Genomic DNA, 57287 nt, shown 5'->3' on the forward strand with positions numbered 1-57287 from the left:
CTGCCCGCCGTCAGGTAGCGCGGGATCATGATCGCGAAGGCCAGGAAAACCGCGATCGTCAGCGTGAATGGAATGATCGGCTCCATCCAGCGCTTCTCAAGCAGTTCGCCCAGGAACAACTGGGGCGAATGGCGGTGCCAGGCTCGTTGCAGGCTCTTCATCAACAGACTCCGGCGGGCTCGGCGCAGCAGCGGCCGAACGGCGGGACGACGCGGGGGATTGGGATCGACAGCTCCGGCCTGCCCGCGCCGCGGTGGGCGCGGGCGCCGGAACGACTTACTTCGCGCCCTTCGGGATGCTGAAGCAGTACATGCGATCGTCCTTCGACTTCACCCAGGCGGGGGTCGTGTAATAGGCGATGTTCTTCGCGCCCGGCTTGTCGCCGCTCTGCAACAGCGCAATCACCGCGTCGGCGATGGTCTGGCCCTGCACGTCGGCGCGATACGACAGGTTCGCGGAGAACGCGCCTTGCTCGAGCAGATCGCAATCCGCAGGCTGGCCGTCGCTGGCGACGAACACCTTCACCTTGTCGCCCATGTTGGCGGCCTTGATCGCCTGCGCCGCGCCCGCGGTTTGCGGTCCCCAGACGCTGAGGATCCCGCACAGCTTGGGATGCTGCTGCAACACGGTGGTCGTGATGTCGCCGGCCCTGTTGGCGTCCCAGCTGGTCGGCTGCGACGATACGACCTTGATCGACGGGTCGGTCTTGAACACCTCCATCGCGCCATTCTTCATGTCGAGCGAATAGGCTGCGGTCGCCTCGCCTTCAAGGATCGCAACCTCGCCGGAGCCCTTGCCGCCGCCACACTGATTGATGACCTCGCGCGCGATCTTGGTGCCGAGATCCTTGGCATCGACGCCGACATAGGCATCGGTCAGGGTATTCGACGCCATGTTGACCTGCACGACATAGATGCCGGCGTCCATCGCACGCTTGAGCTCCTTGGCGAGCAGCGTGACGTTCGGATTTTGCACCACGATCACGTCGGGCTTGTCGTTGATATAGTCGCTGACGGTCTGAAGCTGGATGTCGGACTTCATGTTGGCGTCGCGGGTGACGAGCTTGATGCCGTAATCGTCGAAACGATCCTTCATCACGCGCGTCCATTCGGATTCCAGAACACCCATCCAGACCGGCGACCAGGCCACCGTCTTGCCCTTGAGCGACTTGTCGAATTTCTCGCGCAGCTGGTCGCGCGGCCCGGCCGCCTGCGATGGCGCAGCCACCAGCGCGGCGGTTGCCACCATCGCGGCCAGCCCGATGCCGGCAAACGCCCTCCTGTGCACAGCTTTCGTCATGTCAATTCCTCCCCTGTTATGTCGGCCGACTGTTGCGGCCCGTTGGTTGATGCAGAGCTTTAATCGCCCTGCTTCGACGTCTCCTCGTCGCGCGGATGCAGCCGGGAATCGAGCAGGATCGCGATCAGCAGCACGACACCCTTGACGATGTTCTGGGTCTGCACGTCCATGTCCATGATGGTCATGCCGTTCAGCAGCACGCCGATCAGCAGCGTTCCGGCGATGACGCTCATCACGTTGCCGCGGCCGCCGACGAGGCTGACGCCGCCGAGCACCACAACCATGATGACGTCGAAAATGATCGTCGATTCCGCGACCTGGAGATGCATCAGCGCCGTCTGCGCGACCATCACGACACCGCCGACATATCCGATCGCGGCGCACAGCGCGTACTCGATCATGGTCAGCGGGCGGGTCGGCAGACCGGTCTGACGCGCGGCGTCGGGATTGTCGCCATGGGCATAGACGAAGCGCCCGATCACGGTGCGCGACAGGAAAAGATGCACGACGACCGCGGTGGCCGCGAAGATCAGGATCGAGATCGGAACGCCGCCCCAGATGTTGCCGCCGAGCCGCAGGAATTCGTCATGCCCCTTGGAAAGATAGACGACATAGTGCTGCACCGCTGTGGTGCGCACGATCCCCAGCACCGCAAGGCTCGACGCCAGCGTCGTCAGCAACGGCGGCATCTCGATTACCGAGATCAGAAACCCGTTCAGGACGCCGATGGCGATCGCCATCACGAAGCCGATCAGCAGCGCGACCGGCGTCGCGTAGCCCGAGTTCATCAGAATGATCGCGATCGCGGTGGAAGCGGCAAAGGAGGCGACTTGCGACAGATCGAGTCCACGTCCGATCACGACCACGGCCATGCCGAGCGCGAGAATGCCGAGTATCGAAATGTTGCGCGCCAGCGCGAACAGATTGCCCAGCGTCAGGAAGCCCTTCAGGAAGATCGAAAAAATGACGATCAGGACCGCGCACATCACCAGCACGGCCGTCGTCTGCGTCAATTTCGCCCCGCGCGCGCCCGAACTGCCGGTCACCGGGTCCTCCCAGGATTGATTTTATTGTGAGCGGAAATTGAACAGAATGTATCCAGAAGTCAATCTTCGTATCCAAATTTTGGACAGCAGCTGGTTTGACGGAAGATATATTCACACCTGAAGCCCTCCATAACTATCTATATTTAAATGGATATATGTATGTTCTGGCGTCCGCGATCGAAGCGCATTTTCCGAGTTCGATCGGTCCTTTTGAAGCCGACATTGCTGTATTGGATACATTCGGCTTGAGAGCCTGTCCCTAAGGCCAACTGGTCCTCATAGCGCCGTCACCCGCGGCGATGGAACGAAGCCGACGACGTTGCGGCAATCGCTCCTGGCCAAGGCCTGAAGATCGTGGCGAAAGAGAATGCCGAGACCGAGCTTTGACGCCGCCTTTCGCCCATCGAAGCCGCGCCAGGTGGAAGCCCGAGCGAACTGACGGCCGGTTTGAATTCTGTCTCGGCGCGCCCATATTCGTGACAGGTTCGCAAACACTGACGGTACCAGATTTGTCCGAGCAACTGTCGATGTTCGATGCGCCCGCCGCAGGACCGGCAGGTCTGCACTACGCGCCGGATTTCATCTCCAAAGCGGCCGAGGGCGAACTCATCCGCCACATCCGGGCACTTCCGCTTGCCCCCTTCCAGTTCGGACAGTTCGAAGGCAAGCGCCGCGTGGCTTCGTTCGGTTACCGGTACGACTATGGGTCGCGCCGACTGGAATGTGCCGAACCGATCCCGTCCTGGTTAAACGGCATCGTCGCCGCGATCCAATCCTTCGGCGGCGCGTCGACCGAGATCGGGCAGATCCTGTGCACCGAGTATGATCGCGGCGTCGGTATCGGCTGGCACCGCGACAAGCCGCATTTCGACCGGATCTTTGGACTGTCCCTGGGATCCGCATGCAAGTTCCGTTTTCGTTGTCGGACGGAAAACGGATGGGAGCGGTTCACGCTCGATGCGGCGCCCCGATCACTCTACCTGATGGCCGGTGATGCACGGCAGATATGGGAGCACAGCATTCCGCCGGTCGAGGCCCCCAGATACTCGATCACCTTCCGAACCATGGTCGAAACGGTGCGGGGCGCCAAAGCGTCGCGATAACCTTGGATTGCCGGTTCCAGCGCTCCGCTGCGCATCGCCGCATCAACCCTGATCGAGCGCTACTTCGATCCGATCGGAAGACGCAATCATGAGCGGAAGGTGCGACCAACGCCGCGCGAATGGTTGATGGGACGGGGGCGGACGAACTTGGGAAGTTCGTCCGCCGAGAGATCGCGCGCCCCCGGAGTGTCGATCGCGGGGAACGCAGCGGGCGTCTCACGCCGCTTTCGCAGCAGCCTTGTCGGCCGGTGCCGTTTCCATGGCGCGCATATAGAGATCGAGCAGCGATTCGCGCTCGTCGCGCTCATCCTGATCCTGCTTTCGCAGTTTGACGATCTCCTTGAGGATCTTCACGTCGAAACCCTCACCCTTGGCTTCCGAAAAAACTTCCTTCTTCTGCTCGTTCAGTTCCTGCAGTTCAGCGTCCAGATTCTCGATCCGCTCGATGAAAGAACGAATTTTTCCGCCGGGAATGGTGATGTCAGACATGGTGCCTCTTTGTTGAATGAGGCGGTGAAAATGAAAGCAAAGTGATAACCAATGTCTTAAGCTTCATCGGTTCCTGTAGCGCATCTATCCCGCGGCTTGCCGCGGTATTTCAGAACGCGATCCAGCTGATCACGGCCGCGGCCGACGTCCAGAGCGTCCATCCAAGGCCAAGCAGGGACATCACCGCGGCCGCCATTGCTACGGCCAGCAGCAGACCATCTTCCTGCAGGTAGGCGATCGCGATCAGGACGACCACAATCCCGGGAATGACATTGACCAGAGGCAGGGGCCAGCCCGCCAACAGACCCAGCAGGAACACGACCAACCCAACAAGCCGGTCAGTCACGTCATGGCGCGCGTTCCAGCGCGGCCGGCTGATGCTCTCGATCGCGCGCAGCAGCGGGCCCGCCCTGACGGTGAACCGCTTGAATCGCTTGAAGTCGAACGGCCGCTTCGACAGGAAGCGAGGAAAAGATGGAGCACTGTGCCCCAACATCATCTCGACCGCCGGAAACAGGAGGGCCAGCGTCGCAATTGTGGCCACGCCGGGGACGATCACAAGCAGCCCCAGCAACAGCAGGAGCAGCCCGAACGAGCGCCTGTCCAGATGGCTGAGGAGCCATTCGAGGTCGACGGGGCCGTCAGGTGCTTGCGCAACGAGTTCTTCGAGGAGCTGGGAAGTACGGGCAGGCGCTGAGCGGGGAACGGGCAAATGAAGCATTACCCGGTAACATGGTCGAACTCCGTATCGATTGCAACGAATGCCAGAGGCGCCTAGGAAGCATTGATGGACAACGATTCCGACCAGGCGTGGCACGGCCATGCGCCGAACAGCCCCCTGCCCGCCGGTCGCCGCCGCTGGCCGTGGTTTCTTCTGATCGTCGTCGTCGCCCTTGTCGGCGCCGGCGGCGTCTACGCTTGGCCTGAAGTCGCGGCATTGGTCCCCGCCATAAGCCACGAATCGTCCGGCGGGGCGACGACGACGAGCGACAAGGAGGCATTGCCAACTCTCCTCGCGGCCCAGCAGAAGCTCGAGGAAGACCTCGCCGCACTCGATCGGTCGGTAGCCGACGGGCAGGCGCAGTTGAAGGCCATTACCGACCAGTTGGCGGTCCTGACCTCGAAGGTCGAAGAGTTGCAGCATCTGCCCCCGCCGGTAGCGCCGCCGCCACCTGTTACGGCCGAGGTGCCGCGTGCCCCGATCGCGCCAACTACCCCGCAGCCGAGAAAGCCGCCGCCTCGGGCCGCCAGGCCTTCAGGTCCCGTTTCGATTGGCGGCGCACCGCTCAATGCCGCGCCCGGCAGCATGGCCCGTTGAGCTCAGAAATGCCCCAAACCGCATTCCGATTTTTGGCTTGGGGTTTGATCCTCGGCCTCTTCATCGTCACCGATATGACGCTGGCATTTCGTCCCCACACGTTGATATCGCCAAACGCCGATCGCTTTGCCGCGCTCTTCGTTGTCGGAGCCGTCTTTTCGCTCGCCTATCCGAAGCATGTCCTGCCAATCCTGCTGGCACTGCTCGCCGTCATTGTCGGCTTCGAACTCATTCAAAAGCTGCTAGCCGGCAGGCATGGCTACATAAAAGACATATTCGTCAAAGGCGCCGGCTGTTGCGCAGGCGTTGTCGCCGCCACCGCCCTGAGACGCGCGCTTTCAGCAATGTCCAAGCCGACAGGTACCTCCTGACGTCCTGCGCCGCCTTTGCCCTGTTCGACGCTGGAGCAGAGGCACGTGTCGGCAACCTTCGGCCCAATCCATCATGGACCGGTTTGACCAGGCTCCGGCCTAGGAAAGGCGCTGAGGTAGAAGCTCAAGCCCCGTCTTGGCAGGGCAAGTCCGCTATTCAAATTGGACCGGCTCGGATCCAGGATAGGAATGAGCGACGAACTCGCAGAACGCGCGAGCCGCCGGAGAAAGCTTCGCCTTGTCCTTCCAGGCAAGCCCGACATCCATGGTGTGGACGTCGTCATCGAGCGTCTTGAGATCGATGCGATGTCCTTCGAGCGACCAGGGACGGTAGACCATGTCGGACAGGATTGTAATTCCCATGCCGGTTGCGACCATGCTGCGAACCGCTTCGACCGACAGGGTCCGGAAGATGACGTTCGGCACGTACGCGGTATGCTGCCAGTAACGCATCGCGGAGCGTTCGGCTTCATCGACGGTCAACATCAGATAGGGCTCGCTCGCCAGGTCTGCCAGCTTGATGCTGTCCTTGCGAAGCAGCGGATGATTGACGCAAGTCCACAAGCGACGCGGCGAGCGCAACAAGAGCCGCGAGCGAATGGAGTGCCGGTCATGCAAGTTTGCAACCAGCATGATGGCTGCATCGACGCTACCGCTGATCAAGCTCTGCTCGATCGCGTCGCGCGGAAACTCGTGAAGACGCACCGTGATGCCCGGGAATGACCGCCAGAAGCGCGACAACAAGGGCGGCAGGAAATATCCAGCGATGGTGTAGCTGACGGCGACATCGACGGTGCCATCCACCTGCATTCCCCAGCGATGCGGCCCGCGTATCGCATCCGATACGCTGGCCTCGATGGCGCGGGCACGCTGCAAGAACTCCCGTCCGTCAAAGGTCAGCGTCACGCCGTTCGAGTGACGGTCGAATAGCTTGTGGCCGAGCTCGGCCTCGAGCGCCTTGATGGACGCGGTGACCGCAGATTGCGTCACGCTGAGCGCCGCCGCGGCGGCCGAAACGCGCCCGGTCTCGGCGGTTGCGATGAAATGCCGAACCTGACGGAACGTCAGAGACATAAAAATTTCCGATATCAGCGAACGATATTTCGAATTTTACAATCCCCCGGCGGACCGGAAAAATCAATCCATCGGTTCGCGAGTGAGAGGCATTGAGGTCATGTCCGATGGTTTGGAGTTGGTCGCTCGCGATATCAGCGTCCAATTCGAAGGCCTGAAGGCGCTGTCCAACGTGACCTTGACCGTACCGCGGGGACGTATCGCCGGACTGATTGGTCCGAACGGAGCCGGCAAGACCACCCTTATTAATGTGCTGACGGGTTTCCAGCCGGTTGGCGCCGGAACCGTGGAACTGGAAGGCGAGACGCTGAGTGGCATTGCAGCGCACAAGTTGCGCCGCAAAGGCGTGGCGCGAACCTTCCAGTCGGGCCGACTTTTCCGCGACCTGCCGGTGATGGACAACCTTGAGGTCACCGGCGTCGGCCTGGGCCAATCCCGTCCGGAGGCGATCGGTGAAGCCGAGCGCGTCATGGCTTGGCTCGGCATTTCGCATCTGTCCAACACCATCGCCGGCGCCCTGCCCTATACCGACGAGCGCCGCGTCGCGATCGGCCGCGCCATCATGTGCACACCGCGCTATCTGCTGCTCGACGAACCGGCGGCAGGAATGTCGGAGCATGAGAGCCACGAACTTGCCGCCATCATCCGGCGGATCGCGGGCGAGCTCAATGTCGGGGTGCTGCTGATCGAGCACAATATCGGCCTCGTGCTCGAGCTCTGCGAGCGCATCTACGTCCTCGATTCCGGCGAGGTCATCGAAGCCGGCCCGCCCGCTCAGATCCGTGACAGCGACGCGGTCAGGCACGCCTATATGGGCACGCAGCGCGACGAGCTGCTTCCGGTCGCCGCCGAACAGGCCGTTGCGTCATGACGCTGCTTGCCGTCGACGACATCACCGTCAGCTATGGCCGCCTGACGGCTCTCCGCGGCCTGACGCTGAAGATCGATGAAGGCGAAATCCTGTTCGTGACCGGCCCGAACGGCGCCGGCAAGTCGACCTTGCTCAACGCCATCGCAGGCGTCGTGCCACCGGGCTCCGGGTCCATCATGATCGATGGCGCAAAGATCACGGGTGCCGCACCCGAAGACATCGCCCGGCGCGGATTCTCCCTGGTTCCCGAGGGACGCAATGTCTTTGGCGCGCTGACGATCGAGGAGAATCTGAAGGTCGGAACCGGCATGCGCACCGACCGCAAGAAGATCGCCGACGACCTGGATCAGGTCTACGAGGAATTCCCGATGCTGGCCGAGCGCCGCCACACCCCGGCGGGCATGCTCTCCGGCGGCCAGCAGCAGATGCTCGTCATTGGCCGCGCCTTGATGGCCGCGCCCCGCATCATGGCGATCGACGAGCCGTCGCTCGGCCTTGCGCCAAAGATCATCGACCAGGTCTACGAGATCCTGGTGCGGCTGCGGACACAGCGCAAGCTTACACTCCTGATCGTCGAGCAGAGCTCGACACGCGCCATGATGACGGGCGGACGGATGGTCCTGATCCGCGGCGGCCGCATCGTGCTCGAGGGCCCAGCGGCCGATATGGTCAGGGATGATCGTCTGAAGCAGTCCTATTTCGGCTTCGGAGATCATTGAGATGCGCGAGTTGCTCCAGATCATCTTCGATGCCCTCAGCCTCGGCAGCCTCTACGCCCTTGGCGCGCTCGGTATCGCCCTGATCTTCGGCGTGATGCGGCTCGTCAACTTCGCGCACGGCGATTTCATCGCGTTTTGCGTCTTCGCCATGCTGTGGCCGTCGATCGATGCGGCGGCGATCGTCTTTGCCGGGCAGCTACCGTTCTATCTGCTGATCCCGCTGCTGCTCTTGATCGGCGCCGCGCTGTCGATCCTGTCGGAGATCGTCGTCTTCCGCCGCTTCCGCAATGCCAATCCGGCGACGATGATGATCGCATCCTTCGCACTCGGCTTCGTGATCCGGCATCTCCTGCTGATGCTGTTTTCCAGCCGGCCGAAGTCGATCACGCTGTGGCCGAGCCTCGGCCTGCCGGTCGAATTCCTCGGCGCTCACATCCCGATGCTCCAGGTCGTGACCATCATCATCACGCTGGCCGTGCTGGTGGTCCTCGTCCTGTTCCTCAAGCGCACGCGCTACGGGCTCGAGATGCGCGCGGCCGCCGACAATTTCACCATGGCGCGCATGCTCGGGGTCCGCGCCAACGGCGTGATCCTGCTGGCCTTCGCCATCAGCGGCATGCTGGCGGCGGCGATCGGCCTGATCCTGGCGACCAATTCCGGCACCGCCGACATCGGCATGGGCGCCAACGTGATGCTGATCGCGTTCATCGCGACCGTGATCGGCGGCCTCGGCAGCATTCCCGGCGCCGTTGCCGCCGGCTTCCTGATCGGTGCGGCCAGCGTCGTGTTCCAGGCGACCCTGCCGCATGACGCCAGGGTATTCCGCGACGCCTTCGTCTACGGCGCCGTCATCGTCGTCCTTCTGGTGCGGCCGCAGGGCCTGTTCGCACCGAAATCCGCCAAGCAGAGGGTCTGATCGATGTCGCAGCGGCCGTCCGTCATCCGGCAAACGATCATCACGCCGATCGTGCTGATCGTGGCGCTGCTCATCATGGCGGCCCTCTCCTATCAATTCGGTAGCCGGGCCTTCAACCGCACCGTGGTCGAGATGTTCATCAACATCATGGTGGTGGTCGGGCTCTACGTCTTCGTCGGCAATTCGGGCCTGCTGTCGTTCGGCCATATCAGCTTCATGTGCCTCGGCGCCTACATGACCGCCTGGCTCACGATTCCGCCGGTGATGAAGTCGATCACGCTCAAGGGCCTGCCGGCATGGCTGCTCCACGCGCAACTGCCGATGTGGGTAGCGACGCCGATATCCGGACTGTTTGCGGCACTGTTCGCGCTGATCGTCGGGCGCGTCATCATGCGCCTTTCGGGCATCGCCGCCTCGATCGCGACCTTCGGCCTGCTCGGCGTCATCAACAATGTCTATTCGAACTGGGATTCGGTGACGGGCGGACAGGGTTCGATCGTCGGCATTCCGCCCACCATGAATGTCTGGACCGGATGGATCGGCGGCGCCGTGGCCATCGCGATCGCCTATCTCTACTCGATTTCGCGCTCCGGACTGGCACTTCGCGCCACGCGAGACGAAGCGGTCGCGGCCAGCGCCTCCGGCATCGACATCGTCCGCGAACGGCTGATCGCCTTCGTCGTCAGCGCCTTCATCATCGGACTCGCCGGCGCGCTCTACGCGCATTTCCTGAGCATCGTCAATCCCGGCGCATTCTATCTGCGGACGACGTTCATCACGCTGTCGATGCTGGTGGTCGGCGGCATGTACAGCCTCAGCGGAGCCGTCTCGGGCGTGGTCGCGATCTCCGTGTTGATCGAGCTGTTCCGCAATCTCGAGAAGGGCATCAGCCTCGGCGGTCACACCGTCGGCCTGCCGAACGGTGTCCAGGAAATCGCGATCGGCATCATCACCATCGCGATCCTGATGTACTTGCCGACGGGACTGACCCGCAACCATGAATTCTCCTGGCGTCGATGGCCGTTGCAGCGCCGCCTGACGCCACCGGTCCAGACCGCGCTGAAGGAACTGCACTGACGCTTGTTTGTACAATTGGAGGAGTGGGGATATGCGCTTTACGACATTACTCAGCATCTTGGCCGGAGCATCCGCGCTCTGGTTCACGCCTGCCCGGGCAGCCAACGAGATCGTTGTTGGGTTTGCGACCGCGGCATCCGGATTCATGCAAGCCTACGACAAGCCGGCGCAGGACGCGGCACTGATCCGGATCGAGGAGATCAACAAGGCCGGCGGCCTGCTCGGCAAGAAGATCAAGCCCGTCTTTGCCGACACCAAGACCGATCAGGCCGAGGGTGCCAAGGCCGGCCTTGCGGTGCTCGACCAGGGTGCCGACCTCGTCATCGTCTCCTGCGACTACGATTTCGGCGCGCCCGCGGCGCTGCAGGCGCAGGCTGCCGGCAAGGTTTCCTTCTTCCTCTGTGCCGAATCGATCAAGGCCGGCATCCCCGGCGTCGGCCCGTTCTCGTTCTCGGCCTCGGTGCTGGCACCGGTGCAGGGAGCGACCATGTCGGAATGGGCTTACACCAAGAAGAACGCACGCAGCTTCTATCGGCTGCTCGACAGCTGGACCGTCTACAACAAGGGCATCTGCGACGGCTTCGACTGGATGCTGCCGCGCCTCAAGGAGGCCAAGCTGGTCGGCAGCGACACCTTCAAGAACGACGATGCCTCGATCGCCTCGCAGATCACGCGCATCAAGAGCCTGCCGAAGGAGCCTGACGCCATCATGCTCTGCACGATGATGCCGGGCGCTGTCTCCGCCATCAAGCAGATCCGCGCCGCCGGCATCAAGTCGATGATCCTCAACGGGTCGGGTGTCGACGGCAGCTACTGGATGAACGCCGTTCCTGACCTCTCGAACTTTTACGTCCCGGTGCAGGGCTCGGTCTATGGCGACGATCCGAACCCGAAGGTCAACGAGTTCAACAAGAAGTACAAGGAGGTCACCGGCGGTGACCCCTCCAGCCAGTACGTCTATCCGGGTTACGTCCTGATCGACGTCTGGGCCAAGGCGGTCGAACGCGCCAAATCGGCCGATGCGGCAGCCGTCGTGGCCGAGCTCGAGAAGATGAACAACGAGTCCACGCTGTTCGGGCCGCGCAGCTTCACCAAGGACATCCACCACCAGAATCAGGGTCGCTACCTGATCGTCGACACCGAGGCCGGCAAGCCGCAGGTGATCGACCAGTGGACGATCTCGGAAAAGATCCCGCTCGACTATCTGGTGTCCAAGTAACCCGGCAATGCGCCGCCCTGGGTGCGCCAGTCATACCCGGGGCGGCCTTCGCCGGTCATATGCAAAGCCAGTTGGAAGGAAATCAGGAGATGGTCGTGATCAACTGCGACATGGGCGAGGCCTACGGCCTCTACAAGATGGGCGACGACAAGGCATTGATGCCTCATATCGACGTCGCGAACGTCGCCTGCGGCTTTCATGCCTCCGACTTCAATCACATGCGCAAGACCGTGCAGCTCGCCAAGCAATTTGGCGTCAAGGTCGGGGCGCACCCGTCGCTGCCCGATCTGCAGGGATTTGGTCGCCGGGAGATGAAGATCGACCGCGAAGAGCTGGCCAATTGCCTGCTCTATCAGATCGGCGCACTCAAGGCCTTCCTGGATGCCGAAGGCATGGCGCTCAATCACATCAAGCCGCACGGCGCACTCTACGGCATGGCATCGCGCAACGAGGAGATCGCCGAAGCCGTGGCTGATGCCGCCGACGTCTACAAGGTGCCGTTGCTCGGCATGAAGGGAACGTTGCACCAGAAGGTCTACGAGCGGCGCGGTCATGCCTTCGTCGCCGAATACTATGCCGACCTCGACTACAATGCCGACGGCAGCCTGATCATCACCCGCGAGCACGAGGCGAAGGATCCGGCCGACGCCGCCACCCGATGCGCAAGGGCGGTCAATGAAGGCAAGACGCGCACGGTGGCCGGAAACGACATCGTGGTCGGCTCCGATTCGATCTGCATCCACTCCGACACGCCGAACGCCGTCGCCATCGCCGAAGCCGTCCGCGAGGCGGTGCGCCCCTATCTCACCGCGCGCTGAACCGTCGCGGCAACGAACCAAAGACTCTCAAGAGGAAACGATGGCAACGCAGCAGATCTTCTCGCCGCTCCCAGGCATCTTTTATCGCAAGCCCGCACCCGACAAGCCGGTCTACAAGAACGACGGCGACGCCGTCGCCGAGAGCGACACGATCGGGCTTATCGAGGTGATGAAATCGTTCAACGAGGTGAAAGCCGGCATCGCCGGCAAGATCGTCCGCTTCCTGGCCGAGAATGAAGATGCCGTGATGGCCGGCCAGCCGATCGCCGAAATCGACGTTTAGGGGCTCTTCGACCAGCCATGGCGATCAAGAAGCTCCTCATAGCCAATCGCGGCGAGATCGCGGTGCGCATCATCCGCGCGGCGCGCGATCTCGGCATTGCAACCGTGCAGGTCTACAGCAAGGCCGACCAGGATTCGCTCGCGGTCAGGCTCGCCGACGAAGCGGTCGATATCGGTCCGCCGCAGGCGTCGAAATCCTATCTCAACCAGGCCGCCATCCTCGCCGCGGCGCGGAGCACCGGTGCCGACGCCATCCATCCCGGCTACGGCTTCCTGGCCGAGAACGCCGAGTTCGCTGCCGCAGTCGAAGCGGCGGAATTGATCTTTGTCGGCCCGACCGCGCAATCGATCCGGCTGATGGGCGACAAGGTCGCGGCACGCGAGGCCGCCGCCGCGGCCGGCGTGCCGACCGTCCCCGGCAGCCAGGGGCAGCTGGAATCGGCCGAAGCGGCCTTCGCGCTGGTCGAGAAGACCGGCTTCCCAGTGATGATCAAGGCCGCCGCCGGGGGTGGCGGACGCGGCATCCGCATCGCGCGGTCCCCCGGGGAGTTTCAGCATCTGATGCCGCAGGCACAGGCCGAGGCACTCGCGGCCTTTGGCGACGGCGGGCTTTACGTCGAAAAGCTGATCGAAGGCGCGCGGCATATCGAGGTGCAGGTGCTCGGCGACGGACACGACGTGATCCATTGCTTCGAACGCGAATGCTCATTGCAGCGCCGCCGCCAGAAGGTCTGGGAAGAAGCCCCCTCGCCCTCGCTCACCCAGGCCGTGCGGGAGAGGCTCTGCACCTCGGCTGTGGCACTCGCCCGAGCGGTCAATTATCGCGGCGCCGGCACGCTCGAATATCTCTACGACGACGCCACCGGTGAATTCTACTTCCTGGAGATGAACACCCGCATCCAGGTCGAGCATCCGGTCACGGAGATGATCACCGGCATCGACCTCGTCCGCGAGATGATCCGGATCGCCGGCGGCGAACGTTTGCGCATCAGCCAGAACGAGATGTGCGTCAGCGGCCATTCGATCGAGGTCCGTATCAACGCCGAGGATCCCGCCAGAAACTTCCTGCCCAACCCGGGCACGGTGAGCGCGCTCAACCTGCCCGTCGGCGACGGCGTTCGCTTCGACAGCATGCTCTATGAGGGATACACGGTGCCGCCCTTCTACGACAGCCTGCTCGGCAAGCTGATCGTGCACGACAAGGATCGGCCGAGCGCCATGAAGAAACTCGAGCGCGCGCTCGCCGAGCTCAGCGTCGAAGGCATTTTCACGACCAAGCCCCTGCACCAGGCGCTGGCGCGCGACGCCGACGTCCAGGCTGGACGCTTCCACACGGCATGGCTCGAACCCTGGCTTGAGTCCCATGCCGCCACGCTTGCCACCGCTCAGCCGCCATCAGCTGCGAAGGTCGCCTCATGATGGCGAGAGAATCCGCCCCGTCAGCAACAGGAGGCCGCTAGCATGCAAACTCGATTTTCCTTCGGCGGCGATGAGCACATTTTCGCCGAGGTCGGCGAAGCGATGTCGCTCGAGGCCTTTTTCAAGAGCCTGTTCATCACCAATGCGGTGCGCGATGCCAGGATCAAGGGTGTCACCGAGATCTGTCCGGCGAACGCGTCCTATCAGGTCAAGTTCGATCCGGAGCGGATCAAGCCCGACGATCTCCTCGCCGAGCTGAAGCGGCTGGATTCCGCATCCGAGAAATCGGAACCGGTGATCAAGACGCGGATCATCGAGATTCCCGTGCTCTACAACGACCCCTGGACCCGTGAGACCTTGATGCGCTTCCGCGAGCGTCACCAGGATCCTGACGGCACCGACCTCGAATACGCCGCGCGGATCAACGGCCTCGACAGCGTCGATGCCTTCATCAAGGCGCATTCCAGCGCGCCCTGGTTCGTCTCGATGGTCGGCTTCGTCGCCGGCCTCCCCTTCCTTTACCAGATGGTCGAGCGCAAGCGGCAGCTTCAGGCCCCGAAATATCTGCGCCCGCGCACGGATACGCCAAAGCTCACCGTCGGACATGGCGGCTGTTTCAGCTGCATCTATTCGGTGCGCGGCGCCGGCGGTTACCAGATGTTCGGCATCACGCCGATGCCGATCTATGATCCCAATCAGACCATCAGCTATTTGCGCGACTTCATGTGCCTGTTCAAACCGGGCGACATCGTGAAATGGAAACCGATCGACCGGGCAGCCTATGACGCCGCGGTCGCCGACGTCGACGCCGGCCGGTTTGCGCCCGTGATCCGCGACGTCTCGTTCTCGCTGACCGAGTTCAACCGCGACATTGATGGCTACAACAGCAAGCTCGATGGAGTTCTCCATGGCCGTTAGGGTTTTGAAGCCGGGTCTTGCGACCACCGTCCAGGACCTCGGACGTCCCGGCTATTATCACATCGGCATCCCGCTCTCCGGCGGCATGGACCGTCACGCGCTGGTCGCCGCAAATCTGCTCGTCGGCAATGATGCAGGCGCAGCCGTGCTTGAGGCGGTGTTCATCGGGCCCGAGCTCGAATTCACCGAAGACGCCACGGTCGCCGTCACCGGCGCGGAGCTGCCGCCGAAACTCGACGGCGAGCCGCGCGAGACCTGGACCAGCTTCAAGGTGAAGCGTGGCCAGATCCTCTCCTTCGACTTCCTCAAGCGAGGCGCACGCGGCTACATCGCGGTCGCCGGTGGCATCGATGTGCCCGTGGTGCTCGGCTCGCGATCGACCTACGCACTCGGCGCGCTCGGCGGCTTCAAGGGCCGCAAGCTCGAGGCCGGCGACGAATTCCCGGTCGGCCGTGCCAGCGTGACGGTCAAGGACGGCCGCACCGTCGCCAACGATTTGCGCGGGCAGCCGGCGGGAATGCCGACGGAGCTGCGCGCCATGCCCGGCCTCTATTGGCACCGCATCACCGAGGCCGCCGGCAGCGGGTTCTTCTCCGACACCTGGAAGGTCGCGCCGGAAGCGGACCGCATCGGCTACCGCTTCAAGGGTGGCAAGGCGCTCGAATTCGTTCCGCGCGAACCGCCGTTCGGCGCCGGCTCCGATCCGTCCAACATCACCGATGCCTGCTATCCCTACGGCTCGATCCAGGTTCCCGGCGGCACCGAACCGATCGTGCTGCATCGCGACGCCGTATCCGGCGGCGGCTACTTCATGGTCGGCACCGTGATCGCCGCGGACATGGATCTGATCGGTCAGCTCCAGCCCAACACGCCGGTGAAGTTCGTCAAGGTCGACATGGATCAGGCGCTTGCGGCACGCAAGAGCCGGACCGAGCTGCTGGGCAAGCTTCGCAGCGCCATGGCGTAATCGCGAGGGGGCCCACCGCATCTGCCAACGGGCCTCGGCCGCGGGCGCCGGAGCGATCGCGCATGGTCACGTCTAAACCTGTGGCTGTCGATTGCGCGCTCGCACATCTGAGGTCTGTGCCACGGTGTGCTGTCCGCCCGGACGGCACGAGAGTTGCAGCGGACACATTCGGGCTGAGAAACACTGCTCATGAGTTGTGCAAACATCGGAACAACCGCGATGTCCGTTTCTCTGAAACAGATCCGCTACTTCGTCGCCGCCGCCGAGACCGGGCGGATCAGCCAGGCGGCCATCGATCTCAACGTCTCGCAATCCGCGGTCACCGCGGCGATCCAGCAGCTCGAGGCCACCGTCTGCGCCCGCTTGCTGGAGCGCACGCCGAACGGCGTAACCGTCACCATGGAGGGCAGCCGCTTCCTCTCCCAGGGCCGTCATATCCTCGCCGCCGTCGCCGAGGCGGTGCGCGACACGCAGATGTCCGCCGGCCCCCTGTTCGGGACGATCCGCGTCGGCGTCACCTACACCGTGTCGGGCTACTTCCTGCCGCGTCATCAGATGCGCTTCAAGGCGAGTTTCCCCGGGATCACGATCGAGCTGTTCGAGGCGCCGCGCGACGTGCTCGAGCGCGCACTCGTCGATGGTGCGCTCGAGCTCGCGGTGATGCTGGTCTCGAACCTGCGCGACAACGCCATGCTCACCAGCGAGACCTTGCTGCGATCGCCGCGCCGGCTGTGGCTTGCGCCCGAGCATCCCCTGACCCGCGCCGAGCGGGTCCACCTCGCTGACATCGCGACCTATCCCTATGTCATGCTCACGGTCGACGAGGCCAAGCACACCTCGATGCGCTATTGGAACAACGCCTCACTCGAACCGAAGACGGTGTTCCGTACCTCCTCGGTCGAAGCCGTCCGCTCCATGGTCGCCGGCGGCATGGGGATCGCCATTCTGTCCGACCTGATCTACCGGCCCTGGTCGCTGGAAGGACAGCGGATCGAGACCCGCGTCATCGAGGACGAGGTGCCCAGCATGGACATCGGTCTTGCCTGGCGTCGCGACACCAAGCCATCGGAGGCTGCGATGGCTTTTCGCGATTTCATGCGCTTTGCGGTTGCCGGCGTCGGGCCGGCCCGGCCGCCGGTCAGCATGGACCACCGACATCAGGCCGAGGAGGCCATCGAAATCTAGAATATCAGTTTCCGTTTTATTCGACTTGACGCCGTCCGGCTGTCCTCGCCAAACTTTGCCCGGGGACACGACGACCGGAAGCACAGCCGGCTGCGGGAGTGAGACATGCAAGTCGCCTACACGACCAACGACATCCCGTTGCAGACCCGCCGCCAGTACTGGCAGGAGGTCGTCTCGAAGACCTATTACTCGCTCGACCTGCGCTTCCCGAGCACGCGCGACTTCAATGCGCGCCTTGGCGCCTGGTCGATGGGCCCTGTCTCGGTGTCCCGCAACATCGCCAATGGCCTGCTGTACAAGCGGCATGAGCGGCATCTCCTGAGCGAGCGGGAGGAATCCTTCCTGATCACGGTGCCCGAACTCGCCGAAATCCGTTTCGAGCAGGACGGCAAGGTGGTGCATTGCCGCCCGGGCGCGTTCCTGATCGAGCGCAGCCACCTACCCTACGAGTTCAGCCATCAGGATCCGACGGCGCTGTGGTGTCTGAAGATCCCGAGCGCGGTGCTGCGCGCCCGCATTTCCCGGCCCGAGCGCCTCGCGACGCTGCAATTCGACGCCAGCCGCAGCGTCGGCGCGCTGTTCGTCGACACGCTGCGCCTGTCCGGTGAACGGATCGAGGAAATGGACGAGACGGCGCGCACGATGATGGGCAAGCACCTGATCGAGCTGCTTGCGATGGCCATTGAATCCGACGACCGTGTGTTGACCGGTCACTCGTCCTCCGTGCGCAACGGCCATTTGCTGCGTTGCGAGCAATTCATCCGGGCCCGTCTCGACGATATGCGGCTCACGCCGCAGATGATTGCCGACGGCTGCGGCATCTCGCTGCGCTATTTGCACCAGATCTTCGAAGGCGAAGGTCTGACCGTCTGCGCCTACATCCGCAACCAGCGCCTTTCAATGTGCGACGCCCTGCTGCGCGATGCGAACTGCCGCAAGAGCATTTCGGAAATCGCCTATCAATGGGGCTTTGCCGACCAGGCGCAGTTCAGCCGCAATTATCGCGGCCGGTTCGGATGCACCCCGAGCGAGGCCCGCGCCATTTCGCGCACAGCCAACTCCTGAAGACTGGCCTGCTGATCGATTCTTAGGCACACCGCCGCCGGTCTGGGCATGTATGGGCACCGGCACGGTTCGCTCTCTCGCACAAATCTTCCTGCGCTCAGCGTCAAGAACGAAGGCCGCCGCTCTGCCTAAGATCGGCGAAACGCTCGTTCGAAAGGAAGAGGCATGGCGCAGAACCTTCGTGTGGCCGTCGATGTCGGTGGCACCTTCACCGACATCTGCATCATGGACGAGACGACCGGTCTCGTGCGCATCGAGAAGACCTCCTCCACGCGCGATCCGATCGAAGGGATCATGGGCGGCGTATCCAAGGCCGGCATCGACCTGTCCAAGGTGGCGCTGTTCTCGCACGGCACCACGATTGCCACCAACGCGCTGATCACCCGCCGCCTGCCGCGCACCGCGGTGGTCACCACCAAGGGGTTCCGCGACGTCATCGAGATCCGGCGCGCCAACAAGGAAGACCTCTGGGACACCTACAAGGACGTGGTCCGGCCCTATGTGCCACGGCGCGACCGCCTCACCGTGCCCGAACGCGTCGATGCTGCCGGCACGGTGATCGAGCCGCTCGACGTCGAAGCTGCGCGCAGCGTCGCACGCATCCTCAAGCGTCGCGGCGTCGCCGCGGTCGCGGTGTGCTTCATGAACGCCTATCTCAACGGCACCAATGAGCGCGCCATGCGCGATATTCTGCTGGCCGAGATGCCCGATATTCCGGTCTCGATCTCCTCGCAGGTGCTTCCCGAAATCTTCGAGCACGAGCGGTTCTCGACGACGGTCGCCAACGCCGTGGTGAGCCCGGTCGTCGTCAACTACACCAGCCGGCTCGGCGAACGACTCTCGGACGAGGGCTACACCCGTGATCTTTTGCTGCTGCACACCGGCGGCGGCGTGATGACGCCGGCGAGCGTGAAGGATTTCGCGGCGCGCCTTGCCGGCTCCGGCATCGCCGCCGGGGCCATAGCCAGCCGCCATATCGCCGGTCTTTGCGGTTTCCCCAATTCGATCGGCCTCGACATGGGCGGCACGTCGACCGACGTGTCGCTCGCCTATGAGGGCCAGTCGCGGATCACCAAGGACTGGCACATCGAGTTCGGCTATCCGATCCGCTTCGCATCGATCGAGGTGCTCACCATCGGTGCCGGCGGCGGCTCGCTGGCCTGGACCGATCCGGCCGGCTCGCTGCGCAACGGCCCGCAATCGGCCGGCGCCTATCCGGGACCGGCCTGCTACGGCAACGGCAATACGCAGCCGACCAACACCGATGCCAATGTGACGCTCGGCCGGCTTGGCACCGATCTCGCCGGCGGCAAGGTCAAGCTCGACCCCGAGCTGGCGCGGCAAGCGGTCGAGGGCGGCGTCGCCAAGCCGTTCGGCCTCGGCCTGCACGAAGCCGCAGATGCAATCGTCAAGGTCGCCAATGCCAACATGTCGGATGCGGTGCGCCTGATCTCGATCAGTCGCGGCTACGATCCGCGCGACTTTGCGCTGGTGGCGTTCGGCGGCGCCGGTGCCCTGCATGGGGTCGACGTCGCACGTGAGCTGGCGATTCCCGTCGTGATCGTTCCGCTCAATCCCGGCGTGACCTCAGCGCTCGGTTGCCTGCTCGTCGACATGCAGCACGATTTTTCGCAGAGCTGCATGGTCGACGCCGCCGAGGCCGACGCCACCGAGATCGAGGCACAGTTCGCCGAGCTCGAGAAGGCTGCGCTCGCACGGTTGATCCATGAGGGCGTCGCGCAGCAGGACATCGTGCTGCAGCGCTCGATCGACATGATGTATCGCGGCCAGTGGCGTTCGCTTGCCGTCAACGCGCCGCGGCCGATCGGCGCGATCGCCGATCTGGTGCAGAGCTTCCATGCCGAGCATCAGCGCGAATACAATTTCCGCCGCGACAGCGCGCCGGTCAGCTTCTTCCGTCTCAATCTGAAGGCAGTGGGCGTGGTCCCCAAGGCCGAGTTTGCCGTCCACGAGCCGACCGGCGCTAGCCCCGAGCCGGTCAGCCGCCGCAGGGTCTGGTTCGAGGGCAGCGGGCTCGATACACCCGTCTATCGGCGCGACAACCTGCCCTGCGGCTTCTCCTTTCAAGGCCCCGCGATCATCGAGCAGGTCGATGCCACCACCGTCGTTCCGCCCGGCGCCGCCGCCGAGGTCGACAGATATCTCAACATCATCATCCGCGTGAAGGAGTAAACCATGGCCGGAGCTCTCCCGCTCGACCCCGTGACCTTCGAGGTTTTGAAGAACTCCTTCATCACCAGCGTCGACCAGATGGGCGAGCAGGTCCTGAGGACCTGCTACTCCTTCGTCATCTACAATCGCGACTTCTCGAGCGCGCTGCACGACGCCAACGGTGAATGCGCGGCGCAGGGCAACCAGGATATTGCCGTCCACGTCGGCACGCTGCATTTCACCTGCAAGGATGTCATGCGCCATTTCGAAGGCGACATGCATGAGGGCGACGTTTTCGCCATCAACGATCCCTATGCCGGCGGCACGCACTTCTCCGACGTGCGCCTGATCCGTCCGATCTTCGCCGACGGCAAGATCATCGCTTTCAGCCAGTCCAACGGACACTGGTCCGACGTCGGCGGCAGCGTGCCGGGATCGTTCGACGTCGCCGCCCGCGAGATGTTCCGCGAGGGCCTGCGCATCACGCCGGTCCGCCTGTTCGACAAGAACGGCCTGCGCAAGGACGTCGCGCATCTGATCGCGTCGAATACGCGCGATCCGGCCTCGATCATCGGCGACATCCAGGCACAGGCCGAAGCCACCGCCGTCTGCGAACGCGAGATCCTGCGCCTGGTCGGCAAATATGGCCGTGATACCGTCGAGACCGGGCTTGCCGCCGTCCAGGACTATGTGGAGCGTTCGGCGCGCCAGCGCATCGCGGCGCTCCCCGACGGCGAATGGGAAACCGTCGACTTCATCGACCGCGATCCGGCCGGCGGCGAAGGCATGATCCCGATCCGCATCAAGATGACGATCAAGGGCGATCGCGCAATCTACGACTTCACCGGCAGCCATCCAACCATCGGCTCGATCTACAATTCGGCGTTCGGTGCAACCTTCTCTGCCGTTGCCGCCGGCATGAAGACTTTCTTCCCCGACCTGCCGCTCAATTCCGGTTTCTACCGCTGCTTCGAGATCATCGCTCCCGAAGGATCGATCGTCGACGCCAAATGGCCGATCGCGGTCACCGGCTTTCTGATGCCGTTCGAGAAGATCATGAACTCGATCTACGAAATGTGGTCGAAGCTGATGCCGGAGCGCGCGCTCGCTTGCGCGTTCAATCTCGAATATCTGCTCACCGGCGGGCTCGATGCCCGCAGCTCCGACAAGCCGATCTTCATGTTCTATGACTGGCTGCCGGGCGGCTGGGGCGGGCGCAACGGCAAGGATGGCAGCAATGTCACGACCGCCTGCTTCGGCACCGGCCTGATGTCGCAGCCGGTCGAAGGCCAGGAGCGCGCCAACCCGATCCTGACCACCGAATGCGAGATCCTCAAGGACTCGCCCGGCCCCGGCAAGTGGCGCGGCGGCGCCGGCGTGGTGAAGACGTCGCGGATGCTGCAGGCCGAGAAAACCGTGATCTCCTATATCTGCGACCGCGAGCGCGCGATCGTGTGGGGCATCGAGGGCGGCCTGCCGTCGATGCCGCACGGCCTGACCCTGAAGCGCGCCGGCAGCACGGCCGCGGAGCGGCTCGGCTCGATCTTCTCGGACGTCCCGATCGGCGAAGGCGACACTTTCTCGCGTCCGACCGCCGGCGGCGGCGGATTTGGCGATCCGCTGGAGCGCGATCCGAACCTCGTCGTCGAGGATATCAAGGACGACTATGTCTCGGTCGAGCGCGCCGCCAAGGACTATGGCGTCGTGGTGCACACCATCGACGCCGAGCTCTGTAACTACGAGGTCGACAAGGTCGCGACCGAGGCGCTCCGTGCGAAGATCCGCTCCGAGCGTGTCGCCAATGTCCGGCTCGATCCGGAGCTGGTGGCGCAACGCTATCGCAGCGGGGCAATCGACGCGCTCGACGCGATCCGCAAGCACGCGGTGATCCTCGATTGGGGCACCGGTGCCTTGCTTCCCGAATCCACGCGCCAGTTCCGCGAGGTGTTTGAGCGGCGCTCGGTCGCAACGTGGAAAGCAGGCTGAATGCCATCGCCGGCCGCGACGTCGGCAGACCGCACAGAGCGTTCACGAAAAACTGGATCCGACACCGCCCCTCCACTTTCATTCGAGCCATGAGGATTGTGCTATGACGAGTACGACGTGCCTTTCCCCCAATCGAGTTTGGCCGATCCGCCCCGCGCTCGGCCTTGCCGCCGGCCTCGCCCTTGCCGCTGCGGTCGCGCCGGCCGCGGCCGAGACGCCGTGGTTTCCGATGAAGGTCTACGACGCGTCGTCCGGCACACCGAAGCCGGCCGAGTACACGCCGCTCCCGAAGGCCGAGAAGCCGTACAGGCTCTGCGTGCTGTTTCCGCACATGAAGGACAGTTTCTGGGTCGCCGTCGCCTATGGCATCGTCAAACAGGCCGAGGCGATGAACGTCAACATGAACCTCTACGAGGCCGGAGGTTACGAGAACCTGCCGAAACAGCTGTCGCAATTCGATGACTGCATGGCGAGCGGGCCGGACGCCATCATCGTCGGCGCCATCTCCGGCGCAGGCCTCAGCAAGAAGTTCGAGGAAGCCAAGGCCAAGGGCGTTCCGGTCGTCGGCGTCACCAACCCGCTGCCGCCGAACGCGCTGCCCGCGGCCAACTACGTCGACTTCGTCGCCATGGGCGAAGTCACCGGCGCCGGCCTGCTGGCGCAATCCAAGCCTGGCGACAAGCTCAACATCGTGACGTTCCCCGGTCCGGCCGGCTCTGGCTGGGCGGAGTCGTTCAACGAAGGCTTCAAGAAGGCCGTTGCCAAGAACCCGAACGCCAAGATTCTGGCCGAGAAATTCGGCGACTCCGGCGTCGCCGTGCAGCTTCAGCTCATTCAGGACGCCTTGCAGGCCTATCCCGGCATGAACGTGATCTGGGGCACCGCCCCCACCGCTGAAGCCGCCATCGGCGCCGTTGCCGAGGCCGGCCGAAGCGACCTGAAGATCGTATCGTCTTACGAAAACCAGGCCATGCTTGACGCGCTCAACCGCGGCGACATCCTCGCCTTCGCAACCCAGTATCCGGTCGGAGAAGGCGCCGTCGCGATCGATCAGGCAGTGCGTCTCATCGAGAAGAAGCCGGTCATGAGCCTTGTCCAGCCGATCGCCGCTGTCATCGACAAGACCACCGTACCGAAATTGCAGATGGACCTCGTGCTGGCTCCGGCGAGTTGGACACCGGTCTATTCGGTCAAGGCCAAGTAAGCCGCTCGCGAATGGTGCCGGGTGGGAGCACCTGCTCCCACCCGTCTTGCTCACGGCCCAACGGAGACGCGGATGGATGTCGAGATTGACCCGAAGCCTGCCGAGCCTCTGCTTCGATTGCGGGGGATATCAAAGCGCTTCACCGGCGTTCGCGCGCTCGACCGGGTCGACCTCGACGTTCGTGCCGGCGAGCTTCATGTCCTGTTCGGCGAGAACGGCGCCGGCAAATCGACCCTGATCAATGTCATCTCGGGAACGTTTCCGCCGGACGAAGGCACGTTCCATTTTGGCGACGAGGAGATCCATCATCTCACGCCGCAGCGGGCCCGTACGATCGGCATCAGCCCGGTTTTTCAGGAGTTCTCGCTGATCCCGAGCCTCACGGTGGAAGAGAACCTGTTCCTCGGCCGCGAGGTCACCCATGGCGGCGTGCTGCGCTCGCGCGAGATGCGCAAGCGCGCCAGGGCGCTGATCGACGAGCTCGGCTTCGATCTCGATCCGGCGCAGCGGATCGACGACCTTTCCCGCGCGCACCAGCAGATGGCCGAAATCGCCAAGGCCCTGCTCGGCCGCGTCCGCCTTTTGATCCTTGACGAGCCGACTGCCTCGTTGACCGAGCGCGAGACCGGACGGCTGTTCGAGCTGATCGCGCGCCTGAAGAGCCAGAATGTCGGGCTGATCTATGTCTCGCATCGCATGCGCGAAATCCGCGCCCTTGCCGACCGTGTGACGGTGCTGCGCGACGGCCGCCACATTCAGACCCTCGACGCCGCCGGCTCGACCGACGGCGAGCTGGTGGAGCTGATGACCGGCCGCAGGATCGACCTGCTGTTCCCGGCCATCGCCCACCGGCCTGACAAGGTGATGGTCGACATCGAAAACCTGACGCTCGCGGACGGCAGCGTTCAGGAGGTGAATTTCCATGCCCGCGCCGGCGAGATCACCGGCATCGCCGGTCTCGTCGGCTGCGGCAAATCGGAGCTGATCCGCGCGGTCTACGGCATCGAGCCCGCGGCATCAGGCGTGATCCGGATCGACGGCCTGCCTTACGAATTCCCGACCCCGAGGCAAAGCCTGAAGCGCGGCATCGCCTATTTTCCTGCCAATCGGGTTGCCGAAGGGCTCGCGCTGTCCCGTCCGATCCGCGAGAACGCATCGATGACGGTGCTCGACCTGCCCGCGTTCGCGCGCTTCGGCGTGCTGCGGCAGGCCGCCGAACGCGCCATGATCGCGGACATCATGGAGCGGTTGCAGCTGAGGCCGCCGAACATCGAACGGAGCGTCGGCGCACTGTCCGGCGGCAACCGTCAAAAAGTGATGCTGGCACGCGCGCTCACGCGTGAACTGACCGTGTTCCTGTTCGACGAGCCGAGCGTCGGGATCGACGTCGGCGCCAAGCTCGAGGTCTACCAGTTCATGAAGCGCCTGGTCGAGGCGGGCGCCGCCGTGATCGTGGTGTCGTCGGAATTGCCGGAGGTTCTGGCGCTGTCGAACCGGCTCTACGTCATACATCACGGCCGCATCGCCGCCGAGCTGAGGGGCGCCGAGAAGACCGAGCAGAACGTGCTGTCGAGCTTCTTCCGCGACCATCTCGCCGCGGAGGTCGCGTGAACACGGCGCTGGTCACCGCAAACCCGCAAGGCGCGATCGGCCTGCGATCGATCGCAGGCCGTGTCGGGTTCCTGCCGGCCCTGCTGGTCTTGCTCGTCGCCGGGATGTCGGCGGTCGATCCGCAGTTCTACGGCATCATCAACATCCTCAACATCCTGCGCAACGCGTCACTGCTCGCGATCGTCGCCTGCGGTCAGGCGCTGGTCATCATCGCGGGCGGCTTCGATCTTTCGGTCGGCGCCGTCGTGGCGCTCGCGAGCGTCGTCACCGCCAAGACCATGGCCGCCGCAGCCACCGCGTTTCCCGGCAACAACGCCCTCATCATTGCCAGCGGGATGGCGGCCGGACTCGGCTCCGGGGCCGTGGTCGGGCTCGTCAACGGATTCTGCGTGGCGAAGCTCAAGGTATCCGGCTTCGTGGTGACCCTGGGCACGATGTCGGCGACTGCGGGCGTCGGCCTGATGATCACCAACGGGATCCCGGTTTACGGCATGCCCGATATCTTCGTGAAGGGCTTTGGGCGGGCCCAGGCGCTCGGCCTGCCGACCGCCGTCCACGTCGCGCTGGCCATCATCATCGTGATGGTGTTTGCGCAGCGGCGCACGCTGTTCGGCCGTTACGTCTACGCGATCGGCGGCAATGTCGATGCGGCCATCGTTTCGGGCGTATCGATCCAGCGCCACGTCGTCGGCACCTACGTTGTCTCGAGCATGCTCGCGGCATTGACGGGCATCCTGCTGACCGCGCAGGTCGGCTCCGGCCAGGCGAGCTTCGGCGGCGATCGGATGATGCTGCAATCGATCGCGGCCGCCGTGATCGGCGGCGTGAGCTTGCGTGGCGGCGTCGGGCGCATCGAAATCGTCGCCATCAGCGCCCTGTTCCTGACCATCCTGGGCAATGCGCTCAACCTCCTGCACGTCGACTCCCGGCTGCAGCCGGTCTTCCTCGGCGTCATCATGGTCGCGGCCGTGGCGCTGGACGAACTCAGCCGACGGAGCAAGGCTCGTGTCTGACCTCGAATTGTCCGTCGCCGCCAAGAATGCGGATCGCCCGAAATTGGCGCCGGGTCGCTGGCTCTGGAGCGCAGTGCTGCCGGTCGCATTGGTGGTCCTGTTGCTCGGCTTCGCCGCGGTCGACCGCGGCGTGTTGTCGCCGGCCAACCTGCTCAACATCGCGCAGCAGACCAGCTATCTGGCCCTGTTCGCGATGGCCCAGACCGTGGTGATCCTGACACGCGGCTTCGACCTCGCACTCGGCCCGACCGTATCGATGGTGAGCGTCGGCACCGCGCTGGCGATGGCCGGCGTCACGGCTTCGGGCCATGGTACAGGCGCCGTGCTGCTCGCCGGGCTCGCTGCCGGTTTCGTGCTCGGCACCGCGTGCGGCCTCTTCAACGGCGTGGTTATTGCGCTGCTCGGGGTCAACCCCTTCGTCGCAACGCTCGGCAGCTACAATATCGCGATCGGGATTGCGACCACGCTGTCGTCCGGACGGCCCGTGCAGGGCGTGCCGGCGCCGTTCTCGCAGATCTTCTACGGCGGCACCGTCTTCGGTATTCCGGCGGCCATCGCGATCACGGTCGGGGTCGGCGCCGTGCTCCATTGGACCCTGACGTGGACCGTGTTCGGCCGTTCGCTTTACCTCATCGGCACCAACCCGCGCGCAGCGGCGGTCGCCGGCCTGCCGGTCAAGCGCACTCTGATCGCGACCTATGTGCTGTGCTCCGGGCTTGCGGCGCTCGGCGCGATCATGATGACGGCGCGGACCGGATCGGGCGAGCCGAACCTCGGCGGGGCGCTTTCACTGCAGGCGATTGCCGGCGCCGTGGTCGGCGGAACGAGCCTGGCGGGCGGGCGCGGCGGGGTCGGCACCGCAGTGCTCGGCGCCCTGTTCATCACCATTCTGTCCAACGGCATGAACCTCACCCGGATCGACGGATACGTCCAGATGGTCGTGCTCGGCGCGATCGTCATCGTCGGCGTTCTGCTCGATCGCCTGCGACTGGAGCGGCGCCAATGACGACAGGTTCTCCCATGCAGGGCGTCGCGGGCGAGACGCACGATGCACCTGCCTCGATCTACGTCGCGCCCTCGCTAGCTTCCGCACTCGACGCACTGAGCGAGTTCGGCGCGGCCGGCGCTGCCTTTGCCGGCGGCACATGGATCATGCGGTCACCGATCCGCCATGAGCGGTTGAAGCCGCACTATGTCGCGATCGGCAAGATCGCCGAGCTGACCGCGGTTCGTATCGGCAGTAATGCAATCGAGATCGGCGCTGCGGTTACGCACGCGGCCCTCGCGGCGGCCTTGGCCGATCTTCCGGAATTCGCGGTCCTGGTCGACGCCGCCGGCCGCTCCGCCAATCCTGCGATCCGCGCGATGGCGACGATCGGCGGCAACCTTGCGACGTCGGAATTCGCCGCCGCGGATTGCGTGCCGGCGCTGCTCTGCCTCGATGCCCAAGTCGAAATGTCGGCCCGCGACGGCCGCGAGCGCATCGGCCTGGCGCATTTCCTGAAGATCCGATCGTCCCTTGCCCCCGGTCATCTGGTGACGCGGATTATCTTGCCGCGGACGGCGCGCAGAAGCGCCCATGCCCGCCTGCCGCTACGCAAATCGGGTGACTACCCGGTCGCCATCGTCAGCCTGTCGGTCAGCATCGATGCAGCGGGCCGTGTCCAGGCGGCGCGCGTCGCGGTCGGTTCAGTCGAGCCGGTGGCGCGCCGCTGGGAGCGCCTCGAGGCAGCGCTGATCGGACGCTCGCTCGATGCGGCGGAGGCGGCGCAGACTGCGGCCGCGTTGGCGGACGAGTTCGTCGGCCGCGACAGCGTCGATGCCCCGGCCTGGTATCGGGTCAGCGTGCTACCCGGTCTCGTCCGCCGCGCTGCGATCGCAGCGCTTGGCTCCTGAACCGGTGGGGACCGACATGGGATTCAACTTGACAGTGAACGGTGATCGCCTCTCTTCCGTGGCCGATCCCGCCACGCCGCTGATCGACATTCTGCGCGAGGAGATGCATCTGACCGGCGCGAAACCCGTCTGTCGCGAAGGCTTTTGCGGTGCCTGCATGGTGCTGGTCGACGGCGAGCCGACGCCGTCGTGCCTGTTGCCCGCCGCGCTCGCCGATGGCCGCGAGATCCGCACCGTCGAAGGCCTTGCGCCTCACGGCGAACTGAACCGCATCCAGGCGGCCCTCGAGGCCAGCGATGCGGTCCAATGCGGCATGTGCTTTCCCGGCATGGTGGTGAGCCTGACGCATCTCTTGACGACCCGGCCTGACGCCACCCGTGACGATATCCGGGCCGCACTCACCGGGAACATCTGCCGCTGCACGGGATACGAACGCATCGTCGAGGCGACGCTGCTCGCCTTGGCCAACGCATAATCGGGAGGCGCAAGCATGTCCGACGTTTCCGCGACGATGGATTTGCGCCGGCGGGACGCCGCCGACAAGCTGCGTGGCCGTACGCGCTACACCATCGATCGATATCTGCCCGGCATGCTGCACGCCGCGGTGCTGCGTGCCGGCCTGCCTTCGGGCCGGATCATTCGCCTCGACACGTCGAGGGCTGCCCGCATGCCGGGGGTACGTGCGATCGTGACGGCGTCGGATGCGCCCGGCATGATCGGCATCGGCATCGCCGATCACCCGCTGTTCGCCCGCGATGTCATTCGCTACGACGGCGAACCGCTTGCCGCGGTCGCAGCCGTCACGTTGGCGAAGGCGCAGGCCGCGCTCGCGGCGATCGACGTGGAAATCGAGCAACTCCCCGCAATATTGACCATGGCGGAGGCGCTGGCACCAGATGCGCGGCTGGTTCATCCGGACTGGCGCGGCTATGAGGTCCTGGTCGAAGGCGGCGCGCGTGCGGGCAATGTCGCCTGGGAGGCGACCGTCGTTCGCGGCGACGTCGACGCCGCCTTTGCGCGGCCTGACGTCGAGATCGTCGAAAGTCTCTATCGCGTCGGCCGGCAGAACCACGTGGCCTTCGAGCCGCGCGCGGTCGTCGCAAGCTACGAGGACGGCCGCTTCCATATCGAGACGTCGACGCAGGTTCCCTGGAGCGTCCGCAATGCAACCGCGCGCGCGTTGGGCGTGCCGGCATCGCAAGTGCGCGTCACTGTGCCGCCGGTCGGCGGCGGCTTCGGTCTCAAATTCGATCTGGCGGTTGAGCCCTTCGCCGCCCTCCTCGCCCGCGCCAGCGGCCGGCCGGTTCGCCTCGTCAATTCCCGCGAGGACGAGATGCTGACCTGCCTGTTCCGCGAGAACGCCGATATTCGCATCCGCTCGGCGGTGACGCGCGACGGAGAAATCGTGGGCCGCGAGGCGGTCGTGCTGATGGACTGCGGCGCCTATGGCGGCGAACAGATCTTCCTGACCACCATGACCGCACACACGCTCGGCGGAAACTACAGGCTTGGCAGCGTGCGCATGGTCTCGCGCGCGGTCTATACCAACACGGCGCCGAACGGCGCGTTCCGCTGCTGCAATGGCGTCTACAACACCTTCGCGCTCGAGCGGCACACCGACGAGATCGCAGCGCGGATCGGAATGAATCCGCTTGCTTTCCGGCGCCGCAACGTGCTCGGCGACAAGGATCTCGGCGCCACCGGCCAGGTATTCGAAGGCGATGTGCTCGGCCCGATGCTCGACCGGATGGATACGTTGCGCGACGCGGCAGCGCCGCTGCCGGCGCGCACCGACGGCAAGCTCCTTGGACGCGCGACCACCGTCGGCACCTGGTTCGTCTTCGTCGGCCCGTCCGCCGCGACGGTGAACATGAATGCCGACGGCACGGCGACCCTGGTCACGTCGGGTGTCGAGATCGGCTCCGGCTCGATGATGCAGAGCCTGCCGCAGATCGTTGCCAGCACGCTCGGCATCGCGCCCGAGCAGGTGATCGTCCGCGCCGCCGATACCGATGCGGCCGGTTATGATGTCGGCGTCGGTGGCGGCCGCACCACCGTCTCGCTCGGCGCCGCCAGCCTGTCGGCGGCACAGGAGGTCCGCACGAAGCTTTTGAGGATCGCCTCCGAGATGATCGAGGCCGCGCCCGGCGATCTCGTCATGCGCGACGGTCGGATCGAGATCGCGGGTGCGCCGGGCTCCGGCCGCACCGTCGCGCAGGTCGCGACCCGCGCTCAAGCGCTGAGCGGACCGGTCGCCGGCACCGGCGCCTTCACCGGCGCCGGCGTGCCGGCGATGCCCGGTTGCGTTGCCGGTCATTTCATCGACGCGATCGACATCCCCGTCTTCGCCGTCCACGACTGCGAGGTCGCCGTCGATCCGGAGACCGGGCATGTCGAGGTGCTAAGCTATCGCGTGGTCCAGGACGTCGGCCGTGCGCTGAATCCACGCGCAATCCACGGCCAGATCCAGGGCGGCGTCGTGCAGGGCCTGGGCTACGCCCTGCACGAGGAGGTGACGATCGGCAGCAATGGCCGTGTCAGTCAAAGCGGCTTTGAGACTTACCGCGTACCGCTTGCGCTCGACGTCGTACCGGTGGAGATCAGCCTCTATGAGGGTGCGCCGTCGGTGGGGCCGCTCGGCACCAAGGGCGCCGGCGAGGTGCCGATCCTCAATGTCGGCGCCACCGTCGCCTGCGCCGTTGCCAACGCGACAGGAAAGCGGGTGCAGGAATTACCCCTGACGCCGCCGCGCGTGCTCGAACTTCTGCTCGAGCGCAAGCCGGGTCTGGCACTGTCTCACATTGCCGAGGTGTGGGCGGACAACCTTGTTCGTCCTCACGGGGCGCCCTAGGGACACCAGAAAAAATGCCCAGCAAACGATCCGAACGCTGAGCGATCGGCTTGGGCGCCAGGCGCCTGATCCGTGGCAGGTAGGCGCTACCGTCCCCGCACCGACCAGGCCCACGATATTTTCGTCCATTCCCCTCCGCGGCGCTCAGGCAGCCGCGACCTCGTGGCCCGCCATGACCTCCAGCGCTCTCAGAATGCCGGAATGGTCCCAGCTTTTGCCGCCGAGGGCGGTACAGGCGTTGAACAGTTGCTGGGCTGCGGCAGTGCCTGGCAGCGACAAGCCGAGCGCGCGCGCACCTTCCAGCGCGAGGTTGAGATCCTTCTGATGCAGCTCAATGCGGAAGCCCGGATCAAAATTGCGCTTCAGCATACGATCGCCGTGCACTTCGAGGATTCGCGACGACGCGAAGCCGCCCATCAACGCCTGGCGCACCAATGCGGGGTCGGCCCCGGCCTTGGAGGCGAACAGCAACGCCTCGCTCACCGCCTCGATGGTCAGCGCCACGATGATCTGGTTCGCAACCTTGGTGGTCTGGCCGTCGCCGTTGCCGCCGACATGCGTGACATTCTTCCCCATCGTTTCAAACAGGGGCTTCATCGCATTGAACGCCCGCTCCCGCCCGCCAACCATGATGGTCAGGCTGGCCGCCTTTGCACCAACTTCGCCGCCGGAGACCGGCGCGTCGAGATAATCGGCCTCGAGCGCATCGATCCAGCGTGCAAACTCCTTCGTCGCCAGCGGAGAGATCGAGCTCATATCCGTCACGATCATGCCTTTGGAGATGCCCTCCGCGACGCCGCCTTGACCGAACAGCACGGCTTCGACATGCGGAGTGTCCGGTACCATGATGATCACGGCGTCCGCCTCCTGCGCCACCTGCTTGGCGGACTCGCAAGCGATGCCGCCGGCCGCGATCAACTCAGGCGCAACAGGTACGACGTCGTGCAGGAACAGGCGATAGCCGGCAGCCAGGAGGTGGCCGGCCATCGGACGTCCCATGGTGCCAAGTCCGATGAATCCGATGTCTTTCATTGTCGTTGCTCCCTGTCAGCCGGATGAAGGCGTTTTTCCGGCGAGCGACTCTCGGCTCGCGTGAAGAAACCGCGTTAAATAAAATTCCAGAGCTCCGTCCCGATTCAATCGGAACGGAACAGGCTCTAGGTCACGAAAGTCTGTGCGGCGTGCCAGCCCAGGCTCTCGAGCGTGGTCGTCCGCGGCTTGTATTCGCACCCGATCCAGCCCCGATACCCGATGCTGTCGAGATGCTTGAACAGATAGCAGTAGTTGATTTCGCCGGTTCCCGGTTCATAACGGCCCGGATTGTCGGCGAGCTGGACATGCGCGATCCGGCCGAGATGCTTCTGCAGGGTCCGCGCGATATCACCTTCCATGATCTGCATGTGATAGATGTCGTACTGGATGAACAGATTGGATGAGCCAACATCGGAAATGAGCTGCACCGCCTGTTCCGTACGGCTCAGGAAGAAGCCGGGAATATCGAGCGTGTTGATCGGTTCGACCAGGAGCCTGATGCCATGCTGGGCGAGCGCGCCTGCGGCGAAGCGCAGGTTGGACACGAGGACTTCCTGCAGGTCCGCCCTATCCGTATCGGCTGGAGCGATGCCGACCAGGCAGTTCAGCTGCCGGCAATCCAGCGCCTTTGCGTAGTCGATCGCGCGCACCACGCCGTCGCGAAATTCATCGACCCGATTGCGCAGGATCGCAATGCCACGCTCACCGGCGGCCCAGTTGCCGGCTGGAAGATTGTGCAGCACCGGGGTCAGCCCACAGCGCGCCAATTCCTCCCGCAACGCGCCCTTTTCGAAGTCATAAGGAAAAAGATACTCGACTGCGTTGAAGCCGGCCGCCTTGGCGGCCGCGAACCGATCGAGGAACGGCAGCTCGTTGAAGAGCATGGTGAGATTGGCGGCAAATTGAGGCACGGGTCGTATCTCCGCTTGAGGCGATGAAAGATGTGGTCAGGCCGGCAACAGCGTGCCGGATCGTGATGCGCTCGGCACGTCATCGAGCGGAAGATCGAGTACCTCTTCGAACTCGACGATGTTGTCGATCTCCGTTCCCATCGCGATATTGGTGACTCGCTCGAGAATGAACTCCACGACCACGGGCACGCGATGCTTCGCCATCAGCTCGCGTGCGGTCGCGAACGCCGCCTGCGCGTCGTTCGGATCGGTGACCCGGATCGCCTTGCAGCCCAAACCCTCTGCGACGGCCACATGGTCGACGCCGTAACCGCCGATCTCGGGCGCGTTGATGTTCTCGAACGAGAGCTGGACGTGATAGTCCATGTCGAAGCCGCGCTGCGCCTGCCGGATCAGGCCGAGATATGAATTGTTCACGACGACGTGGATGTAGGGCAGATTGAACTGCGCCCCGACCGCGAGCTCCTCGATCAGGAACTGGAAGTCGTAGTCACCCGACAGCGCGACGATGTCGCGGTCGGGATCGGCGGCACGCACGCCAAGCGCGGCCGGCAGTGTCCAGCCGAGAGGACCGGCCTGCCCGGCGTTGATCCAGTTGCGCGCATTGTAGACGTTGAGGAACTGGGCCCCAGCGATCTGCGACAATCCGATCACGGTCACGTAGCAGGTGTCGCGGCCAAAGGCCTTGTTCATTTCCTCGTAGACGCGCTGGGGCTTGATCGGGATGTTTTCGAAGTGGCTCTTGCGCAGCATCGAACGCTTGCGGTCGCGACAGGCGGCGGGCCAGGCCTGCCGATCGCGCAGCCTCCCGGACTTCCGCCACTCCCTGGCGACGCTCACGAACATTTCCAGCGCGGCCTTGGCGTCGGAGACGATACCGAGGTCCGGATTGAAGACCCGCCCGATCTGCGTCGGCTCGATGTCGACATGCACGAATTTGCGGCCCTTCGTGTAGGTCTCGATCGAGCCGGTATGCCGGTTGGCCCAGCGATTTCCGATGCCGAGCACGAAATCGGATTCGAGCATCGTGGCGTTGGCGTAGCGATGGCTGGTCTGCAAGCCGACCATGCCTGCCATCAGCGCATGATCGTCAGGAATAGCGCCCCAGGCCATCAGCGTCGGAACGACCGGAACGTTGACCGCTTCGGCAAAGGCGACCAGCAGCTCGGATGCATCGGCGTTGATCACGCCGCCGCCGGCCACAATCAGCGGCCGCTCCGCGGCGTTCAGCATCTCGAGTGCCTTCTCGATCTGCTTGCGCGTCGCCGTCGGCTTGTAGACCGACAACGGTGAATAGGTCTCGTCGTCGAACTCGATCTCGGCCAGTTGCACATCGAGCGGAAGGTCGATCAGCACCGGTCCCGGCCGCCCCGACCGCATGACATGGAAAGCCTGGCTGAACACGCGCGGCACCAGCGCCGGCTCGCGCACGGTGACGGCCCATTTCGTCACTGGTTTTGCGATCGACTCGATGTCGACGGCTTGGAAATCCTCCTTGTAGAGCCGCGCCCGCGGCGCCTGACCGGTGATGCAGAGGATCGGAATGGAATCAGCGATCGCCGAGTAGAGGCCGGTGATCATGTCGGTGCCGGCCGGACCCGATGTGCCGATGCAGACGCCGATATTGCCCGCCTTCGCCCTGGTATAGCCTTCCGCCATATGCGAGGCGCCTTCGACGTGCCGCGCCAGAATATGCTGGATCGAGCCGTTGCGCTTCAGTGCGGAGTAAAGCGGATTGATCGCTGCGCCGGGAACGCCGAATGCGCACGTGATCCCTTCGCGTTGGAGAATGCGCACTGCTGCATCGACTGCTCGCATCTTCATGTGATGATCCCGCTTCGCTATGAGTTGGCCTGAGCAGGATCATCAGGCCCGCGAGCATCGATCTCAACGCAATCGATTGGAATTTCCGCGCTGTGGCAACGCTCGCGATTTCTTGCGCGTCTTCAAACGATTAGCGTCAGCGTAGAAATGGAAATTGTTGCGGACGGAATTGCAGCCCGCCCTACGCCTGCGCTTGCTGCGTGCGGTTCCCGCGAAGTTCGGCCGTGAGTTCGGCTGCGATCCGATGCACGATCGTACCGATCTCGGGCAAGCGTTCGTTCGTCAGCCTGTCCGCCATGCCGGATACCGAGATTGCGGCATATGGCTCGTTGCAATCGTTGAAGACGACCGCGGCCACGCAGCGCAGGCCGAGGCGCGCCTCTTCATCATCCACCGCATAACCCTGACGCCGCACGCTCTCCAATTCCTTGAACAACTCGCCGGGCCGCACGATCGATTTTTCCGTCAGCCGCGGCATGCCCTGACGGCGAATGATCGCGTTGACGTCTGCATCGGAATAGGTAGCCAGCACCGCCTTGCCCACTCCCGAGGCGATCATCGCGACGCGTCCGCCGACCTTGGTCAGCGAGCGCATGATCTCACGGCTTTCAATGCGGGACACGACGATGATGGATTCATCGTCGACCACGGCAAGATTGGCCGTTTCCCGGGTCTGGTCGCGCAGCTTGCGCAGATAAGGCAGTGCCTGCGCGGCAAAATTCCGCCGGCGCACGAAGGTCGAGCCGACCACGAAGCTTTGCGCGCCGATGTGCCATTTGGATTCGTCGCGGTCGAATTGAACGAACCTGCGGTTCTCGAGCGTGGTCAGCAGCCGATGTACGGTCGAGGGAGACAGGCCGGTGCGGATCGCCAGATCAGTCAGCCGATAGCCTTCATCATCCTCTGCAAGTGTCTCCAGGATTTGCATGGCGCGATCAACGGACTGAACACCGCCGTCGCGCGCGTCCAGCTCCGGCTGCGCGCGAAGATCGGGATCGGACGGCTTGCGCCGGATCGGCTCTCTTTTCATCACGACTTGCCCCTAACCGGTTGCGGTTCAGAACGAAATTGCTCGTCGAGAGCGAGCGCCACAATTGGCATATGGCATACCAAAAGGCCCTAGAGTCAAGGCGACAATATTCGCGAATAGGTCAGTATTTTTGCCGTTCTTCTCAGCAGATGGCTCGATTCTTTTGTTTGACTTCTGGGATAATGTATACCACGATCATTTTACGACGATCCAAACAAACAACCGGGAGGACGATGCCATGTACGTCGGGGACATCCTTCGCGCCAACAATGCGCACGTGGTGACGATCGGCTCGAACGAAACCGTGAGCATTGCGGCGAACCTGATGTGCGCGAGCAATGTTGGCGCCCTCGTGGTCAGGAACGCCTCGCGCAGCAAGGACGCCGCCGTGATCGGAATGTTCAGCGAGCGCGACGTCGTCGCTGTGATCGCCGAGCGCGGCACCAATGGACTTGCCATGAAAGTCGCGCAGTTTATCTCACCGCGGCCGCTGCTGTCCTGCAATTCGCAAGATGCGCTCACGGATGTCGAGCGCCTCATGGCCCGTCATGGGATCCGCCATGTCCCCGTCATCGACAACGGCCGGCTCGTCGGCGTCGTGAGCATGCGGGACATCACCCTTGCTTTCGAGGAAGCCGCCTGCGCGGCCTGACAGACTTGCCCAAGGCCATTGCCACGCTACTCGGTTCGAGCCGCTGCGGCTCCTGCTGTGTCCCTACTCTGCTTGCGAGGATCGAATGAGAATCTGCATCTACGGCGCCGGCGCGATCGGCGGCTATCTCGGTGTCGAATTTATGCGTGCTGGTGCCGATGTCAGCCTGGTCGCGCGGGGTGCGCATCTCGCCGCAATGCGGCAGAAAGGCCTGAAACTCCTGATCGGCGACGAGGAGCGCGTCGTGCATCCTCGCTGCACCGATAACCCCGCCGAACTCGGCGAGCAGGATTACGTCATCATTTGCCTCAAGGCGCATTCGATCACCGGTGTCATCGAGCCCATGCGGCCGCTGCTGGGCGATCGGACCCGCATCGTCACCGCCGTCAACGGCATTCCCTATTGGTATTTCCACAAGCACGGTGGTCGGCACGAAGGATCGACGCTCGAGAGCATCGATCCTGGCGGTCAGCAGTGGAACGAGCTCGGCCCCGAGCGCGCGATCGGCTGCGTGGTGTACCCCGCCACCGAGATCGAGGCGCCCGGCGTGATCCGCCATGTCTACGGCAACAACTTTCCGCTGGGCGAGCCCTCCGGCGAGATCACATCCGACGTCCAGAAACTTTCCGAGCTGTTCGTGGCCGCGGGCATGAAAGCTCCGGTCCTCGACCGTATCCGTGACGAGATCTGGCTCAAGCTGTGGGGCAACGTCTGTTTCAACCCGATCAGCGCCCTCACCCACGCGACGCTCGACGTGATCTGCAGCAATCCGGGCACGCGCGCGCTGTCCCGGGCGATCATGCTGGAGGCCCAGGCGATCGCGGAAAGCCTCGGCGTCAAGTTTCGGGTCGATGTCGAACGCCGCATCGAAGGTGCGCGCAAGGTCGGCGCGCACAAGACCTCGATGCTGCAGGATCTCGAGCGCGGACGTCCGGTCGAGATCGATCCGTTGATCACCGTGGTGCAGGAGATGGGCCGGATGACAGGAATCGCGACGCCCGCCCTCGATGCGGTGCTGGCCCTGGTCGCGCAGCGCACCAGGCTGGCCGGCCTCTATGACGGGGCGGCCGGCGCCGCAGCAGCAGAAACGCTGGCGGTGGCGTGATCCCGATGGCCAATGTTACGCGCTGGGTCCGCTTCCGCCACCATGCCGAAATCGGCTTCGGGCAACTCATTCCATCCGGCATCTCCGTGCACGAAGGGGACATGTTCGGCGACATGCGACCGACTGGACAAACGCTGGCGCTGGACAACGTCGAGCTGCTCGCCCCGACGCAGCCGAGCAAGGTCATCGCGCTCTGGAACAATTTTCACGCGCTTGCGGAGAAGCTGAAATCACCTGAGCCTGCCGAACCGCTGTACCTGTTGAAGGCGCCGACCAGCGTCACCGCGCCTGGTGCCGTCATCAGGCGTCCCTTGGGCTATGATGGCAAGACGACCTACGAAGGTGAACTCGGCATCGTCATCGGCAGGAGCTGCGCGGCGGTCGCGCCCGAGCAGGCCGACGCCTTCATCTTCGGCTACACCTGCACCAACGACGTCACCGCCGCGGACATCCTCAATCGCGACCCGACCTTCCCGCAATGGGCGCGGGCCAAGGGCTTCGATGGATACGGCCCGTTCGGCCCCGTGATTGCGTCAGGCCTCGACCCCGCACGCCTCGTGGTGCGCACCATTCTGAACGGCGTCGAGCGCCAGAACTACCCGATCGCGGACATGATCTTCAGCGCACAGACGCTGGTCAGCAAGATCTCGCACGACATGACGCTGTTGCCGGGCGACCTGATCTGCTGCGGGACATCGATTGGCGTCGGGGTGATGAAGGAGCCCGTCAACACGGTCACCGTCGCGATCGACGGAATCGGCGAGTTGACCAACGAATTCCGTCAGTAGGCTGCGGCGGGACGACAACCCGACGCAGCCGGCCCAAACGACGATTATCTGCCTTAGGAGCGTACATGATCTCCACCAACCCGGCATCATCGCCCGGCGGCTTCCGCTGGCTGCAACTGGCGATCGGCATCGTCTGCATGGCGATGATCGCCAACCTGCAATATGGCTGGACGCTGTTCGTTGATCCGATCGACGCGAAGTTTCACTGGGGCCGTCCGGCCATCCAGCTCGCCTTCACGATTTTCGTGATGACGGAGACATGGCTTGTGCCGGTGGAGGCCTGGTTCGTGGACAAATACGGCCCCCGCATCGTCATCATGTTCGGCGGGCTGATGATCGGGTTGGCCTGGATCATGAACTCATACGCCTCCTCTCTCGTCACGCTTTATGCGGCAGCTGTCGTCGCGGGCATCGGTGCCGGCGCCGTCTACGGCACTTGCGTCGGCAATGCCCTGAAATGGTTTCCGGACCGGCGCGGCCTGGCCGCAGGAGCAACCGCCGCCGGGTTTGGCGCCGGTGCGGCCCTCACCGTCGTACCGATTGCCAACATGATTGCCGCCAGCGGCTACCAGAGCACCTTCCTGACCTTCGGGATCGGACAAGGCCTCATCGTCATCCTGCTGGCCTGGTTCGTCCGGCCACCGCATGGCGTCGAAGCACCCAGGAAAAAGCGTCTCAATCTGCCGCAGAGTGCGATCGACTACACTCCGCCCCAGGTGTTGCGCACCCCGGTCTTCTGGGTCATGTACGTGGTGTTCGTCATGGTGGCTTCCGGCGGCTTGATGACCGCCGCGCAAATCGGGCCGATCGCGCATGACTTCAAGATCGCGGACACGCCGGTCACCCTGGCGGGCTTCCAGATGGCGGCACTGACGTTTGCCATCTCGCTCGATCGCGTCTTCGACGGTTTCGGCCGTCCGCTCTTTGGCTGGGTCTCCGACAATATCGGGCGCGAGCACACGATGTTCATCGCGTTCGCGACAGCGGCGCTGATGTTGCTGACGCTGTCCACCTACGGTCACATTCCGGTTGTCTTCGTGCTGGCCACGGCGATCTATTTCGGCGTCTTCGGCGAAATCTACAGCCTGTTTCCCGCGACGTCGGGCGACACGTTCGGCGCCAAATATGCAACCACCAACAACGGCATGCTCTACACGGCGAAGGGCACGGCGGCGCTGCTCGTGCCGCTCGCGAGCATCATCTCTTCCCAGCTCGGCTGGCAGGCCGTGTTCATCGTCGCGGTTGCACTCAATGCGACCGCTGCCCTCACCGCGTTGTTCCTGATCAAGCCGATGCGGCGCGCGTTCATTCTCGGCAGTGAAGCGACGGCAAGTGCCGCAATCGCTCGCGCAAAGGTCTTTCCCGGTGCAGGCGGTCGACTTGAGGCACCCATGTCTTACGACCGTCTCGAGAAGGCGCCATAACAAGAGACCTATCGGCCGGAGCGCAAGCGATTGAACGACAGATGGACGGATGTGCGGGCTCGGACCGCCCTGCGGCGAATCTTCGACGCCGCCATCGCGAGCGCCGATCCGAGGATCACGATTGCCGACGCCCTGCCGGCAAAGCCGAGGGGCAGATGCATCGTCGTCGGCGCGGGTAAGGCGTCGGCGGCAATGGCTGCGGGCCTCGACGCGGCATGGCCCGACGTCGCGCTTTCCGGCGTCGTCGTCACGCGCCACGACCATTCGGTTCCAGCCGGCCGTATCGAAGTGCTCGAAGCGTCTCACCCCGTGCCGGATGACACGAGCAGGACCGCGGCCCTTCGCATGCTGCGCGCCGTCGAGGGGCTTTCTGCAGACGATCTCGTCATCGCCCTGATGTCCGGCGGTGGCTCGGCGCTGATGACCCTGCCGGCATCTCCGATGACTCTCGCCGACAAGCAGGCGGTCAACCGGGCACTCCTTGCAAGCGGCGCGACGATTGCCGAGATGAACGTCGTCCGCAAACATCTGTCCGCGATCAAGGGCGGTCGGCTGGCGCTGGCCGCCCGTCCCGCCCGCGTCACGACCCTTGTGATCTCAGACATTCCCGGCGACGATCCCGCGGCGATTGCCTCCGGTCCCTCGCTGCCGGACAGCAGCACGAAAGCCGCTGCGCTGGAGATCGTTGGCCGCTTTGCAATCGACCTGCCGGAAGCGGCGCGGCTTGTGCTCGAACAAGCGGACGAGACACCCAAGCCCGGCGAGATCGATGCTGATGTCCGCATCCTTGCCGCTCCATTCCATGCGCTTGACGCTGCGGCCAGCGCCGCCCGGGACGAAGGCCTGACGCCGATCATCCTTGGAGACGCGATCGAGGGCGAGGCACGGGAACTCGGAACCGTGATGGCCGGCATCGCCCGGTCGGTCGCGAGACATGCGCAGCCGGGCCCTGCCCCCGCGGTGTTGCTGTCCGGCGGCGAGACGACGGTGACGATCGGGCGCGGGCCGGCGGGACACGGCGGCCGCAACACCGAATTCCTGCTGGGGCTTGCCGTCGCCCTGTCCGGCGCATCCGATATCTGGGCCGTTGCGGGCGACAGCGATGGAATTGATGGAACGGAAGATGCGGCCGGCGCTTTGATCGGTCCGGATACGCTGCGGCGCGCCGCCGCGAATCTGCTTGACGCACGGGCGCATCTGGCTGCCCATGACAGCTATACGTTCTTCGACCGCCTTGGAGACCTCGTGCGCACCGGGCCGACGCTTACCAATGTCAACGATATCCGCGCCGTGCTGATTGCAGCCGGCAAGCCGGGAATCAAGCCAGCAATGAGGTGACCCATGCGCCGTCATCGACGCGCCAAGATCGTCGCAACCGTTGGTCCAGCAAGCAGTTCCCCCGAGATGCTCGAGGCGCTGCTGCTGGCGGGCGTCGATACGTTCCGCCTGAACTTCAGTCACGGAACACAGAGCGATCACGCACGCGTTCACGCGGCGATCCGAAAGCTGGAACAGGACGTCGGCCGTCCGATCGGCATCCTGATGGACCTCCAGGGCCCGAAGATCCGCGTCGGCACCTTGCGCGATGGAAAGATCGCCGCAGTGGCCGGAGAGACCATACGGTTCGTCTTGTCCGGATCGGAAGGCGACCGAACCGCAATTCCCCTCCCGCATCGGGAGATCTTTGCCGCCGTTGCCCCCGGCCATGACCTTCTGATCGACGACGGCAGGGTCCGCGTTCGCGTTACCGGGCTCGGTGACGATTTCATCGAAGCCAAGGTGATCGTCGGCGGCACGATCTCGAATCACAAGGGCGTCAATCTGCCGGGGACGGTCCTCGATCTTTCACCGCTGACTGCGAAGGATCGCCTCGATCTGGAGTTCGGCCTGAAACTTGGCGTGGATTGGGTTGCGCTGTCGTTCGTGCAGAAGCCCTCGGACATCATCGAGGCGCGAGGCCTCGTCGGGGACCGTGCCGGCCTGATGGCCAAGATCGAGAAACCTGCCGCGCTCGAACGGATCGACGATATCATCCAGCTGTGCGACGCCATCATGGTTGCGCGGGGGGATCTCGGCGTCGAAATCCCGCATGAGGACGTGCCGGGGCGCCAGAAGGAGTTGGTGCGGGCCTGCCGTCTCGCGGTGAAGCCCGTGATCGTCGCCACGCAAATGCTGGACTCGATGGTCGCAGCCCCGACGCCGACACGTGCGGAAGTCTCCGATGTTGCGACCGCCATCTATGACGGCGCAGACGCCGTGATGCTGTCGGCGGAGTCCGCGACAGGCCGATATCCGCGCGAGGCGGTCGAGATGATGGACCGCATTATCCGCAGCACCGAACAACACAAGATGTACCGCTCGATCGTCGAGGCGACCCAGCCCGGCGAAGAGCAAACGCCACCGCATGCCGTGGCAACGGCGGCGGCCGATCTCGCCTCCGTCGTTCACGCCGCAGCCATTGTGGCCTATACGTCGAGCGGCACCACGGCCGCACGCGTCGCGCGCAAGCGGCCGAGCCGCCCGATCCTCGCCATCACCCCAAGCCGCGAAGTGTCCCGCCGCTTGTGCCTGCTTTGGGGCGCTCACAGCGTGCTTTCCGGCGACGTTCAGAGCTATGAGGAGATGGTCGAGCGCGCAACCACATTCGCGCAAGCAGAGCAGTTTGCATCGAGCCGCGATCTGCTGGTCGTGGTCGCCGGCATTCCCTTTGGACAAGCGGGAACGACCAACAATCTACGGGTCGTATCGCTGCCCTGAGAGAACCGTCGGCCCGAGCGATTGCATCATCAGCGCACCGCGCGGCAAGGCGAACGCGACGGTCGCGCGCATCCCGATCGCCTAGGTCAGCATCGAGATGATCGACTGAAGCTGATCGGATGCCGACGTCACGAGCCCGTCGAACGATGTCTGGCCGTGAGCTGCGGCTCGCAGGATGCATTCCGCAACAGCGGCCTTGAGACCGAACACGGATTGATCCGCCGGTACGCTTGCCATGACCGCATCCAACGCTTCGCGCATCGTCTGGATTAGTTCGGCGCTGTGCTTCATGGCTGTCCTCCGCAGCCTCAAAATAGGCCGGTCGTACAGGGTCGCCACTCACAAGCGCGCGATTCCAAATTGCCTTTTCTTAATGCAGTGACAGGTACGTGAACCGGCGAGCGCTAGAGCTCTCTCTCGGCAAGCTTGCGAAACGCGTCGGGCACCGAATGAACCGCCTCCAGCGCCGCTGAACCATATCCGATCGCCTCCCAGCCAAAGCGATCGCGGATCTTGTCGATCGCACGGTCCGCCGCCCAGCGGGCCATCCCTGTCGGACTTCCGGGCCGAAGCGCTTCGTCCTCCAGTCCGAGTGGAAGCTCCAGTGCAAGATCCCAATGCTCCTCGAGATGCGAAATCGAGATCGCCAGCAGCGAGATGATCTTCTCGCCGGGATGGTCAGCAAGAGCAGCGCGCACCAGATTCTCGGCGAGCCGCGCCAGCACGATGGTCGTGCACACCGGCGCATCGAGCGTCATCGAGCGCGTCACCGACTTCAGGTCGGCGAAACGGACGCGCACCGTCACGGTTCGTCCAGGCCGTGATTTCGCCCGAAGCCGCGTGGCGACGCGGTCGGCGAGATGAAGCAGCGTGGGCCGGATGACTTGCTCGATCGCAGGCTTTCGGCCAAGCGCCGATTGTGCCCCCGCCGATCGTGCGCGCCGGTGTGGCTTGAGCTGTCGCGGATCACGATTCCAGGCCAGCGCGGCGAGTTTCTCGCCCGCCGCCGGACCGAGCAAGAGCGTCAGCGACCGTTCCGACAATTTGGCGAGCTGACCGATCGTCGTGACGCCGATCGCGTCCAACCGGGTCCTCGTGACCGGCCCTACCCCCCACATCAACCCAACCGGCAATTCGTGAAGGAAGCTCAGCTCGGCGTCGGGATCGACGACGACAAGTCCGTCGGGCTTTGCGACCTGCGAGGCGATCTTCGCCAGATGCTTGGTGCGGGCGACGCCGACCGAGATCGGAAGGCCGAGCTCGCTGCGCACGCGCCACCGGATCGACGCGGCTATTTCGGCAGGCGTTCCGAACAGGTGAGTGCAGCCGGCGACGTCCGCAAACGCCTCGTCGATCGAAATTCGCTCGACCAGCGGCGTGAAGTCGCCGATCACCTTGATGGCCGCGTCACCCAGCCGCTGGTAATCGCTGAAATGGCCGCCGACGAAAACGAGCTGCGGGCACAGTTGGCGCGCTTCCCGCCCCGACATGCCGCCATGCACTCCGAAGACCTTGGCCTCATAGGACGCCGCAAGCACAACGCCGCCCCCGACCGCGATCGGCTTGCCGCGCAGCGACGGCTCGAGCAACTGCTCGACCGATGCGTAGAATGCATCGAGGTCCGCATGAAGGATGGTGGCTGCGGCTGCCATCTCGACCCGCTCATCCCTGCCCTGACCGGAGCCGCCCGTCTCCGGACGTGGAAATCGGCAGCAGAACAAAATAGGAACATTCTGAAATCGAGTCAATCGGGCACGCCGTCGCAGCCGCTGGCGCCGTGAACGACGCCAGGTCGTCAACGCGCGTTACCGCCCTGCGCGCGCGCTTGCCGCACGAGAGGATCTGCCGGCTCTCCTTCAGCCGGCCTCGCCCCATCGCCCCCGATCTCGGCCGCGGGAGATCGAAGCGGGAGTTGCTGCGAGGCACCAAACGCGAGGCACGTCGACGGATCGTTCGAGGTGCATGACGGCGGCTTCTGCGAGCGGCGGCACGCAGCTTGCGCGTATTGCCACACCAGCTCGCTCACCAGCCGGCTGACTTTGCCGCGCAGGGCTTTTTCGGGTAGATATTTTGCAATGACCGACCAATCCCATCAGGTGGACTTCCAAGCTGCGGCCCACCTCTACAAATGGCCTTCTCTCAACAACTCCAGGCGAGAGGATCGCGCGCCCTATATGGTCGTCAACGGAACGCTCGACCAATGCATTCGGGATTTCATGGGCAAGCCCGAGAAGACGCGACATCTCTACGAGATCCGGACCAAGTCGCAGCCTCCCCTCGTCCCCGACGTGCTCTCACCCGAGCATGTGATCGAGCTTTCCAGGCTTCGCGAGTTTCTCTGAGGCGCGCAACGAACGCGATCCCGACGCGTGTCGTTTGCGGGCCGACTTATCCATCTGTCGTAGGTCTGGTGCCGGATTGTTTGCCCCTTGGCGAGCCGGTACACTTGCTCGACTCCCTGACTGACCGACGTCCGTGCCGGCATAATGATCCGCTTCGACCCCGCCGAGGCTCGCACGTCGCCTGCACGGGAGCGGAACGGCGGCACGGCCAGTTGATGGGGCATCGCGAGGCGCCGCATGAGGTTCAATCTGGCGATCTTGAGTGTGCTGGCCGCAAGGCCCGGGCAGCGGATCGCGATCGACGAGGTCAGCCGCGAGGTCAAGCGTATGATCGCGGCCGGCGATGAAGCCACGCAGTCGAAGCGGCCGTCCGAGCTTGGCGATGCCGACGTTTTCCAATCGGGATGGGCGTCGATCAACGATGCGGGCCTGCAGATCACCGATTCGGGGCTCTCGCTGTGGCGCTCGCTTGAAGCCGCCCGCATCGAACAAGGACCCGATCGACAGGAAACGGAGCGATTGGACGCCGCTGCGGTCGACATGCGCCATTACGTTGCGGATGCTGCGATCGACCGCCCCGACGACGTTGATCTCGAGCTCCCCGGCATGACGCGCGAGGACCACGACGATCGCCAGCCATCCGGCGCGGGCCATTCGGCTGCTGCTCCCGGCATCCCCCCGGCGCACTCTCCGATCATCCCTGCGTCTGCCTTCGGCTCCTTTCAAAAGGCGAACCGCATGGTGGCTTCGCGGCTGTCCGGTCTGGTCGGCTTCCTCGGCACGATCAAGCCGAAATCCGCCACCGCGCGGCAACGGCGATCCGCGGAGGATGTCAGGGATCGTCGTGCCGATCGTCGAGGCGGATTGACGGGGCTGGCGGTGGCGTGCCTCAGCCTGATCTCGGTCGTCGCTTGCGTTGCCGCCGCGATTGCGCTTGGTCAGCTTTCTTCGCTGAAGTCGGACATTGCCGCGTTGCGGCGGGAGATCGCCCCGCTGAGGGAACGCCTCACCAGACTCGAACAGATCGAAGCCGCAAAACGCGATGCCGCCCAGCAGGAAGATGCGCAAAACAAGGCCGAGGCGGAAAAGAAGCTGCCTGACGGCGCAGGCGACCAGGCCGCGCTCAGCCTCTCGCGTGAAGAGATTCAGTTGATAAGGGAGTACATCAAGGCAGCGCCTTCGGGCGGCGCAGCAGTCGCGCCGATCAACGTCGGCGATCCCGTCACCGGCGGAATGATTCCGCTGCCGTCGTCGTTGACGGAAAAAGTGCCGCGGCTTCTCGGTGCGAGATTCGCCACCCGCAACGGCGCCATCATCATCAGCACACGAAACAGCCGCCGCATCGATGTCGTGCTGATGCCGAACTAGATCGTGGCGAGGTCAAGTCGCAGGGGCGAGCTGCCAAAATATCGAAAACAACCCCATGCAAAGGAGCCGGCGGACCCGGCAACTCGACGCGTCGGGCAAAATTGGGTATCATAATACCCCTAAGAAATCGTGCAGAGGCTCGTGAACCGCTGTCAACCTACGGCTGATTGTTCGGCGGCCGCTCGATGAACTTCCGGCTACCGTTGAGAAGCTCGAGGTTGTTGGCGATGACGGGGTTGCCCGGATCGAGCGAATACGCCTTCTCGAACTTCCGCCGCGCGCCGTTCAGATTGCCGCGCAGCATGAGGGAATAGCCCTGATCGTTGAGGATCTGGACGGTCTCGCCGCCAAGCCGGATCGCCTGCGCATAGGCCTGATCGGCAAGATCGAAGCGGCGCAACTTGTCATAGCTCGCCGCGAGGCCGACCCAGGCCGTCACGTCCTTCGGCGCCTTCTCGACCGCTTCCTTGAAATAGCGCTGCGAGATTCCGTAATTGCCGCGGTTGTAGTGCTCGAGCCCCATCCGCACCGGTTCGTCGGAGGGATAGTATTTGACGTCGGTCGGCTCCTGCACGGGGTCGCCGCCTGGCGGATCCACGGGGGCGACGATCGCAGCTTCCCGCGTCGTGTAGTCACAAGCCCCAAGGCCGGTCGCCAAGCCGCAACAGATCAACGCCGGTGCGAGGCGATGCAATCCTCGCCCCGTTTCCCAAGTCCAGCGCATCCCCCGCACCATTCGAAGATCCATCGCAAAACTACCTACGAAAACAGACGGCACGACCGAAATACCGAGGTCCGCCGAGACCCAACGTCGCACTTCCCTTCCGAATCCCCGCCCCGGCACCTGGCCGACGCCAAAAGGACATTACCTGCCGCCGCCGCCGACCCCGACGGCCACCGATCCTCCGGTCCCGGCTCCCAATCCGGTCGTGTTGACGTTCTGAATTGTGGTGACGGGCGGCGGCTGGCCCATCGCCTTGGTCGGATCGCCCATGTCGGGAAGCTGATCCACCGGTCGCGTCGTGGTGCCGTAACGCCTCACGGCCTCGCTCGTCCGCCGCGCGTCGTACGCGATCCTGCGATCGCCGACATAGGCCGGCCACGGGTGGACTGTGTGAGTAACGGCGTTCACCTCCTTGGCGTTGCCGGCGCTCATCGTGATGGTGTCGGACCGCTGCACGTAACGGTCCATCTCGTCATGCCCGTAGAGGCCGTAGCAGCCACCGAGCAGGAAGGGTGCGAGCAAAGCCAGATATCGGATGGTCATCTCTCGCCTCCTCTAGTTCAAGGTCTTCACGACCGGCTGGTTCGCACCGACAGCCGGCGGCGGAGCCGGTACAACAGCGTTTGGCGCGATGATGTGACCGTAGGGTCCCTTCACGTCGCCGCCGGAATTGACGTAGTCGTCGTAACGCTTGCGAACTTCCATCTGGCCATTGAGAAAGAAGTCGACGTCATTGGCCGGCAGGCGGGAGTCGAGCGGCGATGCCAGCTGCTGGCCGGGCGCCGCCGGCGCGACGAGACGCGGCGTCACGATGATGACGAGGTCGGTTTCCTGCTGCTGGTACGACTTGCTGCTGAACAAGGTCCCGAGAACCGGCACCGAACCGATCCAGGGCAGTTGCGATACGTTCTGGACGTTCCGGGTCTGCAGTAGGCCGGCGACAGCAAAGCTCTGGCCGTCGCGCAGCTCAACGGTGGTTCTAGCGCTCCGACTGGTCAGCGCTGGAATTTGAGTTCCGGCAATCGTCACAGCATTTGCGAAGTCCAGTTCGCTCACCGAAGGTTCGATCCTTAGATTGATAGTCCCTCGCGAGAGAACTGTGGGAACGAACGCTAATTCCACGCCGAAAGGCTTGTATTGGGTCGTAATTGTAGGGACACCATTTCCGCTTCCCGGCTGCACAGTGGGGACTGGAAACTCACCACCGGCCAGAAACCGCGCAGCATCGCCCGAGAGTGCGATCAGGTTCGGTTCGGCTAGAGAGCGAACCAACCCCTTCGTTTCCAAGGCGGAGATCAACAAATCCACTGAGCCGCCATTGCCGGTTCGAATGATGCTGGTCAACAAACTTCCGAACGGGGCAGGCGTTACTCCGCCGGCGGCCCCAAGAAGCGATCCAACCGTTTGAAGAACCGGAAGGCTGCCCGTGGGAGTTGAGCCAACGGCAATGTTGGGATCGGCTCGATTGATATTGCCAGTTGGATTGATCTGAGTGACGCCGCCAATCGGGACTCGTCCGATACCCGTAAACCCGCCGAGACCTGTATTACCAACGTTAGTGCCGTTGGCATTCGCCGCATAAAGGTTCATGCCCAGTTGGCGTCCGGCTTCCCGATTGACCTCGAGGAAGCGCACCTCAAGCATCACCTGCTGCGGCGCCGCAACGCTCATGGCATTGACGACGATGCCGCCCTCGGGAATGCTGCCTTTGGCAATCGTCAGCGCCCGCTCCGCGGAGACCGCATCGGCGGCCATTCCGCTCAGCACCACCTGCCCTTCGGAGGCGGACACGCGAATGCCGCCCGTGCCGGCGCCGGCCCGAATGTTCTGCTGCAGATTGCCGATATCGAACGTCACCTCGACATCGAGAATGCCGATCTGCTTCATCGAGCTGTCGAACAGGATGACGTTGGTGGTGCCGGTCTTCTTGCCCTGGACGTAGATCAAATGGTCGCTCAGCGACTTGACGTCGGCGATTTCGGGCGAGCCCGCGACGATCGACGAGAACGCCGTATCGACCCTGAAGGTGCGCGACTTGTTGATGGTCACCCTGACGCGCTGGACGTCGCTCATCTCGCTGACGAACACGCCGCTGGACGACGGTGCCCGCCGGTCGGCGGCGGCAGCAGGATCGGAGAAATGAAACAGGGCGATCGCAGCGCCAAACGCCATCGCGCTCAAGGCAACCAGCCCAAGTCCCGCATCAACCGAAACGCGACTTCCCATCATGCCAATCCCCTTCGCCGCGTCTCCGCGACGATCCCCGTAAATCTACGACCTCGGCGTCCCGATCACTCCCGTTCGTCCACCACGCCGTAGAGCTTACAGTCTGTCCGACTACAAATAGTTACTCGCGAAAATTCCCATTTCCCCGCGCACCGAGTACTCACCCGGGTCGCAAGGCCGCTAATGGCGGCTGGCAGATCATCCCCCGCTACGCGCCTCGATTGCAAGGAGAGAGGTCCGCCCGGCTGCGGCAACGCGGGAGAAAACTCCCCGTTGTTGCCAGCGCGCACCACTTCCATAGCCCGCCCGGGCTATTCCCGGCCGCACAACGGGCCGAGCCGCTCCGCCGGCCGCCCAAGCCGGCGCCGCCGATCAGCCTCGCCGAATCGGGTTCTGCTCAGAAGGGAATCGTGGTCGACACGCTCGGCGCGTTGAGGGACGTGCCCCAGATCGGCATGATCATGGCAAAGCCCGATAGGGATGCTGTCACCGTCAGCGCCGAGGCGCCTGCCGTCGTGGTCACCGTCGGCGTGAGACTGGCGCCATACAGGAAGGGAGCAACGGCCTGCTTCTGCGCAAGCGTCAGATAGTCACCGGTGCAGGTGGATGGTGAATTGGACGCCAGCACGGCGGGCGAGTAGCAGCTGATCATGTTCGCCCGGGCGCCGGCATCCGCAAGCAGGCGCAGCGACTGCATCGTGATCGCGTAGCGTCCGAAATCAAACACGGCGAAGATCAGGGTGAACAAGGGCACGGCGATGAGGCAGAACTCGAGAGCCGCGACCCCGCGCTGGTCGAGCCTTTTCATCACTGCACCAGGCGCACGGTTTGAACGTTGGGCCTTGCCGCCCCATCCGACGAACACTTACTGTTGTCCAGGCTCGTATTGCCCTGGAAACTCACCGCGTAGGCTATGACCTGATAGCAACCGGTGCCGGGGGCACTCGACGAGCTGTTGCCTCCGTATGTAACTGGTGCATTCGGGATATAGACCGTGCCATTGAAATAGCTGGTCGAAGTGCCACTGATATTGACGCCTTGCTTCGAATAGGCTTCACCGTCATAGATCAGCAGATCCGTCATCAGGGCCTTGACCGATGCTGACAATATGGACGGTCCAGTAGGCGACTTCATTGCCGTGAGCTGGATCGTCGGGGTCCCTGTAATAGTGAGCGTTGCTCCCGCGAAAAATATCAGGGTAGCCGTACCGGTTATGGTCGGATTCATGTTGATCTTGACGTTCCCCGAAAAATAGTAGGTGCCGTTTAATGGGGTGCTCGCATCGAACGTCGGATTGTTGCTGCTGTTGTAACAGCTGCATGTCTCGTATGGTTGGGGTGGGTTGTTGTTGTTATTGTTCGCGAAATTTGACGTCTTCAACGCAGACAACGCCGTGTTGACTGCACTCAGCGGATCAGGGATCGGTTGCTGATAGGTTTGCACGCCAGTGCATTGACTTCCGCCCGTCTGGGAGCAGCCGCCGACCGTGTAGCTCGGTGCATTCACCGAGATACCCGAATTGCCGATGAAGCCGATCGCGTTCGACGCGCTGCTGTCCGACGAAATACCGCAGTTTGCCGACGATACCGTGGCGCTACCCTGAAAAGTAACGGGGTCCTTCAACGCCAGCACGCATGGAGGTTTCGCCAAGCTATCGAGCTTGGCGACCGCCGTCGCGGCGATCGTGACCGTCGACAAGCCAAGCACCTGAGCCAGATATCCCGGCTGCTGCTGGCTGATGGTGGCCTGAACGTACGTCCCCGCCACCCCGTTCCAGGTCGTCAGCGAGGCGACCTGAACGGTCCGCGTGACGCCGCTGGTCGCCACACATCTGGAGCCGGGATAGGCGGTGTCGCCCGAATTGCAGAACGTGTTCTGAGCGGCGGCCTGCTTGCCGCGGTAATCATATGTCTGGGTGTTGTTGCAGGTCGTGCCCGGCTGCGGCGCGCTATCGCACGCGAGCCGCAAGGCACCGGCATAGGCCGCTGCATCAGCCGCACCCTGGGCACGTTGCTGGGTGACGTACCACGACCCGGCTTCACCGCCGAGCGCCATCATTCCGATCAACGGGATCAGCGCAATCACGGTTGCGAACGCGGCCGAGCCGCGACGGCAATGAAGCATGTTACGCATGGAACACCTCATTGAAATCGTTCCGAATAGGTCAGCGTGAACGAACAAGGATTGGTATTGGTGCTGGTGCAAATCCCCGACCTCAACACCATCGGCGCCAGCGTGATCGTCGTCGAATACACGTAGTACTTCGGCTGGGACGGATCGGAATTCGTCGAATCGCAGACCGCATTGCTCTCGCCGCAGATCAGCTGGATGCTGGGGATCGGATAACGGGAATCGGCCTTGGCGAGCGCGGCCGCCGCCCAGCTGGATGCGTTCGTGACGTCGCCCGGCGGGGAGTACTGGATGGATTGCCCGAACCCGCGCAGCGCAGCTAGCGCCTGGATGTATTGAAAGCCCGCCAGCGCCAGGTCGGCAAGCGGCAGCAGAATAACCAGGAACAGGAAAGCGAAAACGAACAGCATCTCGAACGCGACGGCGCCGCGTCGATCCGCGATCAGGGAACGCTTGCCGCTCACACGGCTCTTCCAGCTTCGCATGGCCGCTCACCAGACATAGGGAATCAATCTCCAGCGCGACGCCTCGTAGCTGGAATATTCAGGAAGCGTGCGCCGAAGCACGTCCTCCTCGTAGTGAATTCGCCAGACCTGGATGCAGATATGCAGAATCAGCAGGCCCACGGTCATCCAGCTCAGATGCTGCAGCACGACACCAAGGAACACGATCTCTTCCGACAGATAGAGCGGATGCTTGATCCACCGGTACGGCCCGGTTTGCACCACCGAACGCGCCTGCGGCACCAGGCTGAACGACCGTCCGAGATGGCGGACGGTCACGAGGATCATGATCATGCCGGTCAGCACGAAAACCGCAGACAACAAATTGGGCAATGCGCCCTCGGTCTTCTCGAAAAACGTGATCGTCCATGGCCAGTAGGTGCCGACGAACGCCGCAATCCTCGGCAGCAGGCCTTCGGCCTGCGCCTTTGCGGGGCCGCGGATCAGGATCAGCAGCGCCAGCATCAGGTAAAACACCGCGACGAGAAAGTTCGAGACGAGCGACGGCCATGGCTGCCCCGTCTTCGCAAGATTGGTCGTCACGGCAAGTCCCAACAGCAGGAACCATGCGCTGCCCAGGAATCGGGTCGCCCGATCGTAGGCCAGGTTCGTCGAAAGACTCATTGCAGCTGCGCTCATGGCTCAATTGCCGAGGTTGGAGAATGTACGGATCAAATGAAGGAACGGGCTTCCGCCCAGAATGACGAACATCGCCGGAAGCAGGAACAGCACCATCGGAACGGTCAGCTTGGCGCCCAGTTTGTGCGCCCGCTCCTCGAGCTTGGTGATGCGTTCGCGGCGCAGGTCGACTGCGATGCTGCGCAGCGCCTGACTGAGCGGCGTGCCATATTGCAGGCTCTGGCTGACCATGGTGCCGAAGCGACGGAGGCCCTCCGACGTGGACGCAAGCTTCTCGAAGGCGTCGGCACGGTTCGGCAGGATCCGGAGATCATCGAGAAGACCGCGCAGCACGTGGGTGATAGCGGGAGTGGTCTCCCGCATCTCCTCCGCCACACGCTCAATCGCGCTCTCCAGGCCCATGCCGGCTTCGCTGCAAACCACAAGAAGATCGATGGTGTCCGGCGTACCGAGCCGGATCGCGGCATCGAAACGTCGCTTCACGACCAGCAAGATCAGGCGCGGAATCATGATTCCAAACGCCAGGCCAAGCAGCGTGAAGATCATCACGTCGCTGAACGGCCGTCCAAGAATTTGCGAAATAGAGAAAGCCGCGATCGGCAGCACATATGTGCTGACCGTCTTGAAGCCGATCCAGATCGGCAGGGTTCGATAGTGATTGAACCCTGCCGACTGAAGAACCATCCTCAGCTGGTCGAGATTTTCCTGGGCGTAGTAGCGCCTGTAGCGCATGCCGACCGATGAAAGCCAGCCGATCAGATCCTTCGAATTCGATCGATCGGAAATGCCCAGCACGGCATTCGAGACACGCGTGTCCAGGGTGCGCAGATGTATCTCGCGAATGACCAGCAGGAAGGTCGCGGCCGCGAGTGCGACGGCAAGCGTGGCAAAACCGAGAACAGCCGTCATAGGGTGGTTTCCCTTCTGACCATCCAACGGATCACGAAATGCCCGATCAGGACCGAGCACGCCGCATAAGCGAGCAGCACGTTTCCTTGCGGATCGAACAACAGCAGGTCGACCGACTGCGGATTGATCAGGTAAAGCAGCCCGCCGATAACGACCGGCGCACAGGTGAGCGCACGCGATGAAAAGATGACCTCTCCCGCCAAGGCCTTCGCACGCGCCGCCAGCGCGACCCGCTGACTCACGGTCTCGCCCAGCGTCTGCAGCGTTTCCGCCAGGCTGCCGCCGGTCTTCAATTGCACCGCGAGGGTTACCGCAAACATCGCATACTCCGACACCTGCGTTCGCTGATAGATCTCCTCGACGGCCTCCTCGGGTGACCTGCCCAGGTTCAATTCATGACAGACGATGGCAAATTGCCCGGATGTCGGTTGCGGCATCTCGCGGGCGATGGTGCGAAAAGCTTCGTGCACGGGCAATCCGGACCGGACAGTACTCGTCACCAGTTGGACCGCATCGGGAAGCTGCTGGAAGAGCTGGTTTGCAAAGCGATGTTGCTGCCATCCGAACAGACCGCGCACGACCAGGATGGCGACGCCGACAGCCGCAATGGCTCCATAGGAGCCAGGGAACCGCAGGAATCCATTGACGTAGAGAATTCCCGCCGCTGCCATTCCCCCTGCAAGCAGCACATAGACCGGCCGCACGACGTACACCATATCGGGGCGATAGTTGGCGAAGCGCTGGAGCGCGCGCCAACGCGACGTCTTGGCCGCACGACGGATGGAGACCAAGGCTGCGGCTTCAGCCGTCGGCAGCGCGATCTCGAGCTGGCGATCCATTCGTCTCTGTCGTGCGTCGAGCCAGAGGGTGTTTGCCCCGGCACACAACAGAAGCACCAGAACGATGATCAAGGGCGTCGACATCAGATGTGCCTCATCGCTTCTGCCCAGGCCCGATCGAGCCCGTAATAGACGAGGCGGCTCTTGAACTTCGGAACCGCATTGGTGGAGCGGTAGGTGCCGGATATCCGCCCTTGGACATCCTCGTCCTTGTACTCGAACAACGCGATGTCGTTGGTGGTGATCACCTCGCCCTCGAGGCCGATCACCTCGCTGATCTGCACGATGCGGCGCTGGCCATCCCGCATGCGCTCGACCTGCACAATCAGATCCAGGGCGGCGACGATCTGGGAGCGGATTGCGCGCGACGGCAGATTGACCTGCCCCATCTGCACCATGTTCTCCACGCGCGTCAGCGCGTCGCGGGTACTGTTGGCGTGCACCGTGGAGATCGATCCGTCATGGCCGGTGTTCATCGCCTGCAGCATGTCGAACGCCTCGGCGCCGCGCACCTCACCGACGACGATGCGGTCCGGACGCATACGAAGTGCATTCCACAGAAGGTCGCGCTGCGTCACCTGGCCGGTGCCCTCGAGGCTGGCCGGACGGGTCTCCAGGCTGATCACGTGCGGCTGCTGAAGCTGCAGCTCCGCCGCGTCCTCAATCGTGACGATGCGCTCGCTATGGTCGATGAACTGACTCAAGGCGTTCAGCAGCGTCGTCTTGCCGGAACCGGTGCCTCCGGAGACCAGGACGTTGAGCCGGCAGCGGGAGGCGATCTCCAGCAGCTGCCCAAGCGCGGCGGTCATCGAGCCGTTTTCGATCATCCCGGCGATGTTCAGACGCCGGTTCGGAAATTTTCGGATCGAGATGCAGGGGCTATGAATCGCCAGCGGCGGCAGGATGATGTTGACACGGCTGCCGTCCGGCAGACGGCAGTCGACCATCGGGCTGGATTCATCCACCCGCCGGCCGACCTGCGAGGCGATCTTCTGTGCGACCGAGGCGATATGGTCGTTGTCGCGAAAACGGACCGCAACCCGCTCCAGCTTGCCGGCCCGCTCGACATAGACGTTGCTCGGCCCGTTGATCATGATGTCGTTGATCGTCTCGTCGAGCAGAAGCGGACGCAGCGGCCCGTAGCCGGTCATGTCGTCGGCGATCTCCTCCGCCAGGAAGAGCTGCTCGCGGCCCGACAGCTCCAGCCGCTCGTGGTTGGCGATGCCGTGGATGATTTCCTCGATCTGCCGCCGCAGGACGTCGCGGGGAACGGTCGCGGCCACCGACGGCTCGATCTGCTCGATGACGCGTTCGCGCAGGGATGCCGACATCACCGGATGGTGCGTCGCAGGTTCTTCATGCTTCGGCGCCGATGCAAACAGGCTGGACGCCGGTGACGCCACGCTCGGTTCCGCCGACGGCAAGGGTGGCGGCGCCGGCCGCGCGCTTGGTGTCGCTGCCGGGGCGTCCGGCACCGCTGCGGGCATCCGCACTGGCATTTCGTCTGCGCGCCTGCCGAACTTTTTCATAGCCCGAGCCACCTCTTCCACCCGGCGCTTTTCTTGGCACCGACGCCGGTGATTTCCCGTACGATCGGGGCAAGGTGGCGCCGCAGACCGGATACGTGCTTCAGAGCCGGAACGCCGAGGTTGACCGCCTGGGTCATGCCTTTGCCGAGATCCGGGATCACCATGTCCGGCTCGGCGCCCAGCGCCTTGACGATCGTTGCTCTCGGCAGACCGCCGGCGCGGTCGGCACGATTGAGCAGGGTAAACACCCGATCCTTGCCCGCGATGTTGGTGACGGCGTTGCGCAGCGCGTGGGCATTGCGCAGGCCGGTTACTTCGGCCTCCAACAGCACCAGCACATGACGGGACATCTGAATGACCGGATAGATCGATGCCGGGAACGGCACCGGCACATCGACAACGACGTAGTTGAACCGCTGACGGAGCAGGCCCAGCACGTGCCGCACGCCGGCTTCGGTGATGTCGAGCTTGGCATCGAGCTCCTCGTCGCCGGAAATCAGGCAGACCCGATCGTTCACCTCGATCGCGGCACGTTCGAGAAACAGCGTGTCGGCCCGCATCGGGTTTTCAAGGGCGATGCGGAGGCCGGGTCCAGGACGAACACCCAGCATCACCGCGGTCTCGCCGCCCTGCAGATGCAGGTCGAGTAGCGCCACCTTCGCCTTGGTGGTTTCGGCCAGTTGCAGCGCGAGGTTGATCGCGACGCTGGTCGCGCCGGCGCCGCCCTGCGCGCCACAGATCGACACCACGTGTCCGCCGCGGTCATTCTGGGCCGGCGCGGCGTCGCCGATCAGCTTGGGACGCAGCTGGTCGAGCACCATATCCCTGGTGATCGGCGTCGGCAGGTATTCAGTAAGGCCGATCTCCATCAGCTCGCGGTAGAAGACGATCTCCCTGTTGTCTCCAATCAGGGCCACCTTCACATCGGGCGGACAGACACTGGCGAGGCGTTCCAGTTCAGTGAAAGGATCATCGATCCCGCTGATGTCGGTCACCAGCGCGTACAGATCGGTGTCGGTCTCGAGCATGCGTGTCGCATGACGGATGGTGCCGCGCCGGATCACCAGATTGCTGCCGTCGAGACCCTTGCGGAGGGCTGCCGCGCTCAGCTCGTCATTGACGAAGCAGACGATGCGGTTGCGCGCGACAAGAGACGTCGTCTCTTCGGGTTGTTCCACCACTGCCATGTTCGCACTCATCAACGTTTCTCCGATCCCTTGCCGACGTCACTCGCTGCCGCTGTGGTCTGACGATCGAGTTCGGACGGCACGTCGCAGCCCGCGCGGGCGTCGTCGTCAAGATCCTGTCTCCTGACCGAGTATTGCTTGACCTCGCTGCCGGTATAGATCGCGACCGTCGTGCTCTGGCCGGCAACTGCACTCTGGCGCGCCAGCTCCGGCGATACGTCGCAGCTGGACGTTACGCTTGTGTCGGCCTTGCCCCACTGCTCGGCCGCAGCGCGGATGACGAGCGACAGCGTTCCGAGCTGCTTTGCGACGGCCACCTTCTTGACCTGATCCGGCTTGAGCTCCAGTGACACGGTCTGCGCCGTCTTGCCCGGGACGGCATTGGTGATCGGACGGCCGCCTTGCGCAATCTCCTGGTCGATCGCGATCACGCGCACATTGGACAGAACGGTTTCGCTGACGGCTCGCTTCACCGGCGC

The 57287-nt window shown here is 63.9% G+C and carries 56 protein-coding genes (2 of these 56 cut by a window edge); 32 read left to right on the forward strand and 24 right to left on the reverse strand.

The window, feature by feature from the left end; genetic code table 11:
- From ACVWZM_RS02240 to ACVWZM_RS02250, 3 genes are all read right to left on the reverse strand, one after another.
- Nucleotides 1–161, reverse strand: the 5' portion of a protein-coding gene (locus ACVWZM_RS02240; protein ID WP_456851680.1) for an ABC transporter permease. The gene continues 1951 nt to the left of window position 1, outside the view; 161 of the gene's 2112 nt are visible here — the first part of the coding sequence; the start codon lies at nt 159–161; its stop codon lies beyond the left edge, outside the window.
- Nucleotides 162–276: 115 nt separating this feature from the next.
- Nucleotides 277–1299 carry a sugar ABC transporter substrate-binding protein gene (locus tag ACVWZM_RS02245; protein WP_456851682.1) on the reverse strand — a complete coding sequence of 341 codons (1023 nt, stop codon included), beginning with the start codon at nt 1297–1299 and terminating at the stop codon, nt 277–279.
- Nucleotides 1300–1358: 59 nt separating this feature from the next.
- Complete coding sequence (locus ACVWZM_RS02250) at nt 1359–2345, reverse strand: ABC transporter permease (protein WP_083714936.1); 987 nt, start codon at nt 2343–2345, stop codon at nt 1359–1361.
- Between the two features lie 509 nt (nt 2346–2854).
- Here ACVWZM_RS02250 and ACVWZM_RS02255 point away from each other — a divergent pair.
- Entirely contained in the window at nt 2855–3448 is a 594-nt protein-coding gene (locus tag ACVWZM_RS02255; protein WP_307720382.1) for an alpha-ketoglutarate-dependent dioxygenase AlkB, read from the forward strand.
- A gap of 216 nt (nt 3449–3664) precedes the next feature.
- Here ACVWZM_RS02255 and ACVWZM_RS02260 read toward each other — a convergent pair whose 3' ends face one another.
- Both ACVWZM_RS02260 and ACVWZM_RS02265 read right to left on the reverse strand, forming a co-directional pair.
- Nucleotides 3665–3937 (reverse strand): DUF2312 domain-containing protein, encoded by a 273-nt coding sequence (locus tag ACVWZM_RS02260; RefSeq protein WP_016842183.1) that lies wholly within the window; start codon nt 3935–3937, stop codon nt 3665–3667.
- A 109-nt stretch (nt 3938–4046) separates the two neighbouring features.
- A complete protein-coding gene (locus tag ACVWZM_RS02265; RefSeq protein WP_076826288.1) occupies nt 4047–4658 on the reverse strand; it encodes an exopolysaccharide biosynthesis protein in 612 nt (203 codons plus the stop codon).
- A gap of 66 nt (nt 4659–4724) precedes the next feature.
- Between ACVWZM_RS02265 and ACVWZM_RS02270 the strand changes: the two genes are divergently transcribed.
- Nucleotides 4725–5255 (forward strand): hypothetical protein, encoded by a 531-nt coding sequence (locus ACVWZM_RS02270; protein WP_456815977.1) that lies wholly within the window; start codon nt 4725–4727, stop codon nt 5253–5255.
- An 8-nt stretch (nt 5256–5263) separates the two neighbouring features.
- Entirely contained in the window at nt 5264–5626 is a 363-nt protein-coding gene (locus tag ACVWZM_RS02275) for a hypothetical protein (protein ID WP_244558736.1), read from the forward strand.
- Nucleotides 5627–5779: 153 nt separating this feature from the next.
- Here ACVWZM_RS02275 and ACVWZM_RS02280 read toward each other — a convergent pair whose 3' ends face one another.
- Nucleotides 5780–6700 (reverse strand): LysR substrate-binding domain-containing protein, encoded by a 921-nt coding sequence (locus ACVWZM_RS02280; RefSeq protein ID WP_076826285.1) that lies wholly within the window; start codon nt 6698–6700, stop codon nt 5780–5782.
- Between the two features lie 100 nt (nt 6701–6800).
- Between ACVWZM_RS02280 and ACVWZM_RS02285 the strand changes: the two genes are divergently transcribed.
- The 21 genes from ACVWZM_RS02285 to ACVWZM_RS02385 all read left to right on the forward strand — a co-directional run bounded on the left by ACVWZM_RS02285 (nt 6801) and on the right by ACVWZM_RS02385 (nt 30889).
- Nucleotides 6801–7571 carry an ABC transporter ATP-binding protein gene (locus ACVWZM_RS02285; protein ID WP_076826283.1) on the forward strand — a complete coding sequence of 257 codons (771 nt, stop codon included), beginning with the start codon at nt 6801–6803 and terminating at the stop codon, nt 7569–7571.
- Entirely contained in the window at nt 7568–8290 is a 723-nt protein-coding gene (locus ACVWZM_RS02290; protein WP_057017116.1) for an ABC transporter ATP-binding protein, read from the forward strand. Before ACVWZM_RS02285 ends, ACVWZM_RS02290 begins: the two co-directional genes overlap by 4 nt.
- 1 nt (nt 8291) lies before the next feature.
- Nucleotides 8292–9206: a branched-chain amino acid ABC transporter permease gene (locus ACVWZM_RS02295; RefSeq protein WP_057017115.1), complete on the forward strand. Its 915-nt coding sequence runs from the start codon at nt 8292–8294 to the stop codon at nt 9204–9206.
- Between the two features lie 3 nt (nt 9207–9209).
- Nucleotides 9210–10283, forward strand: a complete 1074-nt coding sequence (locus ACVWZM_RS02300) for a branched-chain amino acid ABC transporter permease (RefSeq protein ID WP_456851685.1) — start codon at nt 9210–9212, stop codon at nt 10281–10283.
- Between the two features lie 31 nt (nt 10284–10314).
- A complete protein-coding gene (locus ACVWZM_RS02305) occupies nt 10315–11502 on the forward strand; it encodes an ABC transporter substrate-binding protein (RefSeq protein WP_456851687.1) in 1188 nt (395 codons plus the stop codon).
- Between the two features lie 89 nt (nt 11503–11591).
- Nucleotides 11592–12320 (forward strand): 5-oxoprolinase subunit PxpA, encoded by a 729-nt coding sequence (pxpA, locus tag ACVWZM_RS02310; RefSeq protein WP_028345053.1) that lies wholly within the window; start codon nt 11592–11594, stop codon nt 12318–12320.
- 40 nt (nt 12321–12360) lie between these two features.
- Nucleotides 12361–12603: an acetyl-CoA carboxylase gene (locus ACVWZM_RS02315; RefSeq protein WP_018270951.1), complete on the forward strand. Its 243-nt coding sequence runs from the start codon at nt 12361–12363 to the stop codon at nt 12601–12603.
- Nucleotides 12604–12620: 17 nt separating this feature from the next.
- A complete protein-coding gene (locus ACVWZM_RS02320; protein WP_456851689.1) occupies nt 12621–14021 on the forward strand; it encodes an acetyl-CoA carboxylase biotin carboxylase subunit in 1401 nt (466 codons plus the stop codon).
- Nucleotides 14022–14063: 42 nt separating this feature from the next.
- Nucleotides 14064–14939: a 5-oxoprolinase subunit B family protein gene (locus tag ACVWZM_RS02325; RefSeq protein ID WP_225646064.1), complete on the forward strand. Its 876-nt coding sequence runs from the start codon at nt 14064–14066 to the stop codon at nt 14937–14939.
- Nucleotides 14929–15906, forward strand: a complete 978-nt coding sequence (locus ACVWZM_RS02330) for a 5-oxoprolinase subunit C family protein (RefSeq protein ID WP_456851691.1) — start codon at nt 14929–14931, stop codon at nt 15904–15906. Before ACVWZM_RS02325 ends, ACVWZM_RS02330 begins: the two co-directional genes overlap by 11 nt.
- Nucleotides 15907–16125: 219 nt before the next feature.
- Nucleotides 16126–17091, forward strand: a complete 966-nt coding sequence (locus ACVWZM_RS02335) for a LysR family transcriptional regulator (protein ID WP_456851693.1) — start codon at nt 16126–16128, stop codon at nt 17089–17091.
- 105 nt (nt 17092–17196) lie between these two features.
- A complete protein-coding gene (locus ACVWZM_RS02340; RefSeq protein ID WP_456851695.1) occupies nt 17197–18156 on the forward strand; it encodes an AraC-like ligand-binding domain-containing protein in 960 nt (319 codons plus the stop codon).
- 165 nt (nt 18157–18321) lie between these two features.
- Nucleotides 18322–20349, forward strand: coding sequence for a hydantoinase/oxoprolinase family protein (locus ACVWZM_RS02345; protein WP_253587231.1), 2028 nt, complete (start codon nt 18322–18324; stop codon nt 20347–20349).
- 3 nt (nt 20350–20352) lie between these two features.
- A complete protein-coding gene (locus ACVWZM_RS02350; RefSeq protein WP_253587232.1) occupies nt 20353–22314 on the forward strand; it encodes a hydantoinase B/oxoprolinase family protein in 1962 nt (653 codons plus the stop codon).
- A gap of 103 nt (nt 22315–22417) precedes the next feature.
- Nucleotides 22418–23518, forward strand: coding sequence for a TMAO reductase system periplasmic protein TorT (gene torT / locus ACVWZM_RS02355; protein WP_057017107.1), 1101 nt, complete (start codon nt 22418–22420; stop codon nt 23516–23518).
- Nucleotides 23519–23590: 72 nt separating this feature from the next.
- The gene (locus ACVWZM_RS02360) at nt 23591–25129 is read left to right on the forward strand and encodes a sugar ABC transporter ATP-binding protein (RefSeq protein WP_456851697.1); all 1539 of its coding nucleotides are present in this window, start codon (nt 23591–23593) and stop codon (nt 25127–25129) included.
- Nucleotides 25126–26142 carry an ABC transporter permease gene (locus tag ACVWZM_RS02365; RefSeq protein ID WP_456851699.1) on the forward strand — a complete coding sequence of 339 codons (1017 nt, stop codon included), beginning with the start codon at nt 25126–25128 and terminating at the stop codon, nt 26140–26142. The genes ACVWZM_RS02360 and ACVWZM_RS02365 overlap by 4 nt, the downstream gene beginning before the upstream one ends.
- On the forward strand, nt 26135–27148 hold the full coding sequence (locus ACVWZM_RS02370) for an ABC transporter permease (RefSeq protein WP_456851701.1): 1014 nt from the start codon (nt 26135–26137) through the stop codon (nt 27146–27148). The genes ACVWZM_RS02365 and ACVWZM_RS02370 overlap by 8 nt, the downstream gene beginning before the upstream one ends.
- Entirely contained in the window at nt 27145–28038 is an 894-nt protein-coding gene (locus ACVWZM_RS02375) for an FAD binding domain-containing protein (RefSeq protein ID WP_456851702.1), read from the forward strand. Before ACVWZM_RS02370 ends, ACVWZM_RS02375 begins: the two co-directional genes overlap by 4 nt.
- Nucleotides 28039–28054: 16 nt before the next feature.
- Complete coding sequence (locus tag ACVWZM_RS02380; RefSeq protein WP_076826263.1) at nt 28055–28513, forward strand: (2Fe-2S)-binding protein; 459 nt, start codon at nt 28055–28057, stop codon at nt 28511–28513.
- Between the two features lie 15 nt (nt 28514–28528).
- Nucleotides 28529–30889, forward strand: coding sequence for a xanthine dehydrogenase family protein molybdopterin-binding subunit (locus tag ACVWZM_RS02385; protein ID WP_456851704.1), 2361 nt, complete (start codon nt 28529–28531; stop codon nt 30887–30889).
- A 144-nt stretch (nt 30890–31033) separates the two neighbouring features.
- On the opposite strand, the gene ACVWZM_RS02390 is transcribed toward ACVWZM_RS02385, so the two are convergent.
- The 4 genes from ACVWZM_RS02390 to ACVWZM_RS02405 form a co-directional block, all read right to left on the reverse strand.
- Nucleotides 31034–31921, reverse strand: a complete 888-nt coding sequence (locus ACVWZM_RS02390) for a 2-hydroxy-3-oxopropionate reductase (protein WP_456851706.1) — start codon at nt 31919–31921, stop codon at nt 31034–31036.
- Between the two features lie 125 nt (nt 31922–32046).
- On the reverse strand, nt 32047–32832 hold the full coding sequence (gene hyi, locus ACVWZM_RS02395) for a hydroxypyruvate isomerase (protein WP_456851708.1): 786 nt from the start codon (nt 32830–32832) through the stop codon (nt 32047–32049).
- Nucleotides 32833–32868: 36 nt separating this feature from the next.
- On the reverse strand, nt 32869–34656 hold the full coding sequence (gcl, locus tag ACVWZM_RS02400) for a glyoxylate carboligase (RefSeq protein WP_168856846.1): 1788 nt from the start codon (nt 34654–34656) through the stop codon (nt 32869–32871).
- 181 nt (nt 34657–34837) lie between these two features.
- Nucleotides 34838–35686, reverse strand: coding sequence for an IclR family transcriptional regulator (locus ACVWZM_RS02405; RefSeq protein ID WP_253640158.1), 849 nt, complete (start codon nt 35684–35686; stop codon nt 34838–34840).
- Nucleotides 35687–35924: 238 nt separating this feature from the next.
- Here ACVWZM_RS02405 and ACVWZM_RS02410 point away from each other — a divergent pair, with 238 nt between their 5' ends.
- From ACVWZM_RS02410 to pyk, 6 genes are all read left to right on the forward strand, one after another.
- Complete coding sequence (locus tag ACVWZM_RS02410; protein ID WP_456856604.1) at nt 35925–36338, forward strand: CBS domain-containing protein; 414 nt, start codon at nt 35925–35927, stop codon at nt 36336–36338.
- Between the two features lie 85 nt (nt 36339–36423).
- Nucleotides 36424–37443 carry a 2-dehydropantoate 2-reductase gene (locus ACVWZM_RS02415; RefSeq protein WP_456851710.1) on the forward strand — a complete coding sequence of 340 codons (1020 nt, stop codon included), beginning with the start codon at nt 36424–36426 and terminating at the stop codon, nt 37441–37443.
- 5 nt (nt 37444–37448) lie between these two features.
- The gene (locus ACVWZM_RS02420; RefSeq protein ID WP_456851712.1) at nt 37449–38231 is read left to right on the forward strand and encodes a fumarylacetoacetate hydrolase family protein; all 783 of its coding nucleotides are present in this window, start codon (nt 37449–37451) and stop codon (nt 38229–38231) included.
- A gap of 65 nt (nt 38232–38296) precedes the next feature.
- Nucleotides 38297–39655 (forward strand): oxalate/formate MFS antiporter, encoded by a 1359-nt coding sequence (oxlT, locus tag ACVWZM_RS02425; RefSeq protein ID WP_456851714.1) that lies wholly within the window; start codon nt 38297–38299, stop codon nt 39653–39655.
- A 30-nt stretch (nt 39656–39685) separates the two neighbouring features.
- Entirely contained in the window at nt 39686–40993 is a 1308-nt protein-coding gene (locus ACVWZM_RS02430; protein WP_456851716.1) for a glycerate kinase type-2 family protein, read from the forward strand.
- Nucleotides 40994–40996: 3 nt separating this feature from the next.
- Complete coding sequence (pyk, locus tag ACVWZM_RS02435; RefSeq protein WP_456851718.1) at nt 40997–42412, forward strand: pyruvate kinase; 1416 nt, start codon at nt 40997–40999, stop codon at nt 42410–42412.
- A gap of 81 nt (nt 42413–42493) precedes the next feature.
- Here pyk and ACVWZM_RS02440 read toward each other — a convergent pair whose 3' ends face one another.
- Together ACVWZM_RS02440 and dinB are read right to left on the reverse strand one after the other, a co-directional pair.
- Complete coding sequence (locus tag ACVWZM_RS02440) at nt 42494–42703, reverse strand: hypothetical protein (protein ID WP_456851720.1); 210 nt, start codon at nt 42701–42703, stop codon at nt 42494–42496.
- Between the two features lie 113 nt (nt 42704–42816).
- Nucleotides 42817–44064: a DNA polymerase IV gene (gene dinB, locus ACVWZM_RS02445; RefSeq protein ID WP_456851722.1), complete on the reverse strand. Its 1248-nt coding sequence runs from the start codon at nt 44062–44064 to the stop codon at nt 42817–42819.
- Between the two features lie 423 nt (nt 44065–44487).
- Here dinB and ACVWZM_RS02450 point away from each other — a divergent pair, with 423 nt between their 5' ends.
- Both ACVWZM_RS02450 and ACVWZM_RS02455 read left to right on the forward strand, forming a co-directional pair.
- On the forward strand, nt 44488–44754 hold the full coding sequence (locus tag ACVWZM_RS02450) for a hypothetical protein (RefSeq protein WP_016846025.1): 267 nt from the start codon (nt 44488–44490) through the stop codon (nt 44752–44754).
- A 237-nt stretch (nt 44755–44991) separates the two neighbouring features.
- On the forward strand, nt 44992–46122 hold the full coding sequence (locus tag ACVWZM_RS02455; protein ID WP_456851724.1) for a hypothetical protein: 1131 nt from the start codon (nt 44992–44994) through the stop codon (nt 46120–46122).
- A 157-nt stretch (nt 46123–46279) separates the two neighbouring features.
- Here ACVWZM_RS02455 and ACVWZM_RS02460 read toward each other — a convergent pair whose 3' ends face one another.
- The 12 genes from ACVWZM_RS02460 to cpaB all read right to left on the reverse strand — a co-directional run.
- Entirely contained in the window at nt 46280–46720 is a 441-nt protein-coding gene (locus ACVWZM_RS02460; RefSeq protein WP_456851726.1) for a tetratricopeptide repeat protein, read from the reverse strand.
- 267 nt (nt 46721–46987) lie between these two features.
- On the reverse strand, nt 46988–47389 hold the full coding sequence (locus tag ACVWZM_RS02465; RefSeq protein ID WP_456851728.1) for a hypothetical protein: 402 nt from the start codon (nt 47387–47389) through the stop codon (nt 46988–46990).
- A gap of 12 nt (nt 47390–47401) precedes the next feature.
- Nucleotides 47402–49075, reverse strand: a complete 1674-nt coding sequence (locus tag ACVWZM_RS02470; RefSeq protein ID WP_229190212.1) for a type II and III secretion system protein family protein — start codon at nt 49073–49075, stop codon at nt 47402–47404.
- Between the two features lie 394 nt (nt 49076–49469).
- Nucleotides 49470–49880: a TadE/TadG family type IV pilus assembly protein gene (locus tag ACVWZM_RS02475; protein ID WP_225648937.1), complete on the reverse strand. Its 411-nt coding sequence runs from the start codon at nt 49878–49880 to the stop codon at nt 49470–49472.
- A complete protein-coding gene (locus tag ACVWZM_RS02480; protein ID WP_456851731.1) occupies nt 49880–51205 on the reverse strand; it encodes a pilus assembly protein TadG-related protein in 1326 nt (441 codons plus the stop codon). The genes ACVWZM_RS02475 and ACVWZM_RS02480 overlap by 1 nt, the downstream gene beginning before the upstream one ends.
- Before the next feature lie 8 nt (nt 51206–51213).
- Nucleotides 51214–51666: a hypothetical protein gene (locus tag ACVWZM_RS02485; protein WP_456851733.1), complete on the reverse strand. Its 453-nt coding sequence runs from the start codon at nt 51664–51666 to the stop codon at nt 51214–51216.
- Between the two features lie 27 nt (nt 51667–51693).
- Complete coding sequence (locus ACVWZM_RS02490; RefSeq protein ID WP_253587248.1) at nt 51694–52329, reverse strand: methyltransferase; 636 nt, start codon at nt 52327–52329, stop codon at nt 51694–51696.
- A gap of 18 nt (nt 52330–52347) precedes the next feature.
- Nucleotides 52348–53253 (reverse strand): type II secretion system F family protein, encoded by a 906-nt coding sequence (locus ACVWZM_RS02495; protein ID WP_456851735.1) that lies wholly within the window; start codon nt 53251–53253, stop codon nt 52348–52350.
- Nucleotides 53250–54176 (reverse strand): type II secretion system F family protein, encoded by a 927-nt coding sequence (locus ACVWZM_RS02500; protein WP_253587250.1) that lies wholly within the window; start codon nt 54174–54176, stop codon nt 53250–53252. The genes ACVWZM_RS02495 and ACVWZM_RS02500 overlap by 4 nt, the downstream gene beginning before the upstream one ends.
- Nucleotides 54176–55621 (reverse strand): CpaF family protein, encoded by a 1446-nt coding sequence (locus tag ACVWZM_RS02505; RefSeq protein WP_253587251.1) that lies wholly within the window; start codon nt 55619–55621, stop codon nt 54176–54178. The genes ACVWZM_RS02500 and ACVWZM_RS02505 overlap by 1 nt, the downstream gene beginning before the upstream one ends.
- Nucleotides 55618–56649 (reverse strand): AAA family ATPase, encoded by a 1032-nt coding sequence (locus tag ACVWZM_RS02510; protein WP_233475535.1) that lies wholly within the window; start codon nt 56647–56649, stop codon nt 55618–55620. Before ACVWZM_RS02510 ends, ACVWZM_RS02505 begins: the two co-directional genes overlap by 4 nt.
- Before the next feature lie 170 nt (nt 56650–56819).
- A protein-coding gene (gene cpaB / locus ACVWZM_RS02515; protein WP_456851738.1) for a Flp pilus assembly protein CpaB crosses the window boundary here: on the reverse strand, nt 56820–57287 show its final stretch. 498 nt of this gene lie beyond the right edge of the window; only the last 468 of its 966 coding nucleotides appear in the window; its start codon lies off the right edge, out of view; its stop codon occupies nt 56820–56822.

The sequence above is a fragment of the Bradyrhizobium sp. USDA 4501 genome (assembly GCF_054062115.1).

Bases quoted from the DNA above. Each gene is read 5' to 3' on its own strand.
- ACVWZM_RS02245 (WP_456851682.1), bottom strand. From the start codon at position 1,299: ATGACGAAAGCTGTGCACAGGAGGGCGTTTGCCGGCATCGGGCTGGCC.
- ACVWZM_RS02260 (WP_016842183.1), bottom strand. From the start codon at position 3,937: ATGTCTGACATCACCATTCCCGGCGGAAAAATTCGTTCTTTCATCGAG.
- ACVWZM_RS02265 (WP_076826288.1), bottom strand. From the start codon at position 4,658: ATGCTTCATTTGCCCGTTCCCCGCTCAGCGCCTGCCCGTACTTCCCAG.
- ACVWZM_RS02270 (WP_456815977.1), top strand. From the start codon at position 4,725: ATGGACAACGATTCCGACCAGGCGTGGCACGGCCATGCGCCGAACAGC.
- ACVWZM_RS02275 (WP_244558736.1), top strand. From the start codon at position 5,264: ATGCCCCAAACCGCATTCCGATTTTTGGCTTGGGGTTTGATCCTCGGC.
- ACVWZM_RS02280 (WP_076826285.1), bottom strand. From the start codon at position 6,700: ATGTCTCTGACGTTCCGTCAGGTTCGGCATTTCATCGCAACCGCCGAG.
- ACVWZM_RS02285 (WP_076826283.1), top strand. From the start codon at position 6,801: ATGTCCGATGGTTTGGAGTTGGTCGCTCGCGATATCAGCGTCCAATTC.
- ACVWZM_RS02290 (WP_057017116.1), top strand. From the start codon at position 7,568: ATGACGCTGCTTGCCGTCGACGACATCACCGTCAGCTATGGCCGCCTG.
- ACVWZM_RS02295 (WP_057017115.1), top strand. From the start codon at position 8,292: ATGCGCGAGTTGCTCCAGATCATCTTCGATGCCCTCAGCCTCGGCAGC.
- ACVWZM_RS02300 (WP_456851685.1), top strand. From the start codon at position 9,210: ATGTCGCAGCGGCCGTCCGTCATCCGGCAAACGATCATCACGCCGATC.
- ACVWZM_RS02305 (WP_456851687.1), top strand. From the start codon at position 10,315: ATGCGCTTTACGACATTACTCAGCATCTTGGCCGGAGCATCCGCGCTC.
- pxpA (WP_028345053.1), top strand. From the start codon at position 11,592: ATGGTCGTGATCAACTGCGACATGGGCGAGGCCTACGGCCTCTACAAG.
- ACVWZM_RS02315 (WP_018270951.1), top strand. From the start codon at position 12,361: ATGGCAACGCAGCAGATCTTCTCGCCGCTCCCAGGCATCTTTTATCGC.
- ACVWZM_RS02320 (WP_456851689.1), top strand. From the start codon at position 12,621: ATGGCGATCAAGAAGCTCCTCATAGCCAATCGCGGCGAGATCGCGGTG.
- ACVWZM_RS02325 (WP_225646064.1), top strand. From the start codon at position 14,064: ATGCAAACTCGATTTTCCTTCGGCGGCGATGAGCACATTTTCGCCGAG.
- ACVWZM_RS02330 (WP_456851691.1), top strand. From the start codon at position 14,929: ATGGCCGTTAGGGTTTTGAAGCCGGGTCTTGCGACCACCGTCCAGGAC.
- ACVWZM_RS02335 (WP_456851693.1), top strand. From the start codon at position 16,126: ATGTCCGTTTCTCTGAAACAGATCCGCTACTTCGTCGCCGCCGCCGAG.
- ACVWZM_RS02340 (WP_456851695.1), top strand. From the start codon at position 17,197: ATGCAAGTCGCCTACACGACCAACGACATCCCGTTGCAGACCCGCCGC.
- ACVWZM_RS02345 (WP_253587231.1), top strand. From the start codon at position 18,322: ATGGCGCAGAACCTTCGTGTGGCCGTCGATGTCGGTGGCACCTTCACC.
- ACVWZM_RS02350 (WP_253587232.1), top strand. From the start codon at position 20,353: ATGGCCGGAGCTCTCCCGCTCGACCCCGTGACCTTCGAGGTTTTGAAG.
- torT (WP_057017107.1), top strand. From the start codon at position 22,418: ATGACGAGTACGACGTGCCTTTCCCCCAATCGAGTTTGGCCGATCCGC.
- ACVWZM_RS02360 (WP_456851697.1), top strand. From the start codon at position 23,591: ATGGATGTCGAGATTGACCCGAAGCCTGCCGAGCCTCTGCTTCGATTG.
- ACVWZM_RS02375 (WP_456851702.1), top strand. From the start codon at position 27,145: ATGACGACAGGTTCTCCCATGCAGGGCGTCGCGGGCGAGACGCACGAT.
- ACVWZM_RS02380 (WP_076826263.1), top strand. From the start codon at position 28,055: ATGGGATTCAACTTGACAGTGAACGGTGATCGCCTCTCTTCCGTGGCC.
- ACVWZM_RS02385 (WP_456851704.1), top strand. From the start codon at position 28,529: ATGTCCGACGTTTCCGCGACGATGGATTTGCGCCGGCGGGACGCCGCC.
- ACVWZM_RS02390 (WP_456851706.1), bottom strand. From the start codon at position 31,921: ATGAAAGACATCGGATTCATCGGACTTGGCACCATGGGACGTCCGATG.
- gcl (WP_168856846.1), bottom strand. From the start codon at position 34,656: ATGAAGATGCGAGCAGTCGATGCAGCAGTGCGCATTCTCCAACGCGAA.
- ACVWZM_RS02405 (WP_253640158.1), bottom strand. From the start codon at position 35,686: ATGAAAAGAGAGCCGATCCGGCGCAAGCCGTCCGATCCCGATCTTCGC.
- ACVWZM_RS02410 (WP_456856604.1), top strand. From the start codon at position 35,925: ATGTACGTCGGGGACATCCTTCGCGCCAACAATGCGCACGTGGTGACG.
- ACVWZM_RS02415 (WP_456851710.1), top strand. From the start codon at position 36,424: ATGAGAATCTGCATCTACGGCGCCGGCGCGATCGGCGGCTATCTCGGT.
- ACVWZM_RS02420 (WP_456851712.1), top strand. From the start codon at position 37,449: ATGGCCAATGTTACGCGCTGGGTCCGCTTCCGCCACCATGCCGAAATC.
- oxlT (WP_456851714.1), top strand. From the start codon at position 38,297: ATGATCTCCACCAACCCGGCATCATCGCCCGGCGGCTTCCGCTGGCTG.
- pyk (WP_456851718.1), top strand. From the start codon at position 40,997: ATGCGCCGTCATCGACGCGCCAAGATCGTCGCAACCGTTGGTCCAGCA.
- ACVWZM_RS02440 (WP_456851720.1), bottom strand. From the start codon at position 42,703: ATGAAGCACAGCGCCGAACTAATCCAGACGATGCGCGAAGCGTTGGAT.
- dinB (WP_456851722.1), bottom strand. From the start codon at position 44,064: ATGGCAGCCGCAGCCACCATCCTTCATGCGGACCTCGATGCATTCTAC.
- ACVWZM_RS02450 (WP_016846025.1), top strand. From the start codon at position 44,488: ATGACCGACCAATCCCATCAGGTGGACTTCCAAGCTGCGGCCCACCTC.
- ACVWZM_RS02455 (WP_456851724.1), top strand. From the start codon at position 44,992: ATGAGGTTCAATCTGGCGATCTTGAGTGTGCTGGCCGCAAGGCCCGGG.
- ACVWZM_RS02465 (WP_456851728.1), bottom strand. From the start codon at position 47,389: ATGACCATCCGATATCTGGCTTTGCTCGCACCCTTCCTGCTCGGTGGC.
- ACVWZM_RS02470 (WP_229190212.1), bottom strand. From the start codon at position 49,075: ATGATGGGAAGTCGCGTTTCGGTTGATGCGGGACTTGGGCTGGTTGCC.
- ACVWZM_RS02475 (WP_225648937.1), bottom strand. From the start codon at position 49,880: ATGAAAAGGCTCGACCAGCGCGGGGTCGCGGCTCTCGAGTTCTGCCTC.
- ACVWZM_RS02480 (WP_456851731.1), bottom strand. From the start codon at position 51,205: ATGCGTAACATGCTTCATTGCCGTCGCGGCTCGGCCGCGTTCGCAACC.
- ACVWZM_RS02490 (WP_253587248.1), bottom strand. From the start codon at position 52,329: ATGAGTCTTTCGACGAACCTGGCCTACGATCGGGCGACCCGATTCCTG.
- ACVWZM_RS02495 (WP_456851735.1), bottom strand. From the start codon at position 53,253: ATGACGGCTGTTCTCGGTTTTGCCACGCTTGCCGTCGCACTCGCGGCC.
- ACVWZM_RS02500 (WP_253587250.1), bottom strand. From the start codon at position 54,176: ATGTCGACGCCCTTGATCATCGTTCTGGTGCTTCTGTTGTGTGCCGGG.
- ACVWZM_RS02505 (WP_253587251.1), bottom strand. From the start codon at position 55,621: ATGAAAAAGTTCGGCAGGCGCGCAGACGAAATGCCAGTGCGGATGCCC.
- ACVWZM_RS02510 (WP_233475535.1), bottom strand. From the start codon at position 56,649: ATGCTCGAGACCGACACCGATCTGTACGCGCTGGTGACCGACATCAGC.